Here is a 54,198-nt window from a genome sequence, read left to right on the forward strand (position 1 = left end):
GTTGGAGACGATCCGGCCGACCTGCATGTCCGTCATGCCGGCCGCGGCCCGCTGCCAGGCCAGGAACGCCTCGCTCATCGGGTGGTCACCGGTGGGCAGGCCGGTGTTGGCGACGACGACCCGGACGAACCGGTCGGGGTGCTCGGCCACGAGGCGCAGGCCGAGCAGCCCACCCCAGTCCTGGCAGACCAGGGTCAGGTCGGTGAGCCCCAGCTCCTCCAGCAGCGCCTGCCGCAGCCACGCCACGTGCCGGGCGTAGCTGTAGTCGGTCAGCTCGGTGGGCTTGTCCGACCTGCCGAAGCCGACCAGGTCCGGGACGACGACGCGCAGCCCGGCCGCGGTCAGCACCGGGATCATCCGGCGGTAGAGGAACGACCAGGACGGCTCGCCGTGCATGAGCAGCACCGTCTCGCCGTCGTCCGGGCCCTCGACGAGGACGGCCACCCGCAGCCGGCCGCCGTCCCCGTCGTCCACCTCGACGTACCGGGGCTCGAAGGGGAACTCCGGCAGGTCGGTGAACCGGTCCTCGGGTGTGCGCAGCGCGTCCATCACAGGCCTCCTCGACTGGTGGGACGGCCCCCTGCAGGGGCCCGCCGCGAGCTTGCGAGCGGTGGGGGGCAGGGGGTGTTTCTTCAGACGCCGGGGAGGCCGACCGGGCAGCTCACGCCGGTGGAGTTCACCGGGCAGTAGCCGCCGGGCACCTTGTAGAGGTACTGCTGGTGGTAGCCCTCGGCGTAGAAGAAGTCGCCCAGCGGGGCGATCTCGGTGGTGATGTCGCCGTAGCCGGCCGCGGTCAACCGCTCCTGGAACAGGTCGCGGCTCACCTTGGCGGCCGCCTCCTGCTCCGGGCCCTGGGTGTAGACGGCCGAGCGGTACTGGGTGCCGATGTCGTTGCCCTGCCGCATGCCCTGGGTCGGGTCGTGCTCCTCCCAGAACTCCTTGAGCAGGCGGTCGTAGGAGAGGACGGCCGGGTCGAACACGACCAGCACCGCCTCGGTGTGGCCGGTGCGGGCCGAGCACACCTCCTCGTACGTCGGGTTGGGGGTGTGGCCGCCGGCGTAGCCCGCGGCGGTCGAGTACACGCCCGGGGTCTCCCAGAAGACCTTCTCCACCCCCCAGAAGCAGCCGGCGCCGAAGACGGCGGTCTGCAGGCCCTCGGGGAAGGGCGGCTGGATGCGGTTGCCGTTGACCGCGTGCACCTCGGGGATGCCGGGCAGCGGCTCGGTACGGCCGGTCAGGGCGTCCGCCGCGGTGACCGGCTGGGTCTTGGCGCGGGAGAAGAACATGCCTCGACTGTAGGTCCGTCCTGCAAGGCGTCCCGCCCTGCGCCAAGGTGGCGGGGGCGCAAGGCAGCGCCACCGACGTGGAGGAGACCGCAGACACATGGGGACAGACGAGCTGTCGGGCCGGGTGGCCCTGGTGACCGGTGCGGCCAGCGGCCTGGGCCGGGCGGTCGCCGTCGCCCTGGCCGAGGCCGGGGCGACGGTCGCGCTGGGCGACGTCGACACCGAGGGCGCGGAGAAGACGCGTGCCCAGATCGGCCGGGACGCCGAGGTGGTGGCGCTCGACGTCACCGACGACGACGCCCGCCGCCGGGTGGTCGCCGACCTGTTCGCCCGGTACGGCGACGCCTTCGACCTGCTGGTGAACGTGGCGGGCATCGACCGGCCCGGCTACATCACCGACATCGACCTCGCCGACTACCGGATGGTCCAGGCGGTGAACTGCGAGGGCCCGGTCTTCCTGACCAGCGAGTTCCTCAAGACCGTGCAGCACCGCCCGGCGGACACCGTCGCCGACGTGGTGCACGTGACGTCGCTGTCGGCGGTGACCTCCGGCAGCGGCGCGATCGCCTACAACAGCTCGAAGGCCGCCTTCCGCAGTGCCACCCGGTGCATCCAGCGGGAGCTGCGGGAGAAGGGGACGGTCAGCGCGGACGGCACCGAGGTGCCCTTCCCGGCGCGGGTGCACAGCATCGTGCCGGCCGCGATGGACACCCCGATGATGGAGCGCTGGGGCATCCCGGCGCACCGGATGATGCCGCCGTCCGACGTGGCCCGGATGGTGCTGACCATGGTCACCATGCCGGACACCAGCTTCGTGCCCGAGGTCTTCGTGATCCCCCGCAACGAGCCGGACTTCCCGCGATGAGCATCTCCACCCGCGAGTGGCAGCTGGTCCGGCGTCCGCACGGCGAGCCGGTGGCCGAGGACTTCCGTCTCGTGACGATGGAGCGGCCGGACCCCGCGGACGGCGAGGTCGTGGTGCAGACCATCGCGATGTCGGTCGACCCGTACATGCGCGGCCGGATGAGCGCCGCGAAGTCCTACGCCGCCAGTTGGGAGCTGGGCGAGACGATGCAGGGCGGGACGGTCGGCCAGGTGGTCGCCTCCCGCTCGGACGCCGTCCCCGAGGGCGCGCTCGTGCTGCACGGCCAGGGCTGGCGGGACGTCGCCGTCGTCCCGGCGAAGCACGTCTCCGTCGTCGAGCCGCTGCCCGGCCTGCCGTTGTCGCTGTACCTGGGCGTGCTCGGCATGCCGGGGCTCACCGCGTACGCGGGGCTGTTCCGGCTGGCCGACTTCCGCGAGGGGGACGCCGTCTTCGTCTCCGGCGCGGCCGGGGCGGTGGGCAGCCTGGTCGGCCAGTTCGCCCGGCTGCGCGGGGCGTCGCGGGTCGTGGGCAGCGCCGGGACGCCGGAGAAGGTGCGCTGGCTGCAGGAGGAGCTGGGCTTCTCCGCGGCGTTCGACTACCACGACGGCAAGGTCGCCGACCTGCTCGGCGCGGCCGCACCCGACGGGATCGACGTCTTCTTCGACAACGTGGGCGGGGAGCACCTGGAGGCGGCGATCGGCGGCTTCCGGACCTACGGGCGGGCCGCGCTGTGCGGGTCGATCTCCGGCTACAACGCGACCACCGCGCCCCCGGGGCCGCGGAACCTGGGGTTCGTCGTCGGCAAGCAGCTGACGCTGCGCGGGTTCATCGTGGGCGACCACGCCGACCTGCGGCCGGAGTTCGTCGGTGCGGTGTCGGGGTGGCTGCAGGACGGCTCGCTCGTCGCCCGGGAGACGGTGGTCGACGGGCTGGACTCCGCCGTCGACGCGTTCCGGGCACTGCTGAGCGGTGGCAACACCGGGAAGATGGTCGTCCGGCTGGCGCCCGACCCCTCCTGACCCCGCGGGTGATCACCACAGGCTGAGGGCTGTCTCCGCTCCACCGAGACCACCCTCAGCCCGTGGTGATCATGCGGGGCCCGCGGCCGCCGGTTGGCGACCGCAGGATCAGGGCAGAGTGCTGATCATGTGGCTCTTCCTCACCCGCCGTTTCCGCATGTGGGTCATCCTCACCGTCCTCGCGCCGCTGGCCACCAATGTGCTGCGCAAGCTGGGCCAGGCCCTGCAGAAGCGCAACGGCCCCTCGGCGATCAGCAACGGCCTGCTCAAGGCCGGCGACCTCGGCGAGAGGGCGCGTGTGAAGCTGGGCGGCAAGCGCCGCCGTTGACCGCCCCCACCCCGAGGACGACGTGACCGCATCACCCACCCCCGACGCCGACCGCCCCGACCCCCGCTCCCCCGAGCTGGAACAGCGGTCGGCGGTCGGGGAGACCCGGGGCATCGCCCTGTTCTGTCACGGCGGAACCCCCGCCAGCGTCGAGCCACCGAAGACCCGGGCGCTCTCGCTGGTGCGGATGCGGGCCTTCGAGCAGTACGTGCACGCCACCACCGCCGACCAGGGCATCGCCACCGCCGTGCTCCGGTACCGGGTCGCCGGCTGGAACGGGGAGGCGGCCGACGCCTACCAGGACGTCCGCTGGGCGATCGAGCAGCTGCGCGAGCAGCACGGCACCGACGTCCCGATCGTGCTGGTCGGGCACTCGATGGGCGGCCGGGCCGCGCTCCGCGCGGGCGGGGAGCCGTCGGTGACCGCGGTCTGCGCCCTCGCCCCGTGGACCCCGCCCGGTGAGCCGGTCATGCACCTGGGCGGTCAGACGGTGGTGATCCTGCACGGCCGCGGCGACCGCTGGGTGCCCCCGCGGCTGTCCGCGGAGTTCGCCGTCCGGGCCCGGCGGGCGAAGGCCCGGGTCGCCCGCTTCACCATCGTGGGTGGGCACGGCATGGTCCGCCGGTCCCAGCGCTGGCACCGCTTCGCGCGGGACGTCGTCCTGGCCGGGACCGGACTGGCGCCGATGCCCGAGGCGATCGCCGAGGCGCTGGCCCAGCCGAGCCCCGAGGGCCTCGCCGTCCCGCTCTGACCGGAGCCACCCGGCACTCGGCCTGGACGAGGGCGGGGTGTTCGGAGAGGGTGCCTGCGTGGATCGTTCCTACGTCACCTACAGCGCCCGGAGCCGACACCGCCAGGGCCGCTTCCTGCGCACCGCACGGCTGAACGCCGTCGGGTTCGGCGCCCTCGGTGGGGTGTGCCTGGTCGCAGCGGCCCTCTGCGCGCCGGCGCTGCGGAGGACGGGCTGGCCACTGCTCTTCCGGGCTGCGCCCGGACCGGTCGTCGTGGTGACGGGCCTGGTCGTCCTCGACCGACGGAAGTGGGCCGGGATGGTCACGAGCTCCTCGTTCACCGATGACCCCGCGGAGATGCGGGCGGTGGCCGACCGGCTGGGGGCCCTCGGCCTGCCGGTGAGCCTCGAGGAGCGTCCTCCGGGGACGCCTGCCCTGCGCTACGCCCACCGGCACGCCCGGCAGGTGCACGCTGCGTTGGCGGACATGGGGGTCCCCGCGCCCGTTCCCTGACCCCGACGACGGACCGCCGGGCCCTCGTTCGGGCGGTCTCCTCGGCCGTCCGCCGCGGTGGAGTTCCAACCAGCGCGACCGGTCTTCTGCTGACTGGAGTAGTAGCGGAGAGCGACTGGCGGAATGGGTGGGCGACTCCTACACCGCGCGGCCTCGCTCGACGAGCTCCTCACCCGGCAGGGCCGAGCCGATCTAGGCGAACGATGCGACGGGAAGGCCGAGGGCGCCGTCGTCGGGGACCACGCCGAGTCCGGGACCGGTCGGCACCTGGATGCGGCCGCCCTCGACCCGGACCGGGTGCGCCGAGTCGTAGTGGCGGTCCACGAAGGGTTCGGCGATCCAGACGCCCTCGAGCAGGCGGGGGTGCACGGTCGCGGCGACGTGGACGCAGGCCGCCGCGATGATGTCCCCGCCCCAGGAGTCGTCGCAGGTGTGGGGCAGCGAGCGTGCCTCGCAGACGTCGCGGACGGTGGCCATGGCTCCGAGGCCGCCCAGGCGGGTGACCTTGAGGCCGAACCCGTCGCACACCCCGAGCGAGATCGCCCGCAGCACCTCGCCGAGGTCCTCGGTGCTCTCGTCCAGGTAGACCGGGTGGTCCAGCTGGGGCCGGATCGCGGCGATCTCCTCCATGGTGTTGCAGGGCTGCTCGAACACGAACGGGATGTCGGCGCACTCCCGGTCGATCCGCAGGACGTCGCGCGTGAGCAGCGCCCGGTTGGCGTCGACGACGAGCCGTGTGCAGCCGGTCGCCTCCCACACCTTCCGGATCGCCTCGATGTCGACCTCGACCGGCCGTCCACCGACCTTCATCTGGAGGCGGGGGTAGCCCTCGGCGACCTTCTCCGCCGCGACGCGGGCGGTCTCGTCGGGGTCGTCGAGCGTCAGCGACCAGTACGAGTCGACCTGATCGGTCATCGCGCCGCCGAGCATGTCGCACACCCTCAGGCCGTGGGCCTTGCCGAGCAGGTCGTACACCGCGATGTCGATCGCGGCCTTCGCGTAGTTGTGGCCGTGGAGCAGGCCGTGCAGCGCGCGCTGGACCGCCGCGGGCCCGGTCACGGTCCGGCCGATCAACCCCGGGGCCATCTGGGTCAGGGCCGCGCGGGCGCCGAGGGCGTGGGCTGGGGCGTGGGTCGGGCCGATGGGGCACGTCTCGCCCCATCCGGAGAGCCCGGTGTCCGACACGATCTGCACGACCGTCGAGTCCAGGGCGGTGTGGGCGCCCTCGGACATCCGGTAGACGGTGCCGTTCAACGGCAGGTCGACCTGGTAGAGGTGGATCTCGGCGATCCGCATGGCGCTCCTCCCGATCCGCGTGTCGCCTCGGGCAGCGCCCAGTACGACATCTGAGCCTGCGCAGCCGTGAGGAAGATCGTACGGAGGCCCACGTGCCCGACCGCGACGTCGTCGCCCGCTCGGGCTGTCGACCATGAGGTGTCCGTGCAGGCCGGCCGATCAGTGCAACGGCCCAGAACCCGCGTCCGAGATCAACGACCCGAGACCCCGGCCGTCTACCGCTCGCGGGTCGCCCACTCGATGGAGCAGGTCAGAACGCGGTCGGCTCCGCGAGCAGATCGCTGACCAGCTCGAGCGTCAACTCGGGAAAGCGTTCAGCCACCGACTCCGACATCAACCGCTCCCCCTCGGGTTCGTCGAACCCGCAGCGCTCCCGGGTGGCCGCGTCGGGCCAGCGGGCATAGGCGACCCACGTGCCGTCGGCCGCACGGTGCAAGCGGGACCCGTAGCTGCCGCAACCGGCGTGGATCGCGCGGGTCACCCGTTCCCAGCCGTCACGGAACTGCTCCTCGCTGCCTGGCCGCAGCCGCCACCGATAGACCACCGCGTACACGTGTCCTCCTCGTCCGGCGACGCGCTGCGCGTCGTCCGGGACGACCCTCACACCTCAAGGGCACTCGAGATCAACCCTCGGATCAGGCGACGACGGCGCGGAAGGACTCGATCGTGCGCTCGAGGCCCTCGCGCAGCTCCACCGTCGGCGCCCAGCCCAGCTGCTCGCGGGCCCGGGTGATGTCCGGCTGTCGCCGGGTCGGGTCGTCGACCGGCAGCGGCCGGCGGTCCAGCCCCGAGGCGGAGCCGGTGAGCTCCACGACCAGGTCGGCGAGCTCCCGGATGGTGAACTCGCCGGGATTGCCCAGGTTGATCGGCCCGGTCACCTCGCGCGGGCTCTCCATCATCGTCACCAGGCCGTCGATGATGTCGTCGACGTAGCAGAACGACCGGGTCTGCGCCCCGTCCCCGTAGACGGTCAGCGGCTCGCCGTTCAGCGCGGCGACCACGAAGTTGGAGACCACCCGGCCGTCCTGCGGGTGCATCCGGGGGCCGTAGGTGTTGAACAGCCGGACGACCTTGATCTCCAGCTCGTGCTGCCGCCAGTAGTCGAAGAACAGCGTCTCCGCCGCCCGCTTCCCCTCGTCGTAGCAGGCCCGCGGGCCGATCGGGTTGACCCGGCCCCAGTAGTCCTCGGTCTGCGGGTGCACCTCGGGGTCGCCGTAGACCTCCGACGTCGAGGTGAGCAGGATCCGCGCCCCGGTCCGCTTCGCCAGGCCCAGCGCGTTGATCGAACCGTGCACCGCCGTCTTGGTGGTCTGCACCGGGTCGCGCTGGTAGTGGATCGGCGAGGCGGGGCAGGCCAGGTGGTAGATCTCGTCGACCTCCACGTACAGCGGGAAGGTGACGTCGTGCCGCATCAGCTCGAAGCGCGGGTGCCCGAGCAGGTGGGCGATGTTGGCCTTCGTCGACGAGTAGAAGTTGTCCACGCACAGCACGTCGTGCCCGAGGTCGACCAGCCGGTCGCACAGGTGCGAGCCGATGAAGCCGGCACCCCCGGTGACCATGACCCGCTTGCTCTGCGGCACGTCGTGCCCTCCTGTCGTCCTGCTGCGCACCCGGTCGAGTGGCCCCGCGGGATGCTCCCACGTCGGCCGCCGCCCGCTCCGCGGCGCAGGGAGCGGACGGCGACCGGAGCGGGTCAGGAGAACAGCGCGCTGTAGCCGTTGAGCGCCGGCTGGCCGCCGAGGTGGGCGTAGAGCACGGTCGACGACCGGTCGATCTCGCCCCGGCCGACGAGGTCGATCGTGGCGGCCATCGACTTCCCCTCGTACACCGGGTCGGTGACCATGCCCTCGGTGCGCGCGGCCAGCTCCATCGCCCGGATCGTCGTCTCGTCCGGGATCCCGTAGATGCCGGCGTGGTACCGCTCGTCCAGCTCCACGTCGTCCAGGGTCAGCTCGCGCTGCAGCCCGATCGCCGACGCCGTCCGCTGGGCGATGCGCAGCACCTGGTCCCGGGTCTCCGCGGGCTTCGCCGAGGCGTCCACGCCGAGCACCCGGCGCGGCCGGGCACCCTGCTCCTCCAGCTGCGCGAAGCCGGCGACCATGCCGGCCTGGGTCGAGCCGGTGACCGAGCAGACGACGACGGTGTCGAAGAAGACCCCGAGCTCCGCCTCCTGCTGCGCCACCTCGTGCGCCCAGTTGGCGAAGCCCAGCCCACCGAGCGGGTGGTCCGACGCGCCGGCCGGGATCGGGTACGGCTTGCCCCCGCGCGCCTCGATCTCCCGGAGCGCCGACTCCCAGCTCTCCTTGAACCCGATGCCGAAACCGGCCTTGACCAGCCGGACGTCGGCGCCGGCCAGCCGGGAGATCAGGATGTTGCCGACCTTGTCGTAGACGGCGTCCGGCCAGTCGACCCAGCTCTCCTGCACGAGCACGCACTTCAGGCCGAGGTGGGCGGCGACCGCGGCGACCTGGCGGGTGTGGTTGCTCTGCACGCCGCCGATCGACACGAGCGTGTCGCAGCCCTGGGCCAGCGCGTCGGCGACCAGGTACTCCAGCTTGCGGGTCTTGTTGCCACCGAAGGCGATGCCGGAGTTCACGTCCTCCCGCTTGGCCCACACCGCCGCGCCGCCCAGGTGCGCGGTCAGCCGGTCGAGCCGGTGCACCGGCGAGGGGCCGAAGAGCAGGGAGTGGCGGGGGAAGTCAGACAGACTGGGCATCGGGGGTCTCCTCCAGTTCGGACAGCAGCGCCGTCCAGATCTCGGTGGTGGTGGCGGACGCGGCGTCGACGTCCCCGGCTGCGCACGCGGCGATCAGCCGGTCGTGCAGGCCGACGGACTCGCGGCCGTGCGCGGCGGCGAACCGCTGCCGCTCCAGCCGGCGGATCGCCGGGGTGAAGCGGTCGATCGTGGCCCGGACGGCGCCGTTGCCGCAGCGGTCGAGCAGGACGTCGTGCAGCTCGTCGTCGGCGGTCAGCGCCCCGCCGGCGTCCCCGCGGTCGACGGCAGCAGCGAACCGCTGGTTGGCCGCCCGCATCACCGCCACGTCGTCGGCGGTCACCAGCGGCACCGCCTCACGGACGGCCAGCTCGTGCATCGCCCGGACGACGACGGCGGCGTCCCGGACCTGCCGGAGCACCAACGGGGTGACCCGGGTGTGGCTCTGCGGCTTGGCCTCGACCAGGCCCTCGTCGGCCAGCCGGGACAGCGCTGCCCGGACCGGGGCGACGGAGAGCCCCAGACTGCCGGCCAGCTCGACGTCCTTGATCACCGCGCCGGGCGCGAGGTCGCCGACCACGATCGCGGTGCGGATGCGGTCGGCCGCCTGGTCGCGGAGCAGCACTCGCGTCACCGGCCGCAGTTCCATGACTGACATCTGACATGTCAGTTGCCGTCCGCGTCAAGGGCGGGATCGCTGCGGTGGTCGGCAGTCGGGTGCCTGTCGGCCTGGCCCCACCCCCGCCAGCATCGTGATTCTTGGACTGGACGACCCCGCCCGCTGACGCCGCTGCCCACTTCGCCCGCCGGCTCGCCGTGGAGACCGACGTCTCCGACGTCTGAAAGGACCCTCCTGCCCCCCACCACTCGCAAGCTCGCGGCGGGCCCCTGCAGGAGGGCCGAGGACCAGGGGCATGTGCCGGGGGCGGTCCGCCTGTCGGGGCGGGAGATCGCCGGCCGAGCTCGACCCCGGCGTCCCGGTGGTCACCTACTGCTGGGGTCCGGGCTGCAACGGTGCGACCCGCGCGGCCCTGGCGCTGGCCCGACTCGGCCACCCGGTGCGGGAGATGATCGGCGGGTTCGAGTACTGGGCCCGGGAGGGCCTGCCGGTGGAGACGGCGACCGGGACCACCCGCCCGGCGGTCGACCCGCTCACCGCCCCGGCAGGGGTCAGCTGCGGCTGCTGAGCCTCAGTGCCGACCCGCACACGACTGCACGGGGAGGCTCTCGCGGGCCCAGGTGGTCAGCTGCTCGAGCACCGGCGTCAGGGACCGGCCCGCGTCGGTCAGCTGGTAGCTCACCGCCACCGGCGGCCCGTCGTCGACGGTGCGCTGGACCAGCCCCGCCGCGGCCAGCTCGGTCAGCCGGTCGGAGAGCACGGAGTCGCTGATCCCGCCCACGGCCCGACGGAGCCCGGTGAACGTCGCCGGCCCGCCGGCGAGCACGCCGATGATCAGCCCGTTCCACCGCTTGCCGAGGAAGCCGAACGCGCGTGCCAGCGCGTCGTCGCACGCCTCCGGCGTGTGCACCAGGTCCTCGGCCACCCGGTCATCGTAGGACCGCCACCCCTCGTGCTCCTGCGACCGAAGTGCTAGCTTTCCAGAAGTGCTAGCAATCAGCTAGCTACTAGCTCTGAGGGAGTACTTGCCATGTCGCTGTTCCGTCTGGACGCCAGCATCCGGGTCGAGGGGTCGGCCAGCCGCGAGGTCGCCGACATCGTCGAGCGCGAGTGGCGGGCCGGGAACCCCGACGCCCCGGTCACCCGCCGGCACGTCGGCACCGAGCCGCTGCCGGCCGACGCGTGGGGTGCAGCCGTCGCCGGCTCCTACCTCCCGGCCGAGCAGCGGACGCCGGAGCAGGCCGGCGCGCTGGCCCTCGCGGCGACGCTGACCGACGAGCTCGTCGACGCGGAGGCCCTGCTCTTCGCCGTCCCGCTGTACAACTTCGGCGTCTCCCAGCACGTCAAGACCTGGGTCGACCTGGTGATCACCGACCCGCGGATGGGCCCGCGGGCCGAGCCACCGCTGGCCGGCAAGCCCGCCGTGCTGGCGGTGGTGCGCGGCGGCAACTACAGCGCGGGCACCCCCCGCGAGGGCTGGGACCACGCCACCTCCTGGCTGCGGCGCATCCTGGCCGACGTCTGGCAGCTGGACCTCCGGGTGGTCGAGCGGGACTTCACCCTGGTCGGGGTCAACCCGGCGCTGGACTCCTTCACCGAGCTGGCCGCCGAGCTCAAGGCCACCGCCGAGCGGGAGGCCGCCGAGCACGGCCGGCTGCTCAGCAGCACCCGCGTCGCCGCCTGAGGCGCCCCCCTGGCTCAGTGCAGCGCCGGGGGCGGGTCGTCGGAGAGCCGGGACCAGAGCAGCTCGTCGTGCTTGACACCGTCCCCGTAGCGGTAGGACCGGCGCAGCCTGCCCTCGCGGGTGAACCCGGCCTTGGCCGCCACTCGGCCGGAGGCCGCGTTCTCCACCGCGTGGTAGAGCTCCACCCGGTCGATGCCCGCGGCGAAGGCCCAGCGGCAGACCGCATCCGCCGCGCGTGCCGCCACGCCTCGCCCCCGGGCGGCCGATGCGACCCAGTAGCCCAGCTGAGCATCGCCCTGCACGCGGTCGACCGAGTGCAGGGACACCGACCCGAGCAGCGTCCCGACGGCGTCGGTCACCGCCCAGGACGCCCGGTCGCCGCCGCTCCAGTCGGCCAGCCGGGCGACCATCTCGCGCACCTCGTCCGGGGAGCCGAAGCCGCGGGCGTTCCACTGCCGCAGCGCGGGGTCGGCGGCGAGCGCCCAGACCGCCGCCTGGTCCTCGCTCCGCCACGGCCGCAGCACCAGCTCGTCGACACCCAGGGTGCAGGGCTGCGGGTCGCTCACCCCTGCCCCAGCTCGACGGTCATCGCCACCTCGTAGCGGTCACCGCGGTAGGTCGACAGCGCGTGCTCGACCGGCCGGCCGGCGCTGTAGGAGACCCGGTCGAACACCAGCACCGGGCGGGACGGCGGCAGCCCCAGCAGGACGGCGGACTCCCGGTCGGCCTCCGCCGCCCGCACGGTCTGCTCGGCGCGCTCGATCGTGCAGCCGTACCGCTCGGCGAACAGCGTGTAGAGCGAGCCGGTGAGGTCGGCCTCGTCCAGGTCGGGCGCCACCGCGACCGGGTACCAGGCGTCGTCCACCGACATCGACTGGTCGTCGGCCAGCCGCAGCCGGCGTACGTGCCAGGCCCGCTCCCCCACGGCCAGCTCCAACGCGGCCCGGGTCGCCGGCGGCGGCACGGCCCGGGCGACCGCCAGGACGACGGTGCTCGGCCGCAGCCCGAGCCGGCGCATGTCGGAGTGGAAGGAGGCCAGGTGCAGCCGGGACCGCGCGGGCCGCTCGGCCACGAAGGTGCCCTTGCCCCGCACCCGCACCAGCACGCCCTCGCTGACCAGCTGGCCGATCGCCTCGCGCACGGTGATCCGGCTGACCCCGTGCTCGACGCACAGCTGGCGCTCGCCGGGCAGCGGGGCGCCCGCCGGGAGCCGGGTGGCCAGCTCGGTCAGCCGGCCGCGCAGCTGCTCGTGCTTGGGCACCACCCCGTCGACGATCAGCGCGGTCACCACCGCTGGTCGGTCAGCTTGTGGCTCAGCACGTAGCGGTAGTAGTCGGCCCGGTCCAGCTGGGCACCGGCCGCCTCGTCGACGACGAGGGTGACGTGCCGGTGCAGCTGGAGCACCGACGCCGGGCAGGACGCCGTCAGTGGCCCCTCCACCGCAGCGGCGATCGCGGCCGCCTTCGCCTCCCCGGTCGCCACCAGCACCAGGTGCTCGGCGCTGAGGATCGTGCCCAGCCCTTGGGTGATCACGTGCCGGGGCACCGCGGCGACGTCGTCGCCGAAGAACCGCGCGTTGTCGATCCGGGTCTGCTCGGTGAGCGTCTTGACCCGGGTGCGGCTGGCCAGCGACGAGCCGGGCTCGTTGAACCCCAGGTGCCCGTTGGCGCCGATCCCCAGCACCTGCACCGCCACCGGCCCGGCGGCCAGCAGCTTCGCCTCGTAGTCCAGGGCGGCCTGCAGCGGGTCGGCCGCCGCGCCGTCCGGGCCGTGCACCACCGCCGGGTCGAGGCCGAACTCGTCGGTCAGCTCCCGGCGGATCACCTCGCGGTAGCTCTCCGGGTGGCCGGCGGGCAGGCCCACGTACTCGTCGAGCAGGAAGGCCTGCACCCCGTCGAAGGACAGCCCCTCCTCCCGGTGCCGGCGCAGCAGCTCGCGGTAGGCCAGCAGTGGCGAGGACCCGGTGGCCAGGCCCAGCACCACCGGCCCGCCCCGGCCCAGCGCGGCCAGCACCGACCCGGCGACGGCGTCGGCGACGACCCGCCCGCAGTCCTCGGGGGTGGGCAGCAGGACGACCTCCACGGTCAGCTCTCCTCTCGGTGCACCCACGCACCGGCCCGCAGGACGGCGGTGGGGCTCAGGTCCAGGTCGGTGACGAGCACGTCGGCCCGCCGGCCCGGGGCCAGCTCGCCCACATCCTCGCGGCCCAGCAACCGGGCCGGGGTGGCGGTCGCCGAACGGACGGCGTCGGCCAGTGGAACTCCCGCAGCCACGGTCGCCCGGACGACGTCCACCAGGCGGGCGGTGCCGCCGGCGATGGCGGCCGACGCCCCGGTGAGCCGGGCGACACCGTCGCGCACCTCGACCGGCAGCGAGCCGAGGCGGTAGCTGCCGTCGGCCATCCCGGCCGCGGCCATCGCGTCGGTGACCAGCGCGATCGCACCCGGACCGACCAGGTCGAACACGGTCGCCACCGTCTCCGGCGCCAGGTGCACCCCGTCGCCGATCAGCTCGACCACCAGCTCGCCGCGCGCCGCGGCGGCCAGGCAGGCGGCGACCGGGCCGGGCGCCCGGGAGAGCAGCGGCGGCATGCCGTTGAACAGGTGGGTCGCCGAGAGCGGACCGCCGGGGGCCGCCGACCGGATCGCGGCGGTGACCTCGGCGGCGGCGGCGTCGGTGTGCCCGAAGCTGGGCACCGCGCCGTGCGCGCGCAGCAGGTCGACCAGCTCGGCCCGGTGCGCGGTCTCCGGGGCCAGCGTCATCGACACGACCGCCCCCCGCCCGGCGGCCAGCAGCTCGGCCAGCAGCGCGGGGTCGCCGGGGACCAGCGCGGCCGGGTCCTGGGCGCCGCAGCGGGCGGCGGAGAGGAACGGCCCCTCCAGGTGCACCCCGGCCAGCTCACCGGCCTCGACCAGCGGAGCCAGCACGGCCAGCCGCTCGCGCAGCACCGCCGCCGGGGCGGAGACCAGGCTGGCCACCAGGGTCGTCGTCCCATGCGCCCGGTGGTGGGCGGCCGCGGCGCGCACCCCGGCGGCGTCCGCGTCGGGGAAGCCGTGACCGGCGGCCCCGTGACAGTGCAGGTCGACCAGCCCGGGCAGCAGCAGCGTCCCCGGCGCGGGGGGCGGCAGCTCGCCGGTCCAGTCCGCGGCAGGCCCGGCGAACGCGACCCGGTCGCCGACCACGGCGAGCACACCGTCGTCGACGACCGAGCCGCCGGTGACCAGCCGGCCCCGAAGCACGGGGCCGGCCGGCGCTGTCCCGCTCAGGATCGGGGACCCTCCTCGACCGTGCTGGTGACGGCACCGGTGCCCGGCGTCGCGGCCGGCCGCGGCGCGTCGTCGGTGCTGCCCACGACGGCCTCCGCGTCCTCCTCGCGGCCCGGCGTGCGCAGGTTCCACTTGCGGATGACGAAGCGGAAGAGCACGTAGTAGATGACCGCGTAGACCAGCCCGATCGGGATCAGCCACAGCGGCCTGGTCGCGATGCCGAAGTTGAGCAGGTAGTCGATCGCCCCGGCGGAGAACGTGAAGCCGTCGTGGATGCCCAGCGCGTTGGTCAGCGCCAGGGAGCTGCCGGTCAGCAACGCGTGCACCAGGTACAGCGGCCAGGCCACGAAGAGGAAGGAGAACTCCAGCGGCTCGGTGATGCCGGTGAGGAACGCGGTGAGGCCGGTGGACAGCATGACGCCGCCGACGATCTTCTTCTGGTCCGGGCGGGCCTCGTGCCAGATGGCGATCGCCGCCGCGGGGAGCGCGAACATCATGATCGGGAAGAAGCCGGTCATGAAGGTGCCGGCCTCCGGGTCGCCGGCGAAGAACCGGTAGATGTCGCCCTGGGCGCCGTCGTACTCGCCCAGGGTGAACCAGACCACCGTGTTCAGGATGTGGTGCAGGCCGAGCGGGATGAGCAGCCGGTTGACCGTGCCGAAGATGCCGCCGCCGACCACCGAGTTCTCCTCGACCGCCTCGCCCAGGTTGGTCAGCGCCGAGTCGAACAGCGGGTAGACCAGCGACATGAGCACCGCCACGAAGATCATCGTGAACGAGGTGATGATCGGGACGAACCGCCGGCCACCGAAGAAGGCCAGGTAGGTGGGCAGTTTGACGCGGTAGAACCGCTGCCACAGCATCGCCGTGAGGATGCCGACGACGATGCCGCCGAGCACCCCGAAGTCGATCAGCTCCTGGGTCTCCCCCTCGGCCGCCTCCCCCAGCACGACCGGGCTGAGCGCCTCGAACACGTTGGACAGCACCAGGTACCCGACGACTGCGGCGAGCGCCGTGGAGCCATCGGCCTTCTTGGCCCAGCCGATCGCGATGCCGACGGCGAAGATCAGCGGCAGGTTGGCGAACAGGGCGTCCCCGGCCGCGGCCAGCACGGCGGCGACGGTCTCCAGCGGCTCGAAGCGGCCGAGCAGGTCGGGCTGCCCCAGGCGCAGCATGAGGCCCGCTGCGGGCAGTGCGGCAATCGGCAGCATGAGGCTGCGGCCCAGGCGCTGCAGGCCGGCGAGGCCTCGGCGTTCCTTCGGCGGCGCTGCGGTGGGAGCGGACATGTGCGGTCTCCTCGGGGGCGCGAGCTCTGCGTTGACCGGCCACGCCCGTGGGCGGCGTCGAACCGGTACGGTCCGGTCATGACCAGTTGACCGGGGAGGATGACGGGCACGACCGGCGCCTGTCAACACCCTGGACGCCAGCCGGTCGAGCCGCTTTCCTGGGCGCTTCGACAGCCAGTGCCGCGACCTCGCGGTCGCCGAGAGGAGATCCACATGGGCAAGGCCGAGCAGATCGTCGCCGGACTGGGCGGGGCAACCAACATCGAGGACGTCGAGGGCTGCATCACCCGGCTGCGCACCGAGGTGAAGGACCCCTCGCTCGTCGACCAGGCGGCGCTCAAGCAGGCCGGGGCGCACGGCGTCATGGTCGCCGGGTCGATCGTCCAGGTCGTCGTCGGCCCGGAGGCCGACTCGCTGGCCGACGACGTCAACGACCTGCTGTGACCGCCGCGGCCCTCGTCGTCTCGGCGCCGCTGGCCGGCACCGTCGTCCCGATGACCGAGGTGCCCGACCCGGTGTTCGCCGCGTCGCTGGTCGGGGCCGGGGTCGCAGTCGACCCGGAGCCGGACGCCGGGTCGGTCGAGGTGGTCGCGCCGGTGTCCGGGCGGCTGCTCAAGGTGCACCCGCACGCGTTCATCGTGCTGACCCCTGAGGGCCAGGGAGTGCTGGTGCACGTCGGGCTGGACACGGTGAAGCTGGCCGGCAAGCCGTTCACCCTGCACGTCACCGAGGGCGACGAGGTCACCGTCGGGGACCGAGTGGTGACCGTGGACCTGGCCGCGGTGCGGGCCGCCGGCCTCTCGCCGGTCAGCCCGGTGGTGGTGATGGACGCCGCCGCGGAGACGGTCCCGCCGGTCGCCGCGGGCCGGGCCGTGGTCGCCGGCGAACCCCTGTTCCGCTGGCCCGCGGAGGGCTGAGCGCTACGGTCCGGCGGTGACCGAACGGGAACGGACCTTCGCCTGGGGCGATCCGATGCAGACCGCGACGGCCGCCCGCACCGCCGCCGGGCTGGACGTGCTGCGCGCTGTTGCGGCCGGGGAGCTCCCCGGGCCGCCGATCGCCGACACCCTCGGCTTCGACCTGGTCGAGGTGGAGCCGGGCCGCGTCGTCTTCGCGTTCGACCCGGCCGAGTACCACTACAACCCGATCGGCTCGGTGCACGGCGGCGTCTACGCCACGCTTCTCGACTCGGCCACCGGCTGCGCCGTCCACTCGATGCTGCCCGCCGGGGTGGGCTACACGAGCCTGGACCTGACGGTGAAGTTCCTCCGCCCGATCACCCTGGACACCGGCCGGGTGACCTGCGTCGGCACGGTGACCCACCTGGGCGGCCGGACGGCGCTGGCCGAGGCCCGCCTGCTCGACGCAGACGAGCGGCTGCTCGGCACGGCGAGCAGCAGCATCCTGGTCATTCGCCCCCAGCCCGGTACCCAGGTCGGCTGAGGCCCCGCGCCGTCCTCGAGTGCGCAGTTCGGGTCGCCCCGCGCGGCGTGGCGCGCCGTGTCGGCGACCGGAACTGCCCACTCGACGGGCGAGGGGGCGGAGAGGTCAGGCCGGGACGCTGACGCCGATGCCGCCCTTCGTCTCCGCGCCGTAGCGGGCGATCTCGGCGTCCAGGTCCAGCGGCCGGGTGGTCGCGCCCTGCGCCTCGACGTCCGAGGTGATCAGGTCGGCCGGCAGCAGCCAGGAGACCTCGAACTCGAGACCGTCGGGGTCCTTGGCGTAGAGCGCCTTCGTGGTGGCGTGGTCGGAGGCCCCGGCCAGCGCGCCGGCGTCGGCCAGGGCGCCGCGGATCCGGGCCAGCTCGGCGAGCGTGTCGACCTCCCAGGCCAGGTGGTACAGCCCGACGGTGCTGCGCCCGGCGCCCGAGGGGCCGGCCTGGGCGCCGACCGCGAACAGGCCCAGGTCGTGGTCGTTGGTCGACCCCTCGGCCTGCAGGAACACCGCCCGGCCGGGCATCTCCGTCTTCACCCGGAAGCCGAGGACGTCGCGGTAGAAGGCGGTGCTGCGGTCGACGTCCCGGACGAAGAGGACGGCGTGGTTGAGGCGCTGGACGGGCACGGTGCACTCCTGCTGGTCGACGAGGACCCCAGTCTGCGCCCATTTACTTGATTCTTCAAGCAAGTGCACCCGGGAGTGCGGCTGCGTCGCGGAGCACGTGGTCGATGAGGCCGTACTCCCGGGCCTCGGCCGCAGTGAACCAACGGTCGCGGTCGGAGTCCCGCTCGACCTGGTCGACGTCCTGCCCGGAGTGGTGCGCCTGCAGTTCGTTCAGCTGCCGCTTGAGCCGCCCCAGCATCTCCGCCTGGATGGTGATGTCGGCCGCGGTGCCGCCCAGGCCGGCCGAGGGCTGGTGCATCATCACCCGCGCATGCGGCAAGGCGTACCGCTTGCCCGCAGTCCCCGCGGTGAGCAGGAACTGCCCCATCGACGCCACCATGCCCATCCCGTAGGTCGCGACGTCGCAGTCGACGAACTGCATGGTGTCGTAGACGGCCATTCCGCCGGACACCGAGCCACCCGGTGAGTTGATGTAGAGGTGGATGTCCCGCGTCGGGTCCTCGGCGGACAACAACAGCATCTGCGCGGCGAGTTGATTGGCGATCACGTCGTCGACCTCGCGCCCGAGGAAGACGATCCGCTCCCTCAGCAGCCGGTCGTAGACGGCGTCTCCCAAGGTCGACGCGGTGCTGGTCCCTGCTGCCCGGAGCTGTTCGCTGGTCATCGCTGACTCTCCTGCTCGACGTCGGAATGGACGAGACCACTCAAGTGCGCGGAGGTCGGAGAAGTCGAGGAGGAATGGCCGATTGCGCAGTCGGCGCAATTATTGCGCTCTCCGCGAATGGTGGTTGACGCACTCGCCCGGCGGCGGCGCGCCCGCCCGTGGTCTGATCGACCGGTGAGCGAACCCCCCGTCGTGCGCAAGGCCACCCGCGCCGACGTCCCCCGGCTGGCCGCCACGCTGGCCGCGGCCTACCCCGACTACCGCTGGACCTCCTGGGCGCTGCCCGAGGACGGCCGCACCCAGCGGCTGTCCCGCTGGGCGGAGCTGTGGGGCGCGCTGGTGCCGGTGCTGGCCGGGACGGCGTGGGTCACCGACGACGTCGACGCGGCCGCCGCGTGGGTGGCGCCGGACGCCCCGCCGCACGCCGCGGACCTGCAGGCGGTCATCGACCGGGACCTGCCGCGGGTGTTCGGTGCCCGCCAGCCGGTCGTGCTGGCCAGCGAGCGGCTCGGCGCGCTCGGCCGACCGGACGAGCCGCACTGGTGGCTGCACGCCGTCGGCACCCGGCCCGCCGCCCGGCACCAGGGGCTCGGTGCGGCGGTGCTGCAGCCGGTGCTCGATCGGTGCGACGCCGACGGGGTTCCGGCCGCGGCGACGGTCTACACCTCGACCGTCGTCCGCTGGCTGCAGCAGTCCGGCTTCGCCGTCACCCACTCGACCCGGACGGCGGTCGACCACGAGCTGCCGATCTGGACCTTGGTCCGCCAGCCCAAGCGGCGCTGACATCGACAGGTACACCGAGGTGAGCCTGACCTGACCCCCGGGGGCCACAGGTCGGCCCGGTTGGCCCCCGCGGGTCGGGCAGGACAGGAGCGACCACCCAGGCTCCAGCCCCCAGCGAGGCCCCCGTGTACCTGTCGAAGACCGAGGCCGCCGTCCTCACCAGCACGCTGCCGCGCACCCTGCCGCGGCCCACCCCACCGGCGCCGACGGTGAAGCGCCGGCTGTGGCCGATGCTCGGGCCGGCGTTCGTCGCCGCGGTCGCCTACGTCGACCCCGGCAACTTCGCGACCAACTTCTCCGGCGGCGCCTCGTTCGGCTACACCCTGCTGTGGGTGATCGTCGCGGCCAACCTGATGGCGATGCTCATCCAGACGCTCACCGCCAAGCTGGGGCTGGCCACCGGGCGGGACCTGGCCACCTGCTGCCGCGAGCGGTTCCCCCGGCCGGTCACCTGGGGGCTGTGGGCACAGGCCGAGGCGGTCGCGATCGCCACCGACCTGGCCGAGATCGTCGGCGGGGCGGTCGCCCTGAACCTGCTGTTCGGGGTGCCGCTGTGGATGGGCGGGATCATCACCGCGATCGTCGCGTTCGTCCTGCTGGCCGCCCAGTCCCGGGGGTTCCGGCCGTTCGAGCGGGTGATCACCGGGCTGCTGCTGGTGATCGGTGGCGGGTTCGTCTACACGCTGATCGGCGCCGGGGTCGACCCGGGCGGCGTCGCCTCCGGCATGGTGCCCAGCTTCGCCGGCACCGACAGCCTGCTGCTGGCCACCGGCATCCTGGGCGCCACGGTCATGCCGCACGTCATCTACGTGCACTCCGCGCTGACGCCAGGCCGGTACGGCGACACGGTCACCGCGGGGAGGTCGCACTCCGGACGGCGCGGGCTGCTGCGCGCCCAGCGGATCGACGTCTTCATCGCGATGGGGCTGGCCGGGCTGGTCAACGCCGCGATGCTGGTGATCGCCGCCCAGCTGTTCACCTCCGGCGACGGCATCGAGTCGCTGGAGAGCGTGCACGCCGGCCTGGGCGACCAGCTCGGCAGCGGCGCGGCCCTGGCCTTCGCCATCGCCCTGCTCGCCGCCGGGTTCGCCAGCTCCTCGGTCGGCACGCACGCCGGTCAGGTCGTGATGGCCGGGTTCCTGCGCAGGCACATCCCGGTGCTGGTCCGCCGGCTGATCACCCTCGCCCCGGCGCTGCTGGTGCTGGGCCTGGGCGGCGACCCGACGACGGCGCTGGTCTGGTCGCAGGTCGTGCTCTGCTTCGGCATCCCGTTCGCGCTGGTGCCACTGCTGTGGCTGACCTCCCGCAAGGACCTGATGGGCGGCTGGGTCAACCGGCGGGTCACCACGCTCACCGGCTCGGTCGTCGCCGCGCTGATCATCGCGCTGAACGGCTACCTGCTGGTGAGCACCTTCCTGGGCTGAGCGCGGCGCCGGGCGTCCGGTCAGCCGTGGCCCACGAGCCGGGCCGAGACGACCGCCATCTCCGCCCGCAGCTCGTCGGGTTCCACCTCCGAGACGTCCGCACCGAAGGTGGCGAGGATGCCGACGACCCCGGCCCACGACCACGCCCCCACGGTGAACCGGCACTGGCGGGCCGACACGCGCTCCACGACGGCTCCTGCCGGTGCCCAGCGGGCGGCCAGATCGGCGGGCAGCTCCATCAGGACGCTGCCCGTGCAGGGCCACCGGGCGACGGTGTCCCCTCGGTCGTGCCGGTTCACCACGTACTCGGCGACGTCGACCGCGGGGAGCGGCCGGCGCTGGAACGACGTCCCGGTCGGTGCGAGCGGGTGGACCCGGTCCACCCGGTGGACCACCCAGCCCGCGGCGGCCAGGTCGTAGGAGACCAGGTACCAACGGCCGGCCCAGACGGCCAGGTGGTGGGGCTCGACCCGCAGCGGCGGGCTGAAGTCGGTGCTCCCCGGCTCGGGACGGTGACCGTCGGGGCCGAGGAGGTCGAACCGCAGCACGTGGCCGCGGCGGACCGCGTCACCCACGGCGGCCAGGGTGGCGCGGTCGATCGGTGGGGCGGCGAACTCCCAGACGTTCGGGATGGCGGTGACCCGGAGCGCGTCCACCTGCGGCCGGAGGTGCACCGGGAGCACCTGGCGCAGGGTGGTCAGCGCCCGGGCCGCGCCGTCCCCGACACCGGCCACCGTGACGGGTGCGGTCTGCAGTGCCAGCGCGACGGCGACCGCCTGTTCGTCGTCGAACAGCAGCGGCGGGAGGGTGCCTCCCGCCGCCAGCCGGTACCCGCCGGTGGGCCCCGAGGAGGTGGTGACCGGGAAGCCGAGCTCCCGGAGGGCGTCGACGTCGCGGCGGAGGGTCCGGGAGCTGACGGCCAGCCGGCCGGCGAGCTCCCGCCCGGACCAGGCCCGGCCGGTGCTCAGCAACGACAGCAGGGTGAGCGCACGGGACGACGTGGTGGCCACGGCCCCACTCTGACCCCGATCGCGGACACCCGGCGTCCTCGATCGCTGCGACGGTCCTCCCATGACCGACAGATCAGGCTCCCGCATCGACCACCTCAACATCGCTGTGCCCGACCTCGCCGCCGCGATGGCGTTCTACGAGCCGGTCCTCGCCTCGATCCGGATCGCCCAGATGCTGGTGATCCCGGCCGGGGACCACGGCCCGGCGATGACCGGCTATGGCTGGTCCGACCGGAAGCCGTTCTTCTGGCTCGTCGACGACGGCACCGTGGGCAGCAACATGCACCTGGCCTTCACCGTCGACACCCGGGACGAGGTGCACGTGTTCCACCAGGCCGCGCTGGCCGCCGGCGCCACCGAACGGGAAGCACCCGCCGTCCGCCCGGAATACCACCCCGACTACTACGGCGGGTTCGTCGACGACCCGCACGGGATCAACCTGGAGGCGGTGTGCCACCACCCGGCCTGACGCCCACTGGGCTCGCGCACCACGGGGCGGCACGATGACGAGATGGAGCTGCGCGAGCCCGTTGCCTGGGCGCCGGGGCTGTCGGTGCTGGCCGACACGAGCCCAGCGGCGTGGATCGAGGCCGCACTGACACCGACGGCCGGGTCAGCGACGGTCGCCGGGCTCGTCCCGCCGGTCTTCGAGTCCTACGCCCGGGTGCTGCCGCCCAGCTACGGGGACGAGCACGAGGACGGCGAGCCGCGGTACCGGTGGCCGGAGATCGCCGCCGCCACCGGGGTGCAGCTGACCGCCGAGATCCGATTCGACGACCTGGTGGCCGGCTCCGACCGCTGGGGCCGGCCCTCCGACGGCGGGTTGGACGCCCGTGAGACGGCGATCCTCGCCCGCGTGCTGGGCGAGTTCACCGGGACGCCGGACGAGGCGTACTTCTGCCTCTGGGAGGGCTTCGGCCTGCCGGAGACCGAAGCCTGGGCCGACCGGCCGATGCGCGTCCAGGTCCCGCACCGGGCCTACCACCTGCTCAGCGGGCCGGTCGCCGTCGCCCCGGTGCTGCCGACGCCGGTGGAGTGGCGGTGCGCGAGCCTGTGGTGGCCTGCGGACCGGGCCTGGCTGGTCGCCACCGAGATCGACGGCTATCTGACCTACGTCGGCGGCAGCCGTGCGGCGATCGAGGCCGTCCTCACCGCCCCGGACCTGGACGCCGTCGCCGTCCAGCCCTCCACCGCGCTGGACCCCAGCTACGGCTGAGCGCCGGCCCGCCGATGAGGAACGGCGCCGGACGCCGTCTCAGCTACGACACCACCGAGCACCGACCGAGGAGCACGAGACATGGGCGCGATCAAGGTCCACGAGTTCACCACCGTCGACAACGTCGTCGACGCCCCGATGTGGACGATGGAGTACGGCTTCCCCGACGACCTGGCCGCCTCCATCGGCGCGCTGACCGGCTCGTCGACCGGCATCCTGCTCGGCCGGAACACCTTCGAGATGTTCGCGCCGGCCTGGTCGACCCGCACCGTGGAGGACGACGAGGGCGCCCCGTTCTTCAACGACACCCGCAAGCACGTGGTCAGCTCCACTGTGACCGACGCCGAGTCGGTCTGGCGGAACTCGACCGTGATCGGCGGCTACTCGGCCGATCGCATCCGCGGGCTCAAGGGCGAGTCAGACGGCGACCTGTACGTCAGCGGCAGCGCCACGCTGGTGCGCGCCATGCTCGCCGACGGGCTGGTCGACGAGCTGCACCTCTACGTCTACCCGCTGGCCGTGGGCACCGGCATCCGGCTGTTCCCGGAGGGCACGTCCCAGCCGCTGGCCCTGGTCGGCGTCGAGAGCCTGTCCAACGGCGTCGCCCACCTCACCTACGGCCCGGCCGCCGGCTGAGCCGGCTCAGGCCGGTACGACGGAGCCGGCCGACGGGAAGAGCGGGAACTCGCTGAGGATGCCGGCGTCGGCCACGGCCTGGTCCAGGCCCCCGGCGTCGGCCACCGCCTGCTCGGAGATCATGACGTCGATGCCGTCGCCGGCCGGCCGGGGCCCGACCGCGTTGACCACCCCGGGGTGCTCACGGATCAGCCGCTGGGCCTCCGCCTGCAGGTCACCAGGGCGGAACGGCACCTGCTCCACCACCATCACGAAGTCGCCGGCGGCGTGGGCGTCGACGACCTGCTGGACGGCGGCCGGCACCGGGCCGTACCAGCGGACGGTGATCCGGGTGCGGTCGGTGCTGATCTCCGGGTCGCCGAAGTCGGGGCTGCCGCCGGCTGCGGCCCGCACCTCGTCGAGTGCGGCCATCATCTCGGTCGTCACCGGTGGGAGGCTGAGATCCTCGAGCAGCTCGTCGGGCGGCACCACGTGCGGCGACAGCTCATCGGGCAACGGGCCGGGTGACTCGGGCATCGGACGCAGCTCGACGTAGCCGGGCGGCTGCTCTCCCGGCGCACCCGGCTGTTGCGGCTGCTCCGCGCAGGACGTCAGCACCACAGCACCTCCCAGCAGCAACCCCACGCTCAGCAGCCTGTTCGTCCACACGGCGGCGATGGTGCAGGTCGGCGGGGCCTCGTCCCGCCCGCCGACCGGTCCCGTGACCCAACGGTGACCCAGCCGAGGGGCCAGAGTCGCGACTTCGGCCCCTCTGTCGCTGGCTCAGGGTGGTGGGGCCTCGCCGACCTCGGCGAACAGGGGGACGTCGCTGCTGATCCCGGCCACTGCCTGGTCCGCGCCACCGGCGGGTTCGGCGACCGCCGGGGGCACGAGCACCTCGACGCCGTCCCCCTCCGGGCGGGCGGTGGCGGCGGCGAGGACGCCCGGGTGCTCCCGGAGCAGCCGCTCCGCCTCGGCCCGCAGGTCACCCGGGCGGTACGGGGTCATCTGGACGGTCACCTCGAACCCCGGGTCGGCCAGCAGGGCCTGCACCCGCCCGGGCAGCTCGCCGTGCCAGCGCACGGTCAGCCGCTTCCGGTCCAGGCTGATCCCCGGGGTGCCGAAGTCCGGCGAGTCCCCGGCCACCTCGCTCAGCCGCTCGAGCAGGTCGTAGATCGCCGTCGGACCGCCCGGGTAGGCCACGAACTCGCCGTGGCCCAGCCGCGGCGCCGGTCCGGCGGACGACTTCTTGCGTGCTGCCATGGTCGCCATCATCCAGGCTGGGCCGCATGGAGATCTCCGGTGCACGGATCTGGGTCACCGGCGCCTCGACCGGCATCGGCGCGGCGCTGGCGATGGAGCTGGCCGACCGCGGGGCCCGGGTGGCGATCAGTGCCCGCAGCGCCGAGCAGCTCGCCGAGGTGGCCGCCGGGCGGATGGTCGTCGTCCCGCTGGACGTCACCGACCGGGCGGCCACCGTCGCGGCGGGCGAGCGGGTGCGGGAGGCGCTGGGCGGACTGGACGTCGCCGTGCTCAACGCCGGCACCTGGTCGTCGTTCCACGTGGAACCGTGGGACTCGCAGCTGTTCGCCGACCACCTGCAGGTCAACGTGATGGGTGCGGTGCACACCATGGAGGCCGTCGTCCCGCAGATGCTGGCCGCCGGGCGTGGCCGGGTCGTCGGCGTCGCCTCGGTCGCCGGCTACCGCGGGATGCCCGGCTCGGAGGCCTACAACGCGGGCAAGGCGGCGCTGATCAACCTGCTGGAGGGCCTGCGCGGGTCGTTGGCGCCGCGGGGCGTCGTCGTGCAGATCGTCAACCCGGGGTTCGTGACCACCCGGCTGACCGACCGGAACACCTACCCGATGCCGTTCAAGGTGCCTGCGGACGTCGCGGCCCGCACGATCGCCGACGGCATCGCCCGGGACAAGGCCGAGGTCGTCTTCCCGGTGCCGATGATGATCGCCATGAAGCTGGCCCGGCTGCTGCCGGTGCGGGTGTGGACCCGGCTCACCGCCGAGCTCGCCCGCCGGGGTCTGCACGGCGGGCCGAGCCGCCGCGCCGACTGACGGCGCGGCGGCCCGACGGCCCCGCTGCAGGGTCCCGCCACGAGCCTGCGAGTGGCGGGGGGCAGCGGGGTCCTTCTTCAGGCGCGGGGGCCGCCGGCGACGTAGATGACCTGGCCGGACACGAAGCCCGCGCCCTCGCTGCACAGGAACGCGGCGGTGTGCGCGATGTCCTCGGGCTGGCCGACCCGGGCGACCGGGATCTGCTTGGCGGCCATCTCCTTGAACTGCTCGTACGGCACGCCCACCCGCTCGGCGGTCTGCGCGGTCATCTCGGTCTCGATGAAGCCGGGGGCGATCGCGTTGGCGGTCACGTTGTACCGGCCGAGCTCGATGGCGAGGGTCTTGGTGAAGCCCTGCATGCCCGCCTTGGCCGCGGAGTAGTTGACCTGGCCGCGGTTGCCCAGCGCCGAGACGCTGGAGAGGTTCACGATCCGGCCGTACTCGGCCTCGACCATGTGCTTCTGCGCGGCCTTGCTCATCAGGAAGGCACCCCGCAGGTGCACGCCCATGACGGCGTCCCAGTCGGCGACGCTCATCTTGAACAGCAGGTTGTCGCGGGTGATGCCGGCGTTGTTCACCAGCACGGTCGGCGCCCCGAGCTCGGCGGCGATCCGCTCCACCGCGGCCTCGACCGACTCCTCCTCGGCGACGTTCGCGCCCACCGCGAGCGCCTCACCACCGGCCTTCTGGATCTCCTCGACCGTGCCCGCGCAGGCCGCCTCGTCCAGGTCGAGCACGGCGACCGCCATCCCGTCCTGGGCGAACCGCCGTGCGATGGCCGCGCCGATCCCGCGCGCCGCTCCCGTGATGATCGCCGTCCGCTGCTGAGCCACTGCATCTCCTCGTCGAGTTCGTCGGCGGACACAGTCGTCCGGCCCGCCGTCCTGCCCCACTGCTTAGCACCACGCACGCAGGGCGCCCGCACCCGGCCGGGTCAGTCCGGGGGGCGGGCCGTCCCCGCGGCGAGCGCGCCCAGTGCCAGCGACCACAGCAGCCCGGCGCCGACCAGCCACCAGGGAGCGGTGCCGAGCAGCAGCGCCAGGGCGACCGGCACGGTGCCCAGCAGCCCGACGTCCGGCCCGCGCACCAGCGTGCTGCCCACCCCGACCGGCACGGCGCCCATCGGCGAGGCGAGCACCGGCCCGGACCAGTCCAGGTCCGGGCGGTAGCCGGCGCGCACGGCCGCTCCGGCCCACGCCGGTGCGGTGACCGCGCCCAGCGCCAGCCACGCCACCGGCGCGCCGGTGCCCTGGCCGACGAGCAGCGCCGAGGCCCCGCAGACACCCACGAGCACCGCGGCCGGCACGACTGCCCGGGCCCAGACGACCGCCGCGCCGCCCAGCGGCAGCCCGCGGTCGGCGGCCGGCGCCGCGGACGCCCGCCGGCTCGGCTCACCCAGCGACGTGGCGGCGGTCCACCAGCCGAGGACGACGGTCACCGCCACCAGCGCGGGCACCTCGGCCAGCCCCTCGGTGCGCGCAGCCAGCACCGGCAGCGCCGCCCCGACCGCCAGCTGCCCCCAGCGCCAGGGGGACCGGGCCAGCACCGCCAGGTCGCCGGCGACGACCGCCTGCCAGGGGCGCCGCACCCAGCGCCAGGCCAGCGGGCGCCGTGGCCGGTGCACCGTCGTCCCCAGCGCCCGGCCGAGCTCCCGGGTGTCCAGCGAGAAGACCGACGCGGTGGCGTACTGCGCGGTCTCCCCCGACGCACGGAGCGCACCGGCAGAGAGGTCGGCCAGCCGGCGGTCGGCCAGGACCAGGCAGAGGACGGCGACCCCCAGCAGCGCACCGAGCAGCCCCAGCGCCACCGGCGCCGGCAGCGACCAGGCCCGCCCCGCGACGTCCGGCAGGCCCACCCCCAGCCCGGCGACCACGCACCCGACGACGGCGGGACCGACCAGGGCCAGCGCGGTCACCGCCCCGGCGACAGCGGGCACCCAGCGGCCGCCACCACCGGCCTGCCGGACGACGAGCACCGCGACGGCGGTCACCGCCAGCAGCGCACCGCCCGCCAGCCCGGCGAGGACGCCGACCGGTGTCCGGCTCCAGGCCAGCACCACCGGGACGCCGACGACCAGCGCCGCCGCCACCGCCAGGCCGACCGCCCGGCGCAGCTCGCCGCGGAGCAGTCCGCGGCGCCCCGCGGGCAGGGGCAGCCACCACACCACGGCCGCAGGCGTGGCGCTGACCGGTCCCAGCCGGGCGAACAGCGCGGTCAGCCCGGCGGTCAGGGACAGCGCGACCGCCGCCGCGGTCAGCGAACCGGGGAGCACCGCCGCATCGGCAGCCGGGCGGGCGGCGATCTGCTCGCGGAGGCTGGAGACGGCGCCCCCGCAGAGCGCCACGAAGACCCCGGCGGAGGTGAGTCCGGACAGGGCGTCCCCGACCCGGGTCAGCCAGCTGGTGTCGGCCCGCGAGGCCGTCGCCCGGCGGGTGTACCGGCGGACGGCGGTGCCGCTCCACTCCTCCGCCGGCCGCGCCTGCAGCGGGGTCGTCGCCGCCGTGGCTCAGCCCTCCTGCAACGCCGCGACGGCGTCCTCGGGCGCGACCACCGGGCACTCGTCCTCACCGATGACCAGGGCGTGGTCGGCGAGGGTGCCGATGAACGTCGGGTCGTGGCTGGCGAACAGCACCGCGCCGCCGGCGTCCACCAGCGCCGCGAGCCGGTCGGCCAGCGCCCGGCGCATCGCGGTGTCCAGGCGGCGTTCCGGCTCGTCGAGCACCAGCAGGTCGGCCGGTCGCACCAGTGCCCCGGCCAGCGCCAGCCGCCGGCGCTGGCCGGAGGAGAGCGCCGAGGGCAGCGCGCCGGCCCGGTCGGTCAGCCCGAAGGAGACCAGCTCCGCCTCGACCACCTCCTCGGCGTCGGTGACCCCGTGGGCGCGGGCGGTGAGCAGCAGGTGCTCCGCACCGGTCAGTGACGGGAAGAACGCGTCGTCGTCCAGCACCCCGGCGACCGCCCGGCGGAAACCGGCGTCCCGCTCGTCGACCGGGCCACCGGCGAAGCGCACCGTCCCGGTCAGCGGCGGCAGCAGGCCGACCATCGTCTGCAGCACGGTGGACTTGCCCGCGCCGTTCGGGCCGACCAGCGCGACCGCCGTCCCGGGCGCGACCGACACCGTCACCGGGGCGCACACCGGCTCGTCGCCGTAGCCGACCGACAGCTGCTCGGCGGCCAGCAGGACCATCAGCCGGGCCCCGCACCACCGCGCCACGCGGCGTCGAAGAAGCCGATCTCCAGCTCCATGGCCCGGCGGTAGGCGCGCCGCACCGCGGGGGTGTCGGCCGCTGTGTCGTCCAGCAGCCGCTCCAGCGTGGCCGCCAGCTCCTCGAAGGCCGGGTCGGCGTAGGTGGTGACCCACTCGGTGTACGGGGTGGCGGGCCGGCCGGCCAGCGACTGCCCGAGGTGGGCGTACAGCCGCATGCACGGCGTCATGGCAGCGCAGGTCAGCCCTCCCCCGCCCAGGGCCGCCGTGGCGAGCAGGAACTCGGTGTAGGCCAGCGTGGCCGGCAGCGGCTCGACCACGGCCAGGTCGATGCCCCAGCGCGCCGCGTAGCCCTCGTGCAGCCGCAGCTCCTCGCGGACGCCGGCGAGCAGGTCGACGAAGACGTCCAGGCCGGCCCGGTCAGGGCTGTACGCGGCGCCGAGGGCGTAGGCGCGGGCGAAGGACTCGAGGAAGAACGCGTCCTGGGCGACGTAGCCGGCGAACCGGTCGGTCGGCAGGCTCCCGTCGGCGATGCCCTGCACGAACGGGTGCGCCAGCGCGACGGCGGCGAGGTCGGCGTTCTCGGCCCAGAGCCCGGCGGCCAGGCTCACGGCGCCTGCACCGCCGGATCGCTGAGTGCCCCGTCCCCGAGTGCCATGTCCCAGAAGGCCACCTCGGCGGCGACGACGTCGAGGAAGACCGCGTCCCTGCCCCCGCCGACAGCGTCGGCCGCCGCCTCCAGGCCGGCGACGTAGCCGGCGAAGCCCGGCACGGTCCAGTGCTCGACGAACTCCCGGTAGGCCGGGGCCCCGGGCAGCGCGGTGGTCCAGGCGTCGAGGTAGGTGCGCTCGATGGTCCACAGCGCCGTCAGCGCGACCGGCACCTCGGCGGCGTCCAGTCGCTGCAGCAGCTCGGCGTAGGCCGCGGTGGCGGGCAGCGCGGGGGCGGTGAGGTCCAGGCCGCGGGCGGCCGCCTGCTCCTCGAACCAGGCCAGCTCCTCGACCAGCGCGACCAGGCCCCCGGCCAGGACCGCCTGCGCGGGCCGCGGTGCGCGGGCCAGCAACCGCGCCTGGAAGCGCAGCAGGTCGGCGACGAAGCGCGCGTCCTGCACCAGCCAGGTGTCGAAGGCGCCGGCGGGCAGCGACCCGTCGAGCACCGCGGTGAGGAACGGGTGCGCGGTGGCCCCGCGCCAGATCTCGGGATGGCGTTGCAGCAGCTCGGCGACCGGCACGGCGCGGACTCTACGAGGTGGCTATGGTGGCCCCGTCATGGCGTCGAGCCATGTGCGGGAGCTCGGAGGACCGGGCTGAGAGGGCGGCTGACGCGCCGCCGACCGCTGGAACCTGACCGGGTAATGCCGGCGTAGGGAGCCCGTGATGAGCACATCTGGAACCGTCGGCACGACCACGTCCGGGGCGGACGCACCCCTCACCCTCACCGAGCCACCAGCCCGCACGCTGGGCTTCCGCGAGTCCGCGGGCCTGTGGGGCAACCTGGGCATCAGCCTGCTGCTGCCGGTGGCCGCCGTCTACGTCGTCCTGCCCGGGCGGCCGTTGTCGGTCACGATCGGCGCGATCGTCGTCGGCGCGGTGATCGGCGCCTCGCTGCTGGGGCTGGCCGCCGCGGCCGGCGCCCGCGAGGGGGTGCCGGCGATGGTGCTGCTGCGCGGCCTGCTCGGCCGGCGGGCGTCCTACCTGCCCACCGCGCTGAACCTGGTGCAGTGCATCGGCTGGGCCACCTTCGAGATCGTGATCATCGCCGAGGCCGCGTCCCGGGTGCTGGACGCGCCTCGCTGGCCGTTCGTGCTGGTCGCCGGCGTACTGGCCACCGCCATGGCGCTGCGCCCCCTCGGCGTGGTCAAGGTGCTGTCCCGCTACGCGGTGTGGGCCGCGCTGGCCGCGATCGCCTACCTGTTCGTCGAGGTGCTGTCCGAGCCGCGGGCGGCGCTGGACAGCGGCGGCGCCGCGTCGTTCTGGACGGCGACCGACATCGTGATCGCCCTGCCGATCTCCTGGTTCCCCCTCGCTGCCGACTACACCCGGCACGTGCGCAGCGGCCGGGTCGCCGGGACCAGCACCGCCCTGGGCTACGGCCTGGCCACCGTCGCGATGTTCAGCCTCGGCGTGCTGGCGCTGGCGGCCTACGGCAGCTCGGGGCTGGACGTCATCGACGCGCTGCTCGCCGTGCCGCTGGGGGCGCTGGCGGTGCTGGTGCTCATCACGGTCGAGCTCGACGAGGCGTTCGCGAACGTCTACTCCACGGCCGTGTCGGCGCAGAACGTGGTGGCCCGGCTGGACCGCCGGCTGCTCGCGCTGGGCGTCGGTGCCACCGCCACCCTGCTCGCGCTGAGCTTCGACATCGTGGCCTACGAGCCGTTCCTCTTCCTGATCGGCGCGGTCTTCGTGCCGCTGATCGGCGTCTTCCTGGTCGCCTACGCGCTGAGCGCCCCCGGCCGGTGGGACACCTCGGACACCGCTCCGGCCCGGCTGGTCTACCTGCTGCCGTGGCTGGCCGGGTTCGTCGCCTACCAGCTGACCCTGCCGACCTTCTTCTCCGGCGTCGGCGCCGGCTGGACCGCCTGGTGGACCGCACGCCAGACCGACCTGGGCATCGACCCGGCCAACGGCTGGTCGGCCTCGCTGATCAGCCTGGCCGTGGCGGCGTCCCTCACCGCGGTGATCGCGCTGCTCGGCGCCCGCCGCGGGCGGCAACGGGCATGACCCCCCCGCTGGGCCGGCTGCACGTGCTCACCGACGCCGACGGCGGACCGGCCGCGCTGGCCGCGATCGCCGCCGCGGTGGCCGCCGGTGCGCCGGTGGTGCAGGTGCGGGCGAAGGGCTGCAGCGACCGGGTGCTGTACGAGTTCGCCCGGGCCGTGGTCGAGCTCTGCCGGCCGGCGGGCACCACCTGCCTCGTCAACGACCGGGTGGACGTCGCCCTCGCCGTCGGCGCCGACGGGACGCACCTCGGCGCCGGTGACCTCCCGCTCGCCGCCGCCCGGCGGGTCGCCGGGCCGGGGCACCTCCTCGGCGGCACGGCGCGCGACCCGGAGCTGGCCCGGCAGCTGGTGGCCGAGGGGGCGGACTACCTGGGCGTCGGCCCGGCCTTCGCCACCACCACCAAGACGGGGCTCCCCGACCCCATCGGGGTGGCCGGGGTCGGCGCCGTGGCCGCCGCGGTGCCGGTGCCCGTGATCGCCATCGGCGGGGTCACCGCGGCGCGGGTCGGCGAGCTGCTGGCCGCCGGCGCCACCGGGGTCGCGGTGGTCGGCGCGGTCACCGCCGCCGCCGACCCGGGGGCCGCGACGGCCGAGCTGCTGCGGGCGCTGGCGGGCGCCCGGTGATCGACGTGGCGGTGGCCGGCGGTGGGCTGATCGGGCTGTCGGTGGCCTGGCGGGCGGCGCAGCGCGGCCTGTCGGTCGCCGTCGTCGACGACGCCCCCGGCGCCGGCGCCTCGGCGGCCGCCGCCGGGATGCTCGCACCGGTCACCGAGGCCGCCTACGGGGAGGAGGCGCTGCTGCGGCTGTGCCTGGCCTCCCTGCAGCGCTACCCGGCGTTCGCCGCCGAGGTCGAGGCGGCCAGCGGGCTGCCGGTCGGGCTGCGCACCGTCGGCACCCTGGTGGTCGGCTTCGACGCCGACGACGTGCGGGCGCTGGACGCGCTGCACGGCTACCAGCAGGAGCTCGGGCTGGCCGTCGAGCGGCTGACCCCGCGGGACACCCGCCGCCGGGAGCCTGCGCTCACCCCCCGCCTACGCGGCGGGCTGGCCGTCGAGGGCGACCACTCGGTCGACGGCCGGGCCCTGCACCGGGCGCTGACCGCAGCCGCCGAGGCCGCCGGGGTGCGCCTGGTCCGCGACCGGGTGGCCGGTGTGCAGGTCGCCGGCGGGCGGGCCACCGGCCTGCAGCTGACCGGCGGCGAGGAGCTGGCCGCCGGCACCGTCGTCCTCGCCCTGGGTGCGCACAGCAACACCCTCCCCGGGGTGCCGCCGCTGCCGATCCGGCCGGTCAAGGGGCAGATCCTGCGGATGGCCGGTGCGGCCGGGCTGCTCACCGGCACGGTGCGCGCGCTCGTCCGCAGCAGGCAGGTCTACCTGGTGCCCTACGGCGAGGACGGGTTGATCGTGGGGGCCACCACCGAGGACCGTGGCTTCGACGCCACCGTCACCGCCGGTGGGGTGCACGACCTGCTGCACGACGCGATCGAGGTGGTACCCGGGGTGACCGAGCTGGAGCTGGTCGAGACCCTCGCCCGCTGGCGGCCCGGCACCGACGACAACGCCCCGCTGCTGGGGCCCAGCACGCTGCCCGGGCTGGTGCTGGCCACCGGCCACCACCGCAACGGCGTCCTGCTCACCCCGGTGACCGGTGACCTCGTCGCCGAGCTGCTGGCCACCGGCGAGCTGCCCGAGCTCGCCGCACCGTTCACCGTCGAGAGGTTCCCCCACCGATGACCATCTCGCTGACCGTCAACGGCAGCCCGGTCGAGCTGGCCGACGGCACGACCGTCGCCGCGCTCGTCGCCGACCGCACCAGCGGGCACGACCGGGTCGCGGTCGCCCGCAACGGCGACGTCGTGCCGCGCAGCAGCTGGGCGACGACCGAGCTCTCCCCCGGCGACCGCCTCGAGGTGCTCGCCCCCACCGCAGGAGGCTGAGATGCAGAAGGACCGCGAACTGACCGAGGACCTGGCCCCCGCGCTGGAGCAGGAGGAGTCGGCCGACCCCTTCACCCTGGGCGGGGAGACGTTCACCTCCCGGCTGATCCTGGGCACCGGCGGCCTGCCCAGCCTGGAGGTGCTGGAGCGGGTGGTCCGCTCCTCGGGCACCCAGCTGGTGACCGTGGCGCTGCGCCGGGTCGAGGCGGCCGCGGGCAGCGCGATGCTCGAGGTGCTCAACCGCTGCGGGGTGCGGCTGCTGCCCAACACCGCCGGCTGCCAGACCGCCCGGGAGGCCGTGCTGACCGCGCAGCTGTCCCGGGAGGCCTTCGAGACGGACTGGATCAAGCTCGAGGTCATCGGCGACGACCGCACGCTGCTGCCCGACGCCGTCGAGCTGATGGACGCCGCCGAACAGCTGGTCGCCGACGGCTTCACCGTGCTCGCCTACACCACCGACGACCCGATCCTGGGCCGCCGGCTGGCGGACGTCGGCTGCGCCGCGGTCATGCCGCTGGGCTCACCCATCGGCAGCGGGCTGGGCATCCGCAACCCCTACAACATCGCGCTGCTCCGCGAGGAGGTCAGCGTGCCGGTGGTGCTGGACGCCGGCATCGGCACCGCCTCGGACGCCGCACTGGCGATGGAGCTCGGGTGCGACGCGGTGCTGTTGGCGTCGGCGGTGACCCGGGCCCGGGAGCCGGTGCAGATGGCGCTGGCCATGCGGCAGGCCGTCGAGGGCGGCCGGCTGGCCCGGGGCGCGGGCCGGATCCCGCGCCGCTGGCTGGCCGAGGCATCGACGTCGATGCAGGGGCTGCCCGAGCTGTGACCCTGCCGCGGCTGCTCGTGCTCACCGACCGCACGCAGTGCCGGGACAGCCTGACCGCCACCGTGGCCGCCGCCGTCGACGCCGGGGCCCGGGCGGTGGTGCTGCGGGAGAAGGACCTGCCCCTCGCCGAGCGGTCGCGGCTCGCCGGGCAGCTGCGGGCCCTGCTGGACCCGGTGGACGGCGTCCTGGTGTGGGCGGGGGCCGCCGGCAGCGCGGGACGCACCGCCGTCCACCTGTCGGCGGCCGACCCGCTGCCGGCGCCGCGGCCCGGCTGGCTGGGCCGCTCCTGCCACTCCGCCGCCGAACTGGCCCGGGCCCGGGCCGAGGGCGTGGACCACGCCTTCCTGTCCCCGGTGTTCCTGACCGCCTCCAAACCCGGCCACGGCCCGGCCCTCGGGCTCCCCGGCCTGGCCGAGCTGGTCCCGCACGGTCCGCCCGTCTTCGCGCTGGGCGGCATCGGCCCGGACGACGTCCCCGGCTGCCTCGCCGCGGGCGCCTGGGGGGTCGCGGTGATGGGCGGGGTGATGCGCGACCCGTCCTCCGTGCGCGAGCACCTGGCCGCGCTGGCCGGCTGAGCGGGCGACGCGCCGCTCGACTGGCGCGACCCACCCCGGACCGGTGAGGTGGGCATCACATCGGGTTCATGATTAGACCTGCCCCTGCCGAGACAAGACAGGGGTTCGCCGTGGAGCGAGAAATGGCCAGACAGCGAGGAGACCGGGTGACGGGCGAGCGCACCAGCCTTGCGTGGCCGTCGACCCCTCCACCACCCGCCGAGGACGGCTGGGAGTGGGCGCTGAGCAGCGTGGCCGAACTCCCCAGGGTGCGTGCCCAGTTGCGCAGCGGGCTGGCCGAGGAGTCCCGGGGCGACGGTACGGCCGCCGAACTCGACGAGGCCGTCGTCCTGGCGTTCGACGAGATGGCCTCCAACGCCCTCCGGCACGGTGGTGGCGGGGTGCTCGCCCGCGTCCAGCGGACACCACGCGCCTGGCTGATCGAGGTGCGCGACTCCGCAGCCCAGCGCCCTCCGCAGCCGGCGATCGGGCGTGACCCCAGCCTGGGCGGGCTGGGCCTGTACCTGATCGCCGAGATGGCCGACGCGCACGGCTGGCACCTCACCGGAGACCAGAAGAGCGTCTGGGCGTTGCTGCCCCGCCGCTGAGCCGGCTCAGGTCAGCGGCGCAGCCGGACGGCGACCAGCGCGACGTCGTCCTCCGACCCCTGCGGGCGCAACCGCGCGACGATCGCGTCCAGCAGTTCCTCCAGCGGCAGCTCCCCCAGCTCGGTGAGCAGGCCGACCAGCCGGGCGACACCGTCGTCCAGCGGCAGGGCGGGGCCCTCGACCAGGCCGTCGGTGTACAGGAGCACGGTGGACCCGGGGGCGAGCACCGTCACCTGTTCCCGCCGGGAGGTCGTCGGGTCGACCCCGAGCATGAGGTCGGCCCGTTCCGTGGCCAGCACCTCCACCCGGCCGTCGGGGGTGTGCACCAGCAGCGGCGGGTGGCCGGCGTTGGACCAGCGGAGCCGGGTCTCGCCGGGGACCTGGTCGACCTGGTCCTGCTCCAGCCGGGCCACGGCGGCGGTGGCCAGGGTGCGCACCTGCAGCCCCTCCATCGCCAGGTCCAGGTCGGAGAGCACCGCCGCCGGCCCGCCACCGCTGCTGTAGGCGATGCCGCGCAGCAGGCTGCGCAGCTGCCCCATCGCCGCGGCGGCGACCCTGTCGTGGCCGACGACGTCGCCGATGGCCACCACCGTCGCCCCGCCGGGCTGGAGGAACGCGTCGTACCAGTCACCGCCCACCTGGGCGGCCTGGACGGCGGGCACGTACCGCACGGCGATCTCGGCGAGCTCGGGCTCGGGCGGGTCGGTCAGCAGGCTGCGCTGCAGCTCCTCGGCCATCCGGCGCTGCTGCTCCTGCAGCGCCGCACTGTCCAGCGCGACCGCCATCCGGTCGGCGACCTCCCGCACCAGCTCGCGCTCCCGCGCGTCCATCGGGGCCCGGTCGCGGCCGCGGTAGAGGCTCACCGCCCCGAGCACCCGTCCCCGGGCGGCCAGCGCGAAGACCACCGCGGTGCCGGGGTCCAGCGTCCAGTAGGCCTCGCGCACCTCGCCGGCCGGCAGCCCGTTGCCCACGGCGGCCGCCATGTCGGGGACGACGGTGACCTCGCCGGTCGCCAGGGCGGTCACGATCGGGGCGGTGTTGGTGAGCGCAGCCAGCCGGAGCCGGGCGTAGTCGGCCGCCACCGGGCGCAGCGCGGGGTCGCGGTGCCAGCTGGCCACGTCGTGCAGCCGGCCCCCCTCCTCGACCAGGCTGGCGATCCCCCAGTCGCAGAGGACGGGCACCACGGCCTCCACCAGCTCCTGCAGCGCGCCGGCTGATCCCTGCCGGTCGATGAGGGCGGTGGACAGGACGTCCGACACCCGGGCGAGCGTCGCGAGGCGCTCGGCGTCCCGGCGGGTGGCCTCCTCGGCGCGGCGACGCTCGGTGATGTCGAGGAAGTAGACCGACAGCCCCTCGGCGCTGGGCCAGGCCCGCACCTCGAACCAGCCGTCCAGTGGCGGCGGGTACCAGGCCTGGAACATCGCCGGCTCATCGGTCTGCATCGCGCGCCGGTAGTGCACCTCGAAGTCGCTGCCGACCGCGGCCGGGAAGAGCTGCCAGAGATCGCCACCCAGGAGCACCTCCCGGCTGTTGCCCAGCAGCCGCTCGGCCTCGGCGTTGACGTAGGTGAACGCCCAGTCCCGGCTGAGGGAGAAGAACGCCGCCGGCATCGACTCCAGCACCTGGGTGAGCCGCGCGTCGGACCGCCGCCGCTGGGTGGCGTCGTGCGCCACCCCGACGACCCGGACCGCCGTCCCCGCGTCGCCCAGGACGGCGCGGCCACGAGCCCGCACCCAGCGGACGTCACCGCCGGGCAGCTGGACCCGGTGCTCCTGGTCGAAGCCCTCGCCGGTCACCAGCGCCGCGTTGATCGTGGCGGTGACGCCCTCCACGTCGTGCGGGTGGAGCCGCTCGAGCAACGCGCTCAGCGTCCCGGGGAAGACGGCGCGGTCCCAGCCGTAGAGGGCGAGCAGCCGGTCGTCCCAGACCAGCTGGTCGCCGACGGCGTCCCAGTCGAAGCTGCCGATCTCGGCCGCGTCGAGGGCCAGCCCCCACCGCCACCGGGCGGCCTCGGACTCCGCGCCGGCCTCCACCAACCGGAGCTCCGCCGCGACGCACTCGGCGATCAGTTGCAGCACGGCGACGTCCAGGTCGGTCCAGTCCCGGGGCGCGGCCCCGAAGACGCACAGCGCGCCGCGCCGACCGTCCAGCGGCACGCCCAGGTAGGCGCCGATCTCACCGACGGTGACCGGTGCCCGGTCCGCGACCCGGTGGTCGTTCGCCGCGTCCCGGACGACGAGGGTCTCCCCCGCCTCGACGGTGACGGCACACAGCGACTCGGCCAACGGGAGCTCGACACCTGGTCGCCCGGCGCCCGGGCCGCTGACGACGGCCGCCGTCTGCACCTCACCGATCAGCGACACCTGGGCCACGTCGGTTCCCAGGAGCCGGGCGGCCAGGTCGGCCAACCGCTGGACCACGGGGCCCGCAGCCGCCTCGACCGCGCGGGCAGCGGCCCCGGGAGCGGGGTCGTACAGCGTCATCCGTCCCCCGCCCTCGCTTCCGTCCGCCTCGGACGGGGCCCCTCGTCGCCGCGTACCGGAACCCGATCATGCCTGCTGGCGTCGGGAACGGTCGCGGGGGCGTGCCGCGCGGATCCCCCGCCGGCGAGGGACGATGGCCGGGTGCAGGGAACCGCCGGCCCCCGGTCGCCGAACCGGCGGCCGAGCCGATGGGACCCCCGGTCCTGGTCCGGCGCCCTGGAGCGCACCTGGGCCCGGAACCCGCAGATCGGCCTGGCCCTGCGGGCCGCCATCGCGGCGACGATCGCCTGGGCACTCATCCAGCTGCTGCCCCAGCCCGCGCAGGAGTACCCCTACTACGCGCCGTTCGGCGCGGTGATCGCCATCTCGACCACGCTCGCCGGGTCTGCCCGGACCACCGCGCAGTCGGTCGCCGCCATCGCGATCGGCGCCGCGGTGGCCCTGGCCGTCGACGGGCTGCCCGTGCCGATCGTGGCCAGGGTCGGCCTCGTGGTGACCGCCGGGATGCTCCTCGCCGGATGGCACCGGCTGGGGGGCTCCGGCAGCTGGGTGCCCACCTCGGCGCTCTTCGTGCTGATCATCGGCGGCGGCGACCCGGTGGACTACGTGCTGGGCTTCGCCGGGCTCACGTTCCTCGGCGCGCTGATCGGGACCGCCGTCCTCGCCGTCTTCCCGCCGCTGCCGCTGGCGCCCTCGCAGACCGAGCTCGGCCGGCTGCGCGACCTGCTGGCCGCCCAGCTGGAGGACCTGGCGGACGGCCTGCAGCAGGAACACCCGCCCACCGAGGACGAGTGGCGCGAGCGCATCCACACCATCGACCCCGTGCTGGCCCAGATGCGCGCGGCGGTGCAGCAGACCGACGAGGCCCGCCGGGGCAACCTCCGGGCCCGCCGGCACCAGCAGGTCGCCGACCGGCAGTACGCCCAGGCCCGGGCGCTCGAGCGCCTGACCCTGATGGTGGAGGACCTCACCCAGCTGATCGCCGAGACCGAGACCGCCGACGTCTCGCACGTGGCGCTCGGCCCGGCGCTGCGGCCGTCCGCGGCCTCGGCACTGACCGGCCTGGCCGACGTGCTGCGCTCGGTGGAGGGGCCGGCCGCTGAGCCGGACACCACCCGCGCCGCCTACGACGAGCTGCACGCCCTCGAGGTGCAACTGCGGCGCGCCCGGCAGAGCACCGACGACGACCTGTTCGCTGCCAGCAGCGTCGCGCTGGCGATCCGGCGCTGCCTGGCCGCGGTCGTGCCCGAGGAGCTGGCCGAGGAGGAAGCGCCGGACTGACCCGACCGACGGCCCAGCGGCCGACGGCTCAGCGACCCACTGCGTACCCCTGCATCCCCCGCGGGTTGGCCCCGGCCCGCAGCACGCCGGTCTCCGGGTCGACCGAGACCGCGGACAGCCGCCCCAGCGACCAGGGGCCGGAGACGGTGACCGCGTGGCCGCGGCGGCGCAGCTCGTCGATGGTCTCCTCCCCGATCCGGGACTCGACCACGACCTCGTCCGGCGTCATCTCCCGCGGGAAGAACGACGACGGGAAGGCGGTGGTGTGCCAGGTCGGCGCGTCGATGGCCGCCTGGAGGTCCAGCCCGCCCAGCACGTGGGCCAGCCAGAAGCACAGCTGCCACTGCTCCTGCTGGTCACCGCCGGGGGTGCCGAAGGCGAGGGTCGGCACGCCGCCGCGCAGCGCCAGGGACGGGGTGAGCGTGGTGCGCGGGCGCTTGCCCGGCTGCAGCGAGTTGGGGAGCCCGGGCTCCAGCCAGAACATCTGCGCCCGGGTGCCCAGCGCGAAGCCGAGCGAGGGGATGACCGGCGAGCTCTGCAGCCAGCCGCCTGAGGGGGTGGCCGAGACGAGGTTGCCCCAGCGGTCGACGACGTCGACGTGGCAGGTGTCGCCCCGGGTGGTGCCCCGCGTGTCGACGGTGGGCTCCCCGACGCCCGCGATCGGGCCGGAGGAGGCGCGGCCGCCGGCGGTGACGAACTCGGGGAGCCGGGGCGGGCGCCCACCTGGCGAGCCGGGCCGCAGCTCGGTGCTGGCCCGGTCGCTGATCAGCGCCCGCCGTTGCTCGGTGTAGCCCGTGGACAGCAGGTCGTCCACGGGCACCTCGGCCGTGTCCCCGTACCAGGCCTCGCGGTCGGCCATCGCCAGCTTCACCGCCTCCACGCTGGCGTGGACCAGGTCGGCATCGGCGGTGCCCGATGCGTACCCGGCCCCGGCCCCTGCTGCCGGGTGGCCGTCCAGCATCGCGAGCGCCTCGAGCAGCGCCGGGCCCTGGGACCACGGCCCGGCCTTCGCGAGCGTCCACCCCTGCCAGTCGAGGGTGACCGGCGGCTCGTACCTCGGGGCCCAGCTGGCCAGGTCCTCACCCGTCAGGAAGCCGCGGTGGGCACGACCGGAGTCGTCCATCACCGGGGAACGGGAGAACTCGTCGATCGCCTCGGCGACGAACCCCGTGTACCAAGCCGCGAGTGCCGCGTCGATCTGCGCCTCTCGGGAGGGTCCGCGCGCTGCGTCGAGCAGTCGGCGGTAGGTCGAGGCGAGGACCGGGTTGCGGAACAGGCGGCCGGCGGTGGGGGGTGCTCCGTCGGGGGCGAGCCAGGTGGCGGCCGAGGTCGGCCAGTGGGTGCGGAAGTGCTCGGAGACCGAGGCGACGGTCGCGGCGACCCGGGGGTGGACCGGGTGGCCGTGCTCGGCGTACTCGATGGCGAAGCGGAGGACGGCGCCCAGCGGCAGGGTGCCGTGGTCGCGCAGGAGGGTCAGCCAGGCGCCGAGAGCGCCGGGCACGGTGGCGGCGAGGAGACCGGTGCCCGGGACCAGGTCGAGACCGAGGTCCCCGAAGGCGTCGATCGTCGCGCCGGCGGGGGCGACCCCCTGACCGGACAGGACCACGGGGACCCCCGCGCCGGCGGCTGCCCGCGGGCTCCGGGCGAAGAGGATCGGGACCTCGCCCCCCGGGCCGTTGAGGTGCGGCTCGACCACCTGCAGGGTGAGGCCCGCAGCGACCGCGGCATCGAACGCGTTCCCACCGGCCTCGAGGGTCGCCATGCCCGCGGCACTGGCGAGCCAGTGCGTCGAGGCGACCATCCCGAAGGTGCCGGCGAGCTCCGGCCGCGTGGTGAACATGTAGCCACCCTAAAGAAGTGTGGCCGGTTCGCACTGCGAGGCGACGGCGGTGTGGCAGGGGTGCTGGGCGCCTCTCGGAGCGGCACGACCTCGTCGTCGTCCGGCGCTCGATGCCGGAGGTCGATGTCCGACTGCCGTGGCTCGGGGAGCGCCGGCAGCGTCAGCTGGTGCATCCGGGGCGCGACCGGCCTGTCCCAGCTGAGGGAGGCGCCGTTCGCGCCACTGCCCCAGGCCGCGGCCCGCCGGGTCACGTTCCGCAGCCGGCTGACCAGCTGCCGCCCCGGGGCGGTCAGCCGCGAGGGGGGCGCGGCCAGCCGGGTGGGAGTGGTGAGCAGGTCGACGGAGAAGTCGGTGGCGAACTCGATCGCCGCCTCCAGCTCGTGGTCCACGGCCGGCAGCGCGGACGGAGCGGGGGCACGCTCTGCCACCGGGGCGGCCGCCGGGACGGACACCGGGCTCGGGACGGACCGGTCCGACCCGTCGGTCAGCCGGTAGAGCGGCAGCGGCGTCGCACGCCAGGCGAGGTGGGCCCCGTCCCCGCCGGCGCCCCAGGTGGCGGCGCGGCGGGCGAGCTGACGCCGCCGGGAGCGGGGCAGGCGCACCGGGACGTCGTCGTCCGCGATCGGGCCGGGGCCCATGCCGAGCACGCCGATGGCGAGGCCGATCGCCAGACCGAACGCCAGGTCGGTGGTGTTGGGCGCCGGGGTGTCGGTGCCGAACAGCCCGAGCCGGCCGGTGTCCCGGGCAGCGGGCAGCTCGGTCGGCCGGACCGGTGCCATCTGGATCGCCATGTGCTGCCCTCCCGGGAAGTAGTCGCCGCGGCCGGGGAAGGGGCCGCGGGCAAGGAAGAAGTTACGGACGACGGAGCCCCGGGACCCCCGTTCGGGACACCCCCTCCCGACCGCGTGACCCAACCGTTGCCCGACCCCTCCACAGCGGTCGATGACCCCCCTCCGGACCCGGGCACTTGTCGACAGAACCGGACGAAATCGCAGCTCAGCGCGGCAATCGCCGGCCGATGACCTCGGCCGCCGATCCGACGCACCGGCGTGTCGGGCCGTCTGGTGGGATGGGCGGATGCGCACCCCGCTGGTGATCGACACCGACCCGGGCATCGACGACGCACTGGCCGTGCTGCTGGCGCTGGCCAGTCCCGAGGTCGACCTGCAGCTGGTGACGACGGTGCACGGCAACGTCGGCCTGGCCCAGACCACGGAGAACGCGCTGCGGGTGCTGCACCTGGCGGGACGGTCGGACGTGCCGGTGGCCGTGGGCGCCCGCACCTCGCTGGTCTTCCCCCAACCGGAGCGGGCCGGCCACGTGCACGGGGCGGCGGGCCTGGGCGGCGTCGTGCTGCCCCCGTCCCCGGCCGCGGTCGACCCCCGGCCCGCGGTCGTGGCGCTGGCCGAGCTGCTGCTGGCCAGCGAGCAGCCGGTGACCGTGGCCGCGATCGGCCCGCTGACCAACATCGCCCTGCTGCTGGGGGTGTACCCGGAGGCGGCGGCGCGGATCGGCCGGCTGGTCGTGATGGGCGGCTCGGCGACCCGCGGCGGCAACGTCACCGCGGCCGCGGAGTTCAACGTGTGGGCCGACCCGGAGGCCGCCGCAGCGGTGTTCGGTGCGGGCCTGCCGACCGTGCTGGTGGGGCTGGACGTCACGCTGCCCACGGTGCTCACCGCGGCGGGGATCGCCCGGTTCGCCGCGGCCGGCCCGGTGGGCGCCCAGGCGGCGGCGGTCCTGCAGCAGTACGTCGACCACGCCCGCAGCAGCTACGGCGTCGAGGGCGTGGTGGTGCACGACGCCCTGGCGCTGACCGAGGCGATCGTGCCGGGCACGCTGACGGCCGTGCGCCGGGACGTCGTCGTCGACACCGGGCACGGGGCCGGCCGCGGGCAGACCTTGGTGGACCGCCGGACGACGTCGTCCTCGGCCACCGCGGTGGCGGTGGCCGAGGACGTCGACAGCGAGGCGGCGGTGGAGTTCCTGGTCAGCCGGTTGTGCGGGCTGGCGGAGCGGAGCTGATCAGGCCGGCTCGACGAGCCCCGCGGAGACCATCCACTCCAGCGCGACGTCCCCGGGCTGCTCGCCGGCCACGTCGACCTGGGCGTTCAACTCCTGCAGCACGTCGTTGGTGAGCAGCGGGGTGATCTGCCCGAACAGGTCGGCGAGCTCGGGGTGCTCCTCGAAGGTCTCGGTGAGCAGCACCGGCGAGATGTTGTAGTTGGGGAAGAACGCCCGGTCGTCCTCGAGCACCGTCAGGTCCAGCGCCGTGATCCGGCCGTCGGTGGTGAACACCTCGCCGAAGTTGCACTGCCCCTGGTCGGTGGCCTCGTAGACCGCGCCGGTGTCCAGCGTGCTGACGTTGTCCCGCGGCACGCCCTGCTCGTCCCCGAGCTCCAGGCCGTAGGTCTCCAGCATCGGGACGAACCCGTCGTTGCGGCTGGCGAACTCGCTCTCCACGCAGAAGGTCCGCTCCTCCACGGGCAGCTCGGCGATCTCCGACAGCGTGCTGATCCCGCCCAGGTCGTCTACTGCCTCGCTGCGGACGGCGAAGGCGTAGGTGTTGTTCGCCTCCGCGGGCGGCAGCCAGGTCAGGCCGTTGGCCAGTTCGGCGTCCCGGACGGCCTCGTACTGCTCCAGCGGGTCCGCGATCGGTGCGGTCTCGCCGAGGTAGGAGAGCCACGCGGTGCCGGTGTACTCCCACTCCATGTCGATCTCGCCGTTGACCATGCCCTGGCGAGCCGGCACGGAGCCGGGGATGTTGGTCCGGTCGACGACGTCGAACCCGGCGGTCTGCAGCGCGATCACGGCGATCTTGCCGAGGATCAGCTGCTCGGTGAAGTTCTTCGACCCCACCACGATCTCCTCGCCCGCCACCCCCTCGATCGGCTGGATGTCGGCCGGCGCGGAGGCCGGGGTGTACTGCGTGGCGGCCTGCAGGCCGCACCCGGTGAGGAGCGTGGCCGCCGCGAGGGAGAGGGCGGTGGTCGCGCGCGTGCGCATCAGAGTCCCTTCGGTCGGGCGACGTGCTCCACGACGCGGCCGAGCCAGTCGATGGCCAGCGCCAGGAGGGCGACGAGGACGGCACCGCTGAACAGCAGGCTGTCCAGCGAGAGGTTGATGCCGGTGGTGATCAGCTGGCCCAGCCCGCCGCCGCTGATGAAGGTCGCCAGCGTCGCGGTGCCGACCAGCAGCACCAGGGCGGTGCGGACGCCGGCCAGGATGACCGGGACGGCCAGCGGCAGCTCCACCCGCAGCAGGACGGCGAGGGCGCTCATGCCCATCCCCCGGCCGGCCTCGACCAGGCGGGCGTCGACGCCCTGCAGCCCGACCATGGTGTTCCGCAGCACCGGCAGCACCGTGTAGAGCACCAGGGCCACGACCGCGGACCGGAAGCCGAACCCCAGCCAGGTGGCCAGCAGCACGAACAGCCCGATCGCCGGGGCGGCCTGGCCGGTGTTGGCCACGCCCAGCACCAGCGGCGTGGCCCGGCGGAACGGCCCGCGGGTGAGCAGCACGCCCAGCGGGATGCCGATCAGCAGCACGATGACGGCGGCGAACAGGGTGAGCTGCAGGTGCTCCACGATGCTGCGACCCAGCACGCCCCAGCCGAGCTGCCGCTGCTCGGTGTCGGCGAGCTCGGCGGTCGACCGCCAGACGACGAAGGCCAGCACCCCGGCCAGCACGAGGACCGGCTGCACGAGCAGTCCGCGCCAGGCACCGCGGGCCTCGTCGGCGGCGCCGCCACGGGCCGGCGTCTGGGTCTGGGCGAGCGCGTCGTCGACCTCGGTGTCGGGGTACGCCTCGGTGGCCGCGGGGCGGGGCGCCGTCATCCCTGCACCTCGTCGCGGGTGCGCTGGATCGCGGCCATCACCGTCTCCACCACCATGACGCCGGCGACGCCGTCCCGGCCGGTCACGACGACGCCGCCCTGGCTGGCGGCGAGCATCGTGTCCAGGGCGTCGTTGAGCGTGGAGCGCAGCCCGACCACCGGGAGCTTCTCGTCCACGGTGTCCGGCACGGTGGCCGCCCGGGACAGCTCCGCGAGCGACGGCCAGCTGATCGGCCGGCCACGGCGGTCGGTCACCACGACGTACTTCTCCCCGGCGGCCGACGCGCGGCGGACGACCTCGGCGGCGTCCTCGCCCACGCTGGCCTGCGTGGGGTGGATCAGCTCGACGTCGCCGACCCGGGTCAGGGTCAGCTGCTTCAGCGTCGCGCCGGCACCGACGAAGTCGGCCACGTACTCCTCCGCCGGGTCGGCGAGGATCGCCTCCGGGGTGTCGTACTGCACCACGCGGGCGCCGACGTCGAAGACCACGATCCGGTCACCGAGCTTCACCGCCTCGTCGAAGTCGTGGGTGACGAAGACGATCGTCTTGCCCAGCTCCTCCTGGATGCGGATCAGCTCGTCCTGCAGGCGCTGTCGGGTGATCGGGTCGACCGCGCCGAACGGCTCGTCCATCAGCAGCACGGGCGGGTCGGCGGCGAGCGCCCGGGCGACCCCGACGCGCTGCTGCTGGCCACCGGAGAGCTCGCGGGGGTAGCGGTCCCGGTACACCTCGGGGTCCAGGCCGACCAGCTCGAGCAGCTCGTCGACCCGGGCGGCGATCCGCTTCCGGTCCCACTTGAGCATCCCCGGGACCAGCCCGATGTTGGTGCCCACGGTCATGTGCGGGAAGAGCCCACCGGCCTGGATGACGTACCCGATCCGGCGGCGCAGCTGGTCGGCGTCCTGCCCGGTGACGTCCTCGTCGCCCAGGAAGATCTTGCCGCTGGTGGGCTCGACCAGCCGGTTCAGCATCTTCAGCAGCGTGGTCTTCCCGCAGCCGGAGGGGCCGACGAACATGACCATCTCACCGGCCGGGATGTCCAGGTCGACCGAGTCGACGGCCGGCGTCCCCTGACCGGAGTAGCTCTTGGTGACGCCCTCGAGCCGGATGGAGACGCCGCTGACCTGGCGCTCGGTGCCGGCGGGTGCGGTGGCGCCGCTGCGCTCGGCGGTGGTCTCAGACACGGATGCCCCTCGAGGTGGTCAGGCGACCGACCAGCACCAGCACCACGTCCAGGACGAGGGCCAGCAGGACGATCGCGATGGTCCCGACGAGCGTGGCGTTCAGTGCATTCGCACCGCCCAGCCGGGAGAGTCCGGAGAAGATGAAGCTGCCCAGGCCGGGGCCGAGCACGTAGGCGGCGATCGCGGCGATGCCCATGACCATCTGGGTGGAGACCCGGATGCCGGCCAGGATCACCGGCCACGCCAGCGGCAGCTCGATCCGCAGGAGCGTGCTCATGCGGCTCATCCCGATGCCGCGGGCCGACTCCACCAGCGAGCGGTCGACGCCGGCCAGGCCGACGACGGCGTTGCGCAGGATCGGCAGCGCGGCGTAGAAGGTCACCGCCAGCACGGCCGGGGTGATCCCGAACCCGAAGGGCGCCAGCAGGATGCCCAGCAGCGCGAAGGACGGGATGGTCAGCCCGATGGCCGAGAGCCCGTTGGCCAGCCCGGTGAGCCGCGGGCTGCGGTAGGCCAGCACCGCCAGCCCGATCGCGATCACGGTGGCCAGCAGCACGCACTGCACGACCAGGCTGACGTGCTGGAAGGCCTGGAAGGCGATCAGCCCGCGCCGGTCGACCAGGTACTCCCACATCGGCCCACCCCCTCTCCGCACCCAGGCCACGCTGGGCCGGGTGGTCGTCGTCCTGATGGAGCCGCACTCGGTCCGGCGAGGACTCAGGCGGCCTGGTGGGCGTGCGCCCCCGGCGCGCACGGCGCAGCTGCGGGGTGCTCCACCGCCGGACACGGGCCGTACCGCGCCGGCGGCCTCATCTCGGCCGTGTGACACGGTGTCACACCCGTCACGCGGATGGCGAGCTCGCCAGGTGACGAAGTGATGACTTTCCTGACCGGGTACGGGGACTGGCGTGCCTCGATCGGGGTAGTGACCCGGCCCGGTCCGCTCCGCGGGCAGGTGCCGACGGGAGACGATCGGCGGCGGACACCACGAACGTGTCCCGGTCTGGAGGAGGACCCATCAAGACGGTCAGGTCGGCAGCCGACGAGGCGCCGTTCCAGGTGCGGCTCGCGGACGGCCCGGAACCGGGGCAGGTCATCGCCTCCGTGTCCGGCGAACTGGACGCCGCCAGCAACCCGCTGCTGCAGCAGACCCTGCTGGCTGCGCTGCGCCAGGCGGAGCGCCTGCTCACCATCGACCTGTCCGGGGTCACCTTCTTCGGGTCCGCCGGGGTCACGGCGTTGGTGTGGGTCAGCCAGCACCCGGAGGCCGCCGGCAAGCACGTCGGGGTCATCGCGACCAGCCGCATCGTCACCGGGCCGCTGGAGCTGACCGGCCTGCTCCTGCGGCTGGACGTCCAGGGGATGCCGGGCGTCGCCGCCGGACCGCAGGACAGCGAGGACCGGGCGCGGCGCTGACCGCGCCGAGCCGACACGTGACCCCCCGTGCTGCACGCGCCCTCTGCGTCCGCCACCATGGTCCCGGCGGACACACCGGCCGGCGGGAGGCCCGAAGAGTGAGTGCACTGGTCTGGCCGGCGGCCGACGTGCCCCGCGAGGACGGCGACGTCTGGCGGTGGGAGCTCCCGACGGTGCACGACGCGTCCCGGGTCCGGATGGACCTGCGGGCCCGGCTCGCCCACCCGTCCCTCGCCGCCCGGTCCACCGAGGACGCGCGCGAGGGACTGCTGCTGGTGTTCGAGGAGCTCAGCTCGAACGCACTGCGGCACGGTGGTGGTGCGGTGGTGGCGCTGATCGTCGCCGTCCCGACCGGCTGGCTGATCGTGCTCACCGACGGCTCGCCCGACGCCCCGCCGCGCCCCGCGGTCGACCGCGACCCGGCCTACGGGGGGATGGGGCTGCCGATGGTGGCCCAGCTGTCGGTCGACTACGGCTGGTGCAGCGACGCCGACCGCAAGCACGTGTGGGCCCGGCTGCCCTCCGGGCTGCCCACCGCCGCGGTCCCCCGGCCCCGCTCCTCCTCCGGCCCGGCAGGGGCCTGACGGAGCGCCTCGGTCCGGAGTTCAGCTCCGTACCACCGTCACGTCGCTGAACCCCTCTGCGGTGCTCGGCACGGTGAGCCGCCCGGCTGCGCTGTACAGCCCGACCAGCGGCACCCTCGCCCGCCCCTCGCGGGCCTCGTTGCGGGCCCGGCAGGTCTCCAGCGGTACGTCGAGGAACACCGCCCGGGCCGGGACGCCGGCGGCCGCCGCCAACGCGATCAGCGGCGCCCGCTCGGCCGGCGACGGCGAGGTGTTGTCGACGACGACGCTGGCGCCCTCGGCGAGCAGGGCGGCCACGGTCCGCTGCTGACGGGCCTCGCGACGCCGGGCGTTCGGCCAGTGGTCCTTGCTGACCACCGCGTGCGTGCCGGCCAGGTGCTCGGTGACCCACCTGGACTTGCCCGACCCCTGCAGGCCGACCATCACCACGAGCTCCTGGCGTGCCATGGCCGATCCGGTACCCGCCCCGGCCCACGCAGTCGCTGCGGGGGTTGCGCGGCCACGGCACCGGGCATGGAGGGGCATCTGTCCCGAGACCCGAGGAGGGCCCCGTGTTCCCGGCCGAGAACATCCGTGACTGGCGCACCCTGAACGTCGTCGACCCGGACGGGAGCAAGATCGGGACGTTGGAGTCGGTGTACGTGGACACCACCACCGACCAGCCGTTCTTCGCCGCGGTCATCACCGGCTTCATCGGTCGGCGCCAGTTGACCTTCGTGCCGCTGACCGGCGCCACCGTGGCCCCCGACCACATCCGGGTCACCGTGTCCAAGGACCTCACCAAGAACGCGCCGTCCATCGACACCGACGGCGAGCTCACCGTCGAGCAGGAGCCCGACGTCTTCGCGCACTACTCGATGCCCTACACCGGCGGCGTGCGCCGGCTGGCCCGCCGCTAGCCGTACCGACCGGGGAGGTCGGTGCGGTCCACTCCGGGACCAGCACCGGTTGGTCACTTACTGTTCACGCAGAAGTCCCCCAGTTGTCAGCTGTTCGTCGCCCGACCTACTGTGCTCGAGGACCTGGGTCGCCGCTGCGCTCGGGGCGTCGACTGCAGGGACTCGCCATGCTCACCGTCATCCGGCCGCGCCGTCTGCTCGTGGTCCTGGCCGGGATGAGCCTCCTGCTGGGAGCCGTCAGCCTCGTGCTGAACCTCGTCGTGCTCGGCGCCGACACGCCGGGCCAGCTGGCGGCGGGGATGCGCTCCGGGGTGCTCGACCTGCTCAGCGTCAACCGGGAGGCGAACCTCCCGACGTGGTTCTCTTCGGCCCTGCTGCTGGCGGCCGCCGCCTCGGCGGCCGGAGTGGCCGCGTGGGCCCACCGGAACCGCGACCGCTGGCGGTGGCACTGGTCGGTCCTCGCCGCGGCGTTCGGCTACCTGTCGGTCGACGAGCTGCTGCGGTTGCACGAGCGGGCCAACCACCAGGTGGGCAAGGTCGTGGAGACGAGCGGGGTCTTCACCTTCGGCTGGTGGGTGCTGGCCGCCCCGCTGGTGGTCGTCTTCGCCGCCGCCTACCTCCGCTTCCTCCGCGGGCTCCCCGGACGGATCGGTCTGCTCATCGTCGTGGCGGGGACCCTCTACGTCGGCGGCGCCATCGGCATGGAGGTGGTGGGCAGCTGGCTGGCCGACGACCGCGGGACGCTGTCCGCTCCGTACGTCCTGGCCACCACGGCCGAAGAGGTGCTCGAGATGCTCGGCGTGGTCGTCTTCCTCTACGCCGTGACCACCTACGCGAACTCCCGGATGAGCGTCGTCGACGTACCCGTCGCGAGCGCCGCCACGAGCCTCGACGAGGCTGCGGACCGCGGTGGTCGGGGTCGGCACGATGACGCTGCGCGCCGGACCGCCACTGCCCCGGGCGTCTCGGAGTTGAACGACGACACCGGGATCGGCGGCGCCCGCGCGGCCTGACCGGCCCCTTCGTCAGCCGCGGCGGGCGGCGAAGAGACCGGCCGCGTCCCGCAGGCTCTTGGTCGGGCGCAGCCAGGCGCCGTCCGTCGGCAGGGCGTCCAGCCGGACGCGGTCCAGCGGCTCGACGAACGCCCCGGGCACGTCCTCGATGTCGACGAACTGCAGCAGCTCGGAACTGATCGCGTAGCCGGCGACCTCGCTGAACGCGACGACGACCACCTCGGTGCCCGCGCGCGCCAGGTCCTCGAGCGGCTCGGCGAAGTTCCGGCCGTCACCGGAGAAGACGACCAGGCGGCGCAGCTGGTGGCTGTGCGCCCGCACGCTGATGTGGTCGAGCATCGACTGGTCGATGTCGTCGTCGGGCTGGAGCTTGGGCCGGGCGAAGACGGCGTAGCCGAAGCTGCGCAGCGCCTCCACCCAGCGCTGCAGGGAGGTGGCGTGCTGCGGCGGCACGTTGGCGAAGACGCAGGCCTCGACCTCCGGCGGCTGCACCGCCCCGAGCTCCTCGGCACCCTCGACGAACCACGCGGCGATCGCGTCGAACCGCGGCCGGGACGCCGCGGTCGGGCGCGCGCCGATCACGTTCGCCAAGGTCATGTCGATGTTCGGTGCGTCCCACACCAGCAGGTCCAGCGACGGGCGCGGCCCCTCGGACGAGAACCCCTCGTGCCCGTCCACCGATCCGGTCGCGTCGTCGAGGATCTCGGTCATCGGCCCAGTCTGCCGGTCGGGGTCCACCGGCGGGACCGGTGGGCGCGCGATCGCGGTGGGCGTGCCGCCCGGGGCGGTCGCCCGACGCCGACGGCGGCCGGTCACCGGACCGCTCCGACGCACCGACGACGGCACCGCGACCAGCTCATCCCGGCACCGTACGAGACGCACCGGACGCTCAGGTCGTGATGGTCACCAACCGCTTGATCGCCAGCAGGGCCAGCGGCGCGTAGCCGAGCACCAGGGGCGCGAAGCCGCTGATCCGCAGGCCGGTCGTCGTCCCGCCGTCCGGGCCGGTGCTCACCCAGTGCGCCAGCCCGAGCCGGGTCGGTCCGACGGTGACCTGCCAGCTCCACGACCGCGCCGCGTCGGACACCTCGTCGACGACGAACGGGACGGAGGTGCGCAGCGGGTCGTGCACCCGGCCGGTGACGCCCTGGGCGATCCGGGGGGCGGTGGCCTCCACCCGGCTGATCTGCGGGGACCACTCCGGCCAGCGAGCGGGGTGGACGAAGCGGTCCCACACCTCGCCGGGGTCGACCGGGCCGGTGGCGTGCAGGGTCACTGTGGTCACCCCGGACGGGTGCCCGCCCAGCTGCCGACTGACACCCGGGCGGGCTGATGGCCGGGATCCGCCCCCGAGAGTGACCCAGGCCGGTCCATCCGCGCCCGACCAGCATGCCCCCGGCCCGCCCACCGCGCAGGTCCGGTTCCACGTGGAACCCCCGACCAGCGCCGTCCGGACCGGACGCGAGGATGGCGGCGTGCCCGGGTCCTCCCCCTCACCGGTCCTCCGCGCGATGACGCCGGCCGACTGGCCCGCCGTCCGCGAGATCCACGCCGCCGGCATCGCCACCGGCCTCGCCACCTTCGAGACCGAGCCACCGACCTGGGCGGCCTTCGACGCCTCCCGCCTGCCCGGTCACCGGCACGTGGCCACCGACGGCACCGGCGCGGTCCTCGGCTGGGTGGCGTGCAGCCGTGAGTCGCCGCGGGCGGCCTACGCCGGCGTGGTCGACCACTCGGTCTACGTCGCACCGCACGCGGCCGGCCGGGGCATCGGGCGGCTGCTGCTGCAGCGGCTGATCGACTCGACCGAGGCCGACGGCATCTGGACGATCCGGGCCGGGGTGTTCCCCGCCAACACGGCCAGCCTCGCGCTGCACGAGCGGCTCGGGTTCCGGGTGGTCGGCCGTCGGGAACGGATCGGCCGCCGGGTCGTCGACGGGCGGGCGAGCTGGCACGACGTGCTGTTCCTCGAGCGCCGCAGCCGGGTGGTGGGCCGGGACGGCGACCCGGCCTGACCCCGTCAGGCCGCGGGGCCGCCGAGCAGGAGCTGGCGCAGCAGGTGCAGGGCGAGCGTCGTCGTCCGCTGGCGCACGGCCTCCCGCGACCCGAACAGGGTCAGTGAGCGGGCGACCGCGCCGTCCGGGCCGGCGGCGGCCAGGTGGACGGTGCCGACCGGCTTCTCCGCCGTCCCGCCACCCGGACCGGCGACCCCGGTGACGCCCACCCCGACGTCGGCACCGAACCGGCGCCGGGCGCCCTCGGCGAGCGCGGCGGCGACCTCCGGGCTGACCGCGCCCGCGGCGGCCAGCGTGCCGGCCGGCACGTCGAGCAGCTGCGTCTTGGCACTGTCGGCATAGGCCGCGACCCCGCCGAGCACCCGGCGCGACGAGCCCGGCGGTGCGGTGAACCGCGCGGTGAGCAGCCCGCCGGTGCACGACTCGCCGATGCCCACCGTCCACCCACGCTCGTCCAGCGCGGCAGCGACCAGCTCGTCCACCGTGGGCCCGTCGCTGAACAGCGTGTCGCCGAAGTCGGCGGTGACCGCCTGCACCAGCCGCTGGTGCGCCGGTTCGGCGTCCGGGCCGTACCGGGTCACGATCTCCAGCTCGCCGTCCCGCAGGCAGGTGGTGATCTCCAGGCCGGTCACCTGGTCGTCGACCCGGCGCAGGGTGGCCGCCAGCTCGGACTCCGGTGTGCCCCACAACCGCAGCGTCGACTGGCGCAGCTCGGTGGCCCCGGCCAGCGCCCGGCGCACCGGCTCGGCCGCCAGCGCCGCCGGCCACATGCCCTGCAGCTCCGACGGCGGCCCGGGCAGCACCAGCACCGGGGGCCCGGTCCGGCCGTCGGCCATCGGGACGACGAGGCCCGGTGCCGTGCCGACCGGCTCCAGCACCGTGGCGCCCGCCGGGACCTGCGCCTGCTTGGCGACCCCGGCTGCGGTCGCCGCCGGGTCCATCCGCCAGCCGCGGCGGGCGCTGAGCCGGGCGACCACCTCGGCGATCCGCTGCTCCAGGGCAGGGTCCAGCGCCGAGGGCCGGCCCTGGAAGTCCCCGACCAGGGCGGCGGTCAGGTCGTCGGCCGTGGGGCCCAGCCCGCCGGTGGTGATCACCAGGTCGGTGCCCGCGCCGGCCAGGAAGGCGAGGGCGGCCCGCAGGTCCTCGGGCCGGTCCCCGACGACGACCACCGAACCGACGTCGACGCCTCGGGCGCGCAGCGCCTCGGCCAGCCACGGCCCGTTGCGGTCGGCCACCCGGCCGGTGAGCACCTCGGTGCCGGTGACGACGATGCCCGCGCGTGCTGCCACGGGACCGACCCTAGGCGGGACGCCGGACCACGGCGCGGGGGCAGGATCCCGGTGGCCTCCCGCGGCTACGGTGTCCAGCGCCCTGCCCCGCCGTCCGGCCGGAGTAGACCAGGCCGCCGGCGCCTCGGCGCACCCCACGAGGAGGACACGTGAGCCAGCCGCACCCGCCGATCCCCGAGCCACAGCCGCAGCCGGCACAGAGCGGCGCGACCCGGCACCCCGCCGACGATCCCGCCGGGGACCAGCACGCCCCCACCCAGCACCCCGTCACCGAGCACCCGGCCACCGAGCCCGCGGTGACCGGCACGACCGACGATCCCCGCACCCAGTCGATCCTGCTGCCGCCCAGCCAGCGCGAGACGGTCGAGCCGGACGCCGGAGCGCACGGCAGCCACCAGCCGTACCAGCCCTCCTACGACCCGCCGACCGCCGTGCACGGGACCGGCCCGGTCGACGTCGGGTCCGGGTCCACGCCCACCCCGTCGCCCACCCCGCCGCCGGTCCCGGGGCCGGCCACCACCCCCGGCACCGCGCCCGGCACGCCGTCAGCTGGGGCGCAGGACGGCGGGTCGTCGTCGTCCTCGGTCCGTTCCCGTCTCGCCGCCGTCCGCTCCTCGGGCCGGCCCGGGACGGAACTGGTGGCCCTCCTGCTCGGCGTGCTCGGGCTCGCCCTGCTCGAACTCGGGCTCAACCTCGACTTCGTCAACCAGTCGCTGTGGGACGTCGTGCCCACGTGGTCGGCGTTCGCCACCGTCGCCGCCCTCGTCGCGCTGGTGCCCTCGGCCGTCGCCCTGGCCGGGCGGCGGGGGTCCGCCCGGACGGCGTGGCGGGTCGGCGCCGGTGGCCTGGTCGCCCTCGCCGCCTTCTGGGTGCTGATCGCCCTCCCGCTCGTCGCCAGCGACCGCGGCTTCTGGCTCACCGCCGCCCTGGCCGCCACGGGCGCCGCGGTGGTGCTGGCCCCGGGCCGCCCCGAGTGACCCGGGGTCGCGGCTGGTTCCTCGGCGCCGGGGCGCTCGCCCTCGCCTCGCTGGGGCTGCCGTGGGCCGGGCAGCTGTCCGGCACCGG

66 protein-coding genes and 1 riboswitch (2 of these 67 cut by a window edge) are annotated in these 54,198 nt (G+C 74.6%); of the genes, 33 read left to right on the forward strand and 33 right to left on the reverse strand.

Annotation, left to right across the window (positions count from 1 at the left end; all coding sequences use genetic code 11):
* Positions 1-549, reverse strand: partial view of a haloalkane dehalogenase gene (locus O2W15_RS05025; RefSeq protein ID WP_269178609.1) — the 5' portion only. 366 nt of this gene lie to the left of the window's left edge; the window shows 549 of its 915 coding nt (coding positions 1-549); the start codon lies at positions 547-549; its stop codon lies beyond the left edge, outside the window.
* An 83-nt stretch (positions 550-632) separates the two neighbouring features.
* Positions 633-1,286, reverse strand: coding sequence for a peptide-methionine (S)-S-oxide reductase MsrA (gene msrA, locus O2W15_RS05030; protein ID WP_269178610.1), 654 nt, complete (start codon positions 1,284-1,286; stop codon positions 633-635).
* A 97-nt stretch (positions 1,287-1,383) separates the two neighbouring features.
* Here msrA and O2W15_RS05035 point away from each other — a divergent pair, with 97 nt between their 5' ends.
* The 5 genes from O2W15_RS05035 (at position 1,384) to O2W15_RS05055 (ending at position 4,742) form a co-directional block, all read left to right on the forward strand.
* A complete protein-coding gene (locus tag O2W15_RS05035) occupies positions 1,384-2,151 on the forward strand; it encodes an SDR family NAD(P)-dependent oxidoreductase (RefSeq protein WP_269178611.1) in 768 nt (255 codons plus the stop codon).
* Positions 2,148-3,170, forward strand: coding sequence for an NADP-dependent oxidoreductase (locus O2W15_RS05040; protein ID WP_269178612.1), 1,023 nt, complete (start codon positions 2,148-2,150; stop codon positions 3,168-3,170). The genes O2W15_RS05035 and O2W15_RS05040 overlap by 4 nt, the downstream gene beginning before the upstream one ends.
* A 127-nt stretch (positions 3,171-3,297) precedes the next feature.
* A complete protein-coding gene (locus O2W15_RS05045; RefSeq protein ID WP_269178613.1) occupies positions 3,298-3,498 on the forward strand; it encodes a hypothetical protein in 201 nt (66 codons plus the stop codon).
* A gap of 22 nt (positions 3,499-3,520) precedes the next feature.
* Complete coding sequence (locus O2W15_RS05050) at positions 3,521-4,249, forward strand: alpha/beta hydrolase (protein WP_269178614.1); 729 nt, start codon at positions 3,521-3,523, stop codon at positions 4,247-4,249.
* Positions 4,250-4,307: 58 nt separating this feature from the next.
* Positions 4,308-4,742 (forward strand): hypothetical protein, encoded by a 435-nt coding sequence (locus O2W15_RS05055; RefSeq protein WP_269178615.1) that lies wholly within the window; start codon positions 4,308-4,310, stop codon positions 4,740-4,742.
* Positions 4,743-4,934: 192 nt separating this feature from the next.
* Here the strand turns inward: O2W15_RS05055 and O2W15_RS05060 are convergent, their stop codons facing one another.
* The 5 genes from O2W15_RS05060 to O2W15_RS05080 form a co-directional block, all read right to left on the reverse strand.
* Positions 4,935-6,038: a mandelate racemase/muconate lactonizing enzyme family protein gene (locus O2W15_RS05060; RefSeq protein ID WP_269178616.1), complete on the reverse strand. Its 1,104-nt coding sequence runs from the start codon at positions 6,036-6,038 to the stop codon at positions 4,935-4,937.
* A gap of 250 nt (positions 6,039-6,288) precedes the next feature.
* Positions 6,289-6,591, reverse strand: coding sequence for a putative quinol monooxygenase (locus tag O2W15_RS05065; protein WP_269178617.1), 303 nt, complete (start codon positions 6,589-6,591; stop codon positions 6,289-6,291).
* Between the two features lie 82 nt (positions 6,592-6,673).
* A complete protein-coding gene (locus tag O2W15_RS05070) occupies positions 6,674-7,618 on the reverse strand; it encodes a UDP-glucuronic acid decarboxylase family protein (protein ID WP_269164008.1) in 945 nt (314 codons plus the stop codon).
* A 113-nt stretch (positions 7,619-7,731) separates the two neighbouring features.
* The gene (locus O2W15_RS05075) at positions 7,732-8,754 is read right to left on the reverse strand and encodes a 1-aminocyclopropane-1-carboxylate deaminase (RefSeq protein WP_269178618.1); all 1,023 of its coding nucleotides are present in this window, start codon (positions 8,752-8,754) and stop codon (positions 7,732-7,734) included.
* Positions 8,738-9,385 (reverse strand): GntR family transcriptional regulator, encoded by a 648-nt coding sequence (locus tag O2W15_RS05080; RefSeq protein WP_269178619.1) that lies wholly within the window; start codon positions 9,383-9,385, stop codon positions 8,738-8,740. Before O2W15_RS05080 ends, O2W15_RS05075 begins: the two co-directional genes overlap by 17 nt.
* Positions 9,386-9,665: 280 nt before the next feature.
* On the opposite strand from O2W15_RS05080, the gene O2W15_RS05085 reads away from it, so the two are divergent.
* A complete protein-coding gene (locus O2W15_RS05085; RefSeq protein ID WP_269178620.1) occupies positions 9,666-9,938 on the forward strand; it encodes a rhodanese-like domain-containing protein in 273 nt (90 codons plus the stop codon).
* A 3-nt stretch (positions 9,939-9,941) separates the two neighbouring features.
* Here the strand turns inward: O2W15_RS05085 and O2W15_RS05090 are convergent, their stop codons facing one another.
* Positions 9,942-10,295, reverse strand: a complete 354-nt coding sequence (locus O2W15_RS05090) for a winged helix-turn-helix transcriptional regulator (protein WP_269178621.1) — start codon at positions 10,293-10,295, stop codon at positions 9,942-9,944.
* 105 nt (positions 10,296-10,400) lie between these two features.
* Here O2W15_RS05090 and O2W15_RS05095 point away from each other — a divergent pair, with 105 nt between their 5' ends.
* Positions 10,401-11,054, forward strand: a complete 654-nt coding sequence (locus O2W15_RS05095) for an FMN-dependent NADH-azoreductase (protein WP_269178622.1) — start codon at positions 10,401-10,403, stop codon at positions 11,052-11,054.
* Positions 11,055-11,068: 14 nt separating this feature from the next.
* On the opposite strand, the gene O2W15_RS05100 is transcribed toward O2W15_RS05095, so the two are convergent.
* The 5 genes from O2W15_RS05100 to O2W15_RS05120 are packed head-to-tail and all read right to left on the reverse strand — an operon-like array spanning position 11,069 to position 15,606.
* A complete protein-coding gene (locus tag O2W15_RS05100) occupies positions 11,069-11,620 on the reverse strand; it encodes a GNAT family N-acetyltransferase (protein WP_269178623.1) in 552 nt (183 codons plus the stop codon).
* The gene (locus tag O2W15_RS05105; protein ID WP_269178624.1) at positions 11,617-12,342 is read right to left on the reverse strand and encodes a GntR family transcriptional regulator; all 726 of its coding nucleotides are present in this window, start codon (positions 12,340-12,342) and stop codon (positions 11,617-11,619) included. Before O2W15_RS05105 ends, O2W15_RS05100 begins: the two co-directional genes overlap by 4 nt.
* Positions 12,339-13,136: a glucosamine-6-phosphate deaminase gene (gene nagB, locus O2W15_RS05110; RefSeq protein WP_269178625.1), complete on the reverse strand. Its 798-nt coding sequence runs from the start codon at positions 13,134-13,136 to the stop codon at positions 12,339-12,341. The genes O2W15_RS05105 and nagB overlap by 4 nt, the downstream gene beginning before the upstream one ends.
* A 2-nt stretch (positions 13,137-13,138) precedes the next feature.
* Complete coding sequence (locus tag O2W15_RS05115) at positions 13,139-14,293, reverse strand: N-acetylglucosamine-6-phosphate deacetylase (RefSeq protein WP_269178626.1); 1,155 nt, start codon at positions 14,291-14,293, stop codon at positions 13,139-13,141.
* A 23-nt stretch (positions 14,294-14,316) separates the two neighbouring features.
* Positions 14,317-15,606 carry a PTS transporter subunit EIIC gene (locus tag O2W15_RS05120; protein WP_269164018.1) on the reverse strand — a complete coding sequence of 430 codons (1,290 nt, stop codon included), beginning with the start codon at positions 15,604-15,606 and terminating at the stop codon, positions 14,317-14,319.
* A 213-nt stretch (positions 15,607-15,819) separates the two neighbouring features.
* Here O2W15_RS05120 and O2W15_RS05125 point away from each other — a divergent pair, with 213 nt between their 5' ends.
* From O2W15_RS05125 to O2W15_RS05135, 3 genes are read left to right on the forward strand one after another with little or no spacing between them, the layout of a single operon-like run.
* Positions 15,820-16,050: a PTS glucose/sucrose transporter subunit IIB gene (locus O2W15_RS05125; RefSeq protein WP_269178627.1), complete on the forward strand. Its 231-nt coding sequence runs from the start codon at positions 15,820-15,822 to the stop codon at positions 16,048-16,050.
* Positions 16,047-16,523 carry a PTS sugar transporter subunit IIA gene (locus O2W15_RS05130; protein ID WP_269178628.1) on the forward strand — a complete coding sequence of 159 codons (477 nt, stop codon included), beginning with the start codon at positions 16,047-16,049 and terminating at the stop codon, positions 16,521-16,523. The genes O2W15_RS05125 and O2W15_RS05130 overlap by 4 nt, the downstream gene beginning before the upstream one ends.
* A 16-nt stretch (positions 16,524-16,539) precedes the next feature.
* On the forward strand, positions 16,540-17,049 hold the full coding sequence (locus O2W15_RS05135) for a PaaI family thioesterase (RefSeq protein ID WP_269164020.1): 510 nt from the start codon (positions 16,540-16,542) through the stop codon (positions 17,047-17,049).
* A 105-nt stretch (positions 17,050-17,154) separates the two neighbouring features.
* On the opposite strand, the gene O2W15_RS05140 is transcribed toward O2W15_RS05135, so the two are convergent.
* Both O2W15_RS05140 and O2W15_RS05145 read right to left on the reverse strand, forming a co-directional pair.
* Entirely contained in the window at positions 17,155-17,667 is a 513-nt protein-coding gene (locus tag O2W15_RS05140; protein ID WP_269178629.1) for a VOC family protein, read from the reverse strand.
* A 55-nt stretch (positions 17,668-17,722) separates the two neighbouring features.
* Positions 17,723-18,331 carry an ATP-dependent Clp protease proteolytic subunit gene (locus O2W15_RS05145; RefSeq protein WP_269178630.1) on the reverse strand — a complete coding sequence of 203 codons (609 nt, stop codon included), beginning with the start codon at positions 18,329-18,331 and terminating at the stop codon, positions 17,723-17,725.
* Between the two features lie 174 nt (positions 18,332-18,505).
* Between O2W15_RS05145 and O2W15_RS05150 the strand changes: the two genes are divergently transcribed.
* Both O2W15_RS05150 and O2W15_RS05155 read left to right on the forward strand, forming a co-directional pair.
* Positions 18,506-19,114: a GNAT family N-acetyltransferase gene (locus O2W15_RS05150; protein WP_269178631.1), complete on the forward strand. Its 609-nt coding sequence runs from the start codon at positions 18,506-18,508 to the stop codon at positions 19,112-19,114.
* Between the two features lie 125 nt (positions 19,115-19,239).
* A complete protein-coding gene (locus tag O2W15_RS05155) occupies positions 19,240-20,538 on the forward strand; it encodes an Nramp family divalent metal transporter (protein WP_269178632.1) in 1,299 nt (432 codons plus the stop codon).
* A 20-nt stretch (positions 20,539-20,558) separates the two neighbouring features.
* On the opposite strand, the gene O2W15_RS05160 is transcribed toward O2W15_RS05155, so the two are convergent.
* The gene (locus O2W15_RS05160) at positions 20,559-21,548 is read right to left on the reverse strand and encodes a helix-turn-helix transcriptional regulator (protein WP_269178633.1); all 990 of its coding nucleotides are present in this window, start codon (positions 21,546-21,548) and stop codon (positions 20,559-20,561) included.
* Positions 21,549-21,609: 61 nt separating this feature from the next.
* Here O2W15_RS05160 and O2W15_RS05165 point away from each other — a divergent pair, with 61 nt between their 5' ends.
* From O2W15_RS05165 to O2W15_RS05175, 3 genes are all read left to right on the forward strand, one after another.
* Entirely contained in the window at positions 21,610-22,017 is a 408-nt protein-coding gene (locus O2W15_RS05165) for a VOC family protein (protein WP_269178634.1), read from the forward strand.
* Positions 22,018-22,059: 42 nt separating this feature from the next.
* Positions 22,060-22,764: a hypothetical protein gene (locus tag O2W15_RS05170; RefSeq protein WP_269178635.1), complete on the forward strand. Its 705-nt coding sequence runs from the start codon at positions 22,060-22,062 to the stop codon at positions 22,762-22,764.
* 81 nt (positions 22,765-22,845) lie between these two features.
* Positions 22,846-23,400 carry a dihydrofolate reductase family protein gene (locus tag O2W15_RS05175; protein ID WP_269178636.1) on the forward strand — a complete coding sequence of 185 codons (555 nt, stop codon included), beginning with the start codon at positions 22,846-22,848 and terminating at the stop codon, positions 23,398-23,400.
* A gap of 6 nt (positions 23,401-23,406) precedes the next feature.
* Here O2W15_RS05175 and O2W15_RS05180 read toward each other — a convergent pair whose 3' ends face one another.
* Entirely contained in the window at positions 23,407-24,048 is a 642-nt protein-coding gene (locus tag O2W15_RS05180) for a hypothetical protein (protein WP_269178637.1), read from the reverse strand.
* Between the two features lie 114 nt (positions 24,049-24,162).
* Positions 24,163-24,642 (reverse strand): hypothetical protein, encoded by a 480-nt coding sequence (locus O2W15_RS05185; RefSeq protein WP_269178638.1) that lies wholly within the window; start codon positions 24,640-24,642, stop codon positions 24,163-24,165.
* A 26-nt stretch (positions 24,643-24,668) separates the two neighbouring features.
* On the opposite strand from O2W15_RS05185, the gene O2W15_RS05190 reads away from it, so the two are divergent.
* Positions 24,669-25,448 carry an SDR family NAD(P)-dependent oxidoreductase gene (locus tag O2W15_RS05190; protein ID WP_269178639.1) on the forward strand — a complete coding sequence of 260 codons (780 nt, stop codon included), beginning with the start codon at positions 24,669-24,671 and terminating at the stop codon, positions 25,446-25,448.
* 77 nt (positions 25,449-25,525) lie between these two features.
* On the opposite strand, the gene fabG is transcribed toward O2W15_RS05190, so the two are convergent.
* The 5 genes from fabG to O2W15_RS05215 all read right to left on the reverse strand — a co-directional run bounded on the left by fabG (position 25,526) and on the right by O2W15_RS05215 (position 29,881).
* Positions 25,526-26,281: a 3-oxoacyl-ACP reductase FabG gene (fabG, locus tag O2W15_RS05195; protein ID WP_269178640.1), complete on the reverse strand. Its 756-nt coding sequence runs from the start codon at positions 26,279-26,281 to the stop codon at positions 25,526-25,528.
* 101 nt (positions 26,282-26,382) lie between these two features.
* Entirely contained in the window at positions 26,383-27,792 is a 1,410-nt protein-coding gene (locus O2W15_RS05200; RefSeq protein WP_269178641.1) for a DUF6297 family protein, read from the reverse strand.
* Between the two features lie 162 nt (positions 27,793-27,954).
* Positions 27,955-28,632, reverse strand: a complete 678-nt coding sequence (locus O2W15_RS05205) for an ABC transporter ATP-binding protein (protein WP_269178642.1) — start codon at positions 28,630-28,632, stop codon at positions 27,955-27,957.
* Positions 28,632-29,261, reverse strand: coding sequence for a TenA family protein (locus O2W15_RS05210; RefSeq protein ID WP_269178643.1), 630 nt, complete (start codon positions 29,259-29,261; stop codon positions 28,632-28,634). The genes O2W15_RS05205 and O2W15_RS05210 overlap by 1 nt, the downstream gene beginning before the upstream one ends.
* Complete coding sequence (locus O2W15_RS05215) at positions 29,258-29,881, reverse strand: TenA family transcriptional regulator (protein WP_269178644.1); 624 nt, start codon at positions 29,879-29,881, stop codon at positions 29,258-29,260. The genes O2W15_RS05210 and O2W15_RS05215 overlap by 4 nt, the downstream gene beginning before the upstream one ends.
* Before the next feature lie 44 nt (positions 29,882-29,925).
* Positions 29,926-30,036, forward strand: a riboswitch (TPP riboswitch).
* Here O2W15_RS05215 and O2W15_RS05220 point away from each other — a divergent pair.
* The 7 genes from O2W15_RS05220 (at position 30,027) to O2W15_RS05250 (ending at position 35,296) form a co-directional block, all read left to right on the forward strand.
* Positions 30,027-31,370: a purine-cytosine permease family protein gene (locus O2W15_RS05220; protein ID WP_269164037.1), complete on the forward strand. Its 1,344-nt coding sequence runs from the start codon at positions 30,027-30,029 to the stop codon at positions 31,368-31,370. It overlaps the preceding riboswitch by 10 nt.
* Entirely contained in the window at positions 31,367-31,993 is a 627-nt protein-coding gene (gene thiE, locus O2W15_RS05225) for a thiamine phosphate synthase (RefSeq protein WP_269178645.1), read from the forward strand. Before O2W15_RS05220 ends, thiE begins: the two co-directional genes overlap by 4 nt.
* A complete protein-coding gene (gene thiO, locus O2W15_RS05230; protein WP_269178646.1) occupies positions 31,990-33,102 on the forward strand; it encodes a glycine oxidase ThiO in 1,113 nt (370 codons plus the stop codon). Before thiE ends, thiO begins: the two co-directional genes overlap by 4 nt.
* Complete coding sequence (gene thiS, locus O2W15_RS05235) at positions 33,099-33,305, forward strand: sulfur carrier protein ThiS (protein ID WP_269164040.1); 207 nt, start codon at positions 33,099-33,101, stop codon at positions 33,303-33,305. Before thiO ends, thiS begins: the two co-directional genes overlap by 4 nt.
* Before the next feature lies 1 nt (position 33,306).
* A complete protein-coding gene (locus O2W15_RS05240; protein WP_269178647.1) occupies positions 33,307-34,134 on the forward strand; it encodes a thiazole synthase in 828 nt (275 codons plus the stop codon).
* A complete protein-coding gene (locus tag O2W15_RS05245; protein ID WP_269178648.1) occupies positions 34,131-34,709 on the forward strand; it encodes a thiamine phosphate synthase in 579 nt (192 codons plus the stop codon). Before O2W15_RS05240 ends, O2W15_RS05245 begins: the two co-directional genes overlap by 4 nt.
* Positions 34,710-34,855: 146 nt before the next feature.
* On the forward strand, positions 34,856-35,296 hold the full coding sequence (locus O2W15_RS05250) for an ATP-binding protein (protein ID WP_269164043.1): 441 nt from the start codon (positions 34,856-34,858) through the stop codon (positions 35,294-35,296).
* An 11-nt stretch (positions 35,297-35,307) separates the two neighbouring features.
* Here the strand turns inward: O2W15_RS05250 and O2W15_RS05255 are convergent, their stop codons facing one another.
* Positions 35,308-37,779: a SpoIIE family protein phosphatase gene (locus O2W15_RS05255; protein ID WP_269178649.1), complete on the reverse strand. Its 2,472-nt coding sequence runs from the start codon at positions 37,777-37,779 to the stop codon at positions 35,308-35,310.
* Between the two features lie 141 nt (positions 37,780-37,920).
* Here O2W15_RS05255 and O2W15_RS05260 point away from each other — a divergent pair, with 141 nt between their 5' ends.
* On the forward strand, positions 37,921-39,060 hold the full coding sequence (locus tag O2W15_RS05260; RefSeq protein ID WP_269178650.1) for a hypothetical protein: 1,140 nt from the start codon (positions 37,921-37,923) through the stop codon (positions 39,058-39,060).
* A gap of 28 nt (positions 39,061-39,088) precedes the next feature.
* On the opposite strand, the gene O2W15_RS05265 is transcribed toward O2W15_RS05260, so the two are convergent.
* On the reverse strand, positions 39,089-40,900 hold the full coding sequence (locus O2W15_RS05265; protein ID WP_269178651.1) for a gamma-glutamyltransferase family protein: 1,812 nt from the start codon (positions 40,898-40,900) through the stop codon (positions 39,089-39,091).
* 123 nt (positions 40,901-41,023) lie between these two features.
* On the opposite strand from O2W15_RS05265, the gene O2W15_RS05270 reads away from it, so the two are divergent.
* Together O2W15_RS05270 and O2W15_RS05275 are read left to right on the forward strand one after the other, a co-directional pair.
* Complete coding sequence (locus O2W15_RS05270; RefSeq protein WP_269178652.1) at positions 41,024-41,395, forward strand: hypothetical protein; 372 nt, start codon at positions 41,024-41,026, stop codon at positions 41,393-41,395.
* Between the two features lie 582 nt (positions 41,396-41,977).
* Complete coding sequence (locus O2W15_RS05275) at positions 41,978-42,922, forward strand: nucleoside hydrolase (protein WP_269178653.1); 945 nt, start codon at positions 41,978-41,980, stop codon at positions 42,920-42,922.
* On the opposite strand, the gene O2W15_RS05280 is transcribed toward O2W15_RS05275, so the two are convergent.
* The 4 genes from O2W15_RS05280 to O2W15_RS05295 are packed head-to-tail and all read right to left on the reverse strand — an operon-like array spanning position 42,923 to position 46,551.
* Positions 42,923-43,903 (reverse strand): glycine betaine ABC transporter substrate-binding protein, encoded by a 981-nt coding sequence (locus O2W15_RS05280; RefSeq protein ID WP_269178654.1) that lies wholly within the window; start codon positions 43,901-43,903, stop codon positions 42,923-42,925.
* Positions 43,903-44,733, reverse strand: coding sequence for an ABC transporter permease (locus O2W15_RS05285; protein WP_269164050.1), 831 nt, complete (start codon positions 44,731-44,733; stop codon positions 43,903-43,905). The genes O2W15_RS05280 and O2W15_RS05285 overlap by 1 nt, the downstream gene beginning before the upstream one ends.
* Complete coding sequence (locus O2W15_RS05290; RefSeq protein WP_269178655.1) at positions 44,730-45,917, reverse strand: ABC transporter ATP-binding protein; 1,188 nt, start codon at positions 45,915-45,917, stop codon at positions 44,730-44,732. The genes O2W15_RS05285 and O2W15_RS05290 overlap by 4 nt, the downstream gene beginning before the upstream one ends.
* Positions 45,910-46,551 (reverse strand): ABC transporter permease, encoded by a 642-nt coding sequence (locus O2W15_RS05295; RefSeq protein WP_036335960.1) that lies wholly within the window; start codon positions 46,549-46,551, stop codon positions 45,910-45,912. Before O2W15_RS05295 ends, O2W15_RS05290 begins: the two co-directional genes overlap by 8 nt.
* 425 nt (positions 46,552-46,976) lie before the next feature.
* On the opposite strand from O2W15_RS05295, the gene O2W15_RS05300 reads away from it, so the two are divergent.
* Entirely contained in the window at positions 46,977-47,333 is a 357-nt protein-coding gene (locus O2W15_RS05300; RefSeq protein WP_269178656.1) for an STAS domain-containing protein, read from the forward strand.
* 98 nt (positions 47,334-47,431) lie between these two features.
* Positions 47,432-47,917 carry an ATP-binding protein gene (locus tag O2W15_RS05305; RefSeq protein WP_269178657.1) on the forward strand — a complete coding sequence of 162 codons (486 nt, stop codon included), beginning with the start codon at positions 47,432-47,434 and terminating at the stop codon, positions 47,915-47,917.
* Between the two features lie 21 nt (positions 47,918-47,938).
* On the opposite strand, the gene O2W15_RS05310 is transcribed toward O2W15_RS05305, so the two are convergent.
* Positions 47,939-48,364 carry an AAA family ATPase gene (locus tag O2W15_RS05310; protein ID WP_269178658.1) on the reverse strand — a complete coding sequence of 142 codons (426 nt, stop codon included), beginning with the start codon at positions 48,362-48,364 and terminating at the stop codon, positions 47,939-47,941.
* 104 nt (positions 48,365-48,468) lie between these two features.
* On the opposite strand from O2W15_RS05310, the gene O2W15_RS05315 reads away from it, so the two are divergent.
* Both O2W15_RS05315 and O2W15_RS05320 read left to right on the forward strand, forming a co-directional pair.
* The gene (locus tag O2W15_RS05315; RefSeq protein WP_269164054.1) at positions 48,469-48,816 is read left to right on the forward strand and encodes a PRC-barrel domain-containing protein; all 348 of its coding nucleotides are present in this window, start codon (positions 48,469-48,471) and stop codon (positions 48,814-48,816) included.
* Between the two features lie 167 nt (positions 48,817-48,983).
* The gene (locus O2W15_RS05320; protein ID WP_269178659.1) at positions 48,984-49,829 is read left to right on the forward strand and encodes a hypothetical protein; all 846 of its coding nucleotides are present in this window, start codon (positions 48,984-48,986) and stop codon (positions 49,827-49,829) included.
* Positions 49,830-49,841: 12 nt separating this feature from the next.
* Here O2W15_RS05320 and O2W15_RS05325 read toward each other — a convergent pair whose 3' ends face one another.
* The gene (locus O2W15_RS05325) at positions 49,842-50,540 is read right to left on the reverse strand and encodes an NYN domain-containing protein (protein ID WP_036332547.1); all 699 of its coding nucleotides are present in this window, start codon (positions 50,538-50,540) and stop codon (positions 49,842-49,844) included.
* A 178-nt stretch (positions 50,541-50,718) separates the two neighbouring features.
* On the reverse strand, positions 50,719-51,114 hold the full coding sequence (locus O2W15_RS05330; protein ID WP_269178660.1) for an SRPBCC family protein: 396 nt from the start codon (positions 51,112-51,114) through the stop codon (positions 50,719-50,721).
* 190 nt (positions 51,115-51,304) lie between these two features.
* On the opposite strand from O2W15_RS05330, the gene O2W15_RS05335 reads away from it, so the two are divergent.
* Positions 51,305-51,844 (forward strand): GNAT family N-acetyltransferase, encoded by a 540-nt coding sequence (locus tag O2W15_RS05335; protein ID WP_269178661.1) that lies wholly within the window; start codon positions 51,305-51,307, stop codon positions 51,842-51,844.
* Positions 51,845-51,849: 5 nt separating this feature from the next.
* Here the strand turns inward: O2W15_RS05335 and O2W15_RS05340 are convergent, their stop codons facing one another.
* The gene (locus tag O2W15_RS05340; protein WP_269178662.1) at positions 51,850-53,133 is read right to left on the reverse strand and encodes a competence/damage-inducible protein A; all 1,284 of its coding nucleotides are present in this window, start codon (positions 53,131-53,133) and stop codon (positions 51,850-51,852) included.
* 149 nt (positions 53,134-53,282) lie between these two features.
* On the opposite strand from O2W15_RS05340, the gene O2W15_RS05345 reads away from it, so the two are divergent.
* On the forward strand, positions 53,283-54,110 hold the full coding sequence (locus O2W15_RS05345; protein ID WP_269178663.1) for a hypothetical protein: 828 nt from the start codon (positions 53,283-53,285) through the stop codon (positions 54,108-54,110).
* Positions 54,107-54,198: the 5' end (the start) of a hypothetical protein gene (locus tag O2W15_RS05350; protein ID WP_269178664.1), read on the forward strand. Its footprint extends 244 nt past the window's final position; only the first 92 of its 336 coding nucleotides appear in the window; its start codon is at positions 54,107-54,109; its stop codon lies beyond the right edge, outside the window. The genes O2W15_RS05345 and O2W15_RS05350 overlap by 4 nt, the downstream gene beginning before the upstream one ends.

Origin of the sequence: Modestobacter sp. VKM Ac-2979 (genome assembly GCF_026967995.1) — a bacterium.
In the GTDB taxonomy this organism is placed as follows: domain Bacteria; phylum Actinomycetota; class Actinomycetes; order Mycobacteriales; family Geodermatophilaceae; genus Modestobacter.

Coding starts and splice junctions, on each gene's coding strand:
- O2W15_RS05075 (WP_269178618.1), bottom strand. CDS start 8,754: ATGCCCAGTCTGTCTGACTTCCCCCGCCACTCCCTGCTCTTCGGCCCC.
- msrA (WP_269178610.1), bottom strand. CDS start 1,286: ATGTTCTTCTCCCGCGCCAAGACCCAGCCGGTCACCGCGGCGGACGCC.
- O2W15_RS05310 (WP_269178658.1), bottom strand. CDS start 48,364: ATGGCACGCCAGGAGCTCGTGGTGATGGTCGGCCTGCAGGGGTCGGGC.
- O2W15_RS05285 (WP_269164050.1), bottom strand. CDS start 44,733: ATGACGGCGCCCCGCCCCGCGGCCACCGAGGCGTACCCCGACACCGAG.
- O2W15_RS05185 (WP_269178638.1), bottom strand. CDS start 24,642: ATGGCAGCACGCAAGAAGTCGTCCGCCGGACCGGCGCCGCGGCTGGGC.
- O2W15_RS05045 (WP_269178613.1), top strand. CDS start 3,298: ATGTGGCTCTTCCTCACCCGCCGTTTCCGCATGTGGGTCATCCTCACC.
- O2W15_RS05170 (WP_269178635.1), top strand. CDS start 22,060: ATGGAGCTGCGCGAGCCCGTTGCCTGGGCGCCGGGGCTGTCGGTGCTG.
- O2W15_RS05295 (WP_036335960.1), bottom strand. CDS start 46,551: ATGTGGGAGTACCTGGTCGACCGGCGCGGGCTGATCGCCTTCCAGGCC.
- O2W15_RS05265 (WP_269178651.1), bottom strand. CDS start 40,900: ATGTTCACCACGCGGCCGGAGCTCGCCGGCACCTTCGGGATGGTCGCC.
- O2W15_RS05145 (WP_269178630.1), bottom strand. CDS start 18,331: ATGACCAGCGAACAGCTCCGGGCAGCAGGGACCAGCACCGCGTCGACC.
- O2W15_RS05035 (WP_269178611.1), top strand. CDS start 1,384: ATGGGGACAGACGAGCTGTCGGGCCGGGTGGCCCTGGTGACCGGTGCG.
- O2W15_RS05040 (WP_269178612.1), top strand. CDS start 2,148: ATGAGCATCTCCACCCGCGAGTGGCAGCTGGTCCGGCGTCCGCACGGC.
- O2W15_RS05190 (WP_269178639.1), top strand. CDS start 24,669: ATGGAGATCTCCGGTGCACGGATCTGGGTCACCGGCGCCTCGACCGGC.
- O2W15_RS05205 (WP_269178642.1), bottom strand. CDS start 28,632: ATGGTCCTGCTGGCCGCCGAGCAGCTGTCGGTCGGCTACGGCGACGAG.
- O2W15_RS05175 (WP_269178636.1), top strand. CDS start 22,846: ATGGGCGCGATCAAGGTCCACGAGTTCACCACCGTCGACAACGTCGTC.
- O2W15_RS05165 (WP_269178634.1), top strand. CDS start 21,610: ATGACCGACAGATCAGGCTCCCGCATCGACCACCTCAACATCGCTGTG.
- O2W15_RS05320 (WP_269178659.1), top strand. CDS start 48,984: ATGCTCACCGTCATCCGGCCGCGCCGTCTGCTCGTGGTCCTGGCCGGG.
- thiS (WP_269164040.1), top strand. CDS start 33,099: ATGACCATCTCGCTGACCGTCAACGGCAGCCCGGTCGAGCTGGCCGAC.
- O2W15_RS05240 (WP_269178647.1), top strand. CDS start 33,307: ATGCAGAAGGACCGCGAACTGACCGAGGACCTGGCCCCCGCGCTGGAG.
- O2W15_RS05325 (WP_036332547.1), bottom strand. CDS start 50,540: ATGACCGAGATCCTCGACGACGCGACCGGATCGGTGGACGGGCACGAG.
- thiE (WP_269178645.1), top strand. CDS start 31,367: ATGACCCCCCCGCTGGGCCGGCTGCACGTGCTCACCGACGCCGACGGC.
- O2W15_RS05275 (WP_269178653.1), top strand. CDS start 41,978: ATGCGCACCCCGCTGGTGATCGACACCGACCCGGGCATCGACGACGCA.
- O2W15_RS05270 (WP_269178652.1), top strand. CDS start 41,024: ATGTCCGACTGCCGTGGCTCGGGGAGCGCCGGCAGCGTCAGCTGGTGC.
- O2W15_RS05125 (WP_269178627.1), top strand. CDS start 15,820: ATGGGCAAGGCCGAGCAGATCGTCGCCGGACTGGGCGGGGCAACCAAC.
- O2W15_RS05220 (WP_269164037.1), top strand. CDS start 30,027: ATGAGCACATCTGGAACCGTCGGCACGACCACGTCCGGGGCGGACGCA.
- O2W15_RS05255 (WP_269178649.1), bottom strand. CDS start 37,779: ATGACGCTGTACGACCCCGCTCCCGGGGCCGCTGCCCGCGCGGTCGAG.
- O2W15_RS05120 (WP_269164018.1), bottom strand. CDS start 15,606: ATGTCCGCTCCCACCGCAGCGCCGCCGAAGGAACGCCGAGGCCTCGCC.
- O2W15_RS05280 (WP_269178654.1), bottom strand. CDS start 43,903: ATGCGCACGCGCGCGACCACCGCCCTCTCCCTCGCGGCGGCCACGCTC.
- O2W15_RS05095 (WP_269178622.1), top strand. CDS start 10,401: ATGTCGCTGTTCCGTCTGGACGCCAGCATCCGGGTCGAGGGGTCGGCC.
- O2W15_RS05085 (WP_269178620.1), top strand. CDS start 9,666: ATGTGCCGGGGGCGGTCCGCCTGTCGGGGCGGGAGATCGCCGGCCGAG.
- O2W15_RS05060 (WP_269178616.1), bottom strand. CDS start 6,038: ATGCGGATCGCCGAGATCCACCTCTACCAGGTCGACCTGCCGTTGAAC.